This is a genomic window from Ruegeria denitrificans, assembly GCF_001458295.1.
In the GTDB taxonomy this organism is placed as follows: Bacteria; Pseudomonadota; Alphaproteobacteria; order Rhodobacterales; family Rhodobacteraceae; genus Ruegeria; species Ruegeria denitrificans.
Genome location: NZ_CYUD01000007.1, coordinates 1 through 57671, shown reverse-complemented (window position 1 = coordinate 57671; position 57671 = coordinate 1). Strand labels below are relative to the sequence as shown.

Sequence of the window (57671 nt, the reverse complement as noted above, 5' to 3'; positions counted from 1 at the left end):
CCAGAGAGGAGGAGGCCGCCGCGGCGTGAGAGTCTGCCGCTTTAGTTTACGGCTTTGGCGTCAACCACGTCCTTTTCAATGGCATTGGCCGAAGCAATCTCGATCCGGCGCGATTTCAGGGCCTCGGGCACCTCGCGCTTGAGGTCGATATTCAGCATGCCATTTTCATGGTTCGCGCCGGTGACGCGCACATGGTCAGCCAGCGCAAAGCGGCGCTCGAATGCGCGGGTGGCGATGCCACGGTGCAGATAGCTGCGCTCTTTATCTTCGGCGGCTTTCTTGCCGGCGACGATCAGCGCGTTTTCCTTTACTTCGACCGACAGGTCATTTTCCGAAAAACCGGCAACCGCAACCGAGATGCGATAGGTGTCGGCATCGGTTTTTTCGATGTTATAGGGCGGATAGCTGGGCTGAGCCACATCATTGGTCAGTACACGGTCCATCATGTCTGCGATCTGGTCGAAACCGATGGTGGCGCGGTGCAGTGGTGCAAAATCAAAAGTACGCATGTGTCATATCCTCATGTCTGAGCGATCTACGATTTGCCCTCCGTACGGACGGGCGATTGAGTATGCCAGGCCCCGTTCACGGCGACCCGGTACATTTCACATGGGGAGCATTTTGACCCAGTTCAAGACCCGTCAGACGAGATGAATTTGGCACCGGAACTGGATTTACCGGACCCCACCTGAAGCCGACGAATCGCAGCCTTGGGCTGGGGCGCGTCACGGCGCAGATCAGCCTTGAGTTCGGCAACGATTCCAGACAGTTCCATACCGAACCCGACCTTCTGGCGCCCGTCGGTTCCGACCGCCGAAACCACCGATAAAATCTGCCATCTCGGGCCGTGCCGTGCCAGCAACGCCGAGCCGGATGAACCAAAGGTAATGTCGCAGTTAAAGGTGACCAGACCCTGCCGCCGTTGCAATATCCGGCAGGACCGTTCACGCGTGATCGCCTCGGACCGGCCACGTCCGTATGAGGCGATACTCACCTCATTCCCGTCCACCCGCCCGCTATGCAGGGCAAAAGGGTTGGCCACGGAATAGGGTATAGGTTGTTCAAGCCGCATCAAGGCGACATCCGCCCGGACAGAGGCGGCCGACAGCTCGGGCTGATTAGTGTAATCCGGATGCACTGCGATCTGCACAACCTTGCGATCAGCCAGCGCCTTGCCATCGCTCAGCCCTGCTCGAAAGGTCACTTTGCCGGGCGCATAAGGCTGGCCTGTTGCCTTTTCTAAGGCGCAATGGGCGGCCGTCAGAACCAAGTCCTGAGCAATCAACGTGCCGGTGCAGAACCCCTCGGTGCCGATGTCCAATCGCCCGATGCCCTCCCACCCATAAAGGTCGTCGCGATCGGTCAGCCTGCGCTTGGCGCTTTGCGCATGGGACGCGGTCGTCAGGACAGACAGACATAACAAAGTGCTCAACAAAAATCGTATCATGGCTTGATAAACCTTGCGCCTATATTTCTTTTGGATGCTCCATCAGGACTTGCAGCCAAAAACCCGCGACCAGCCAATAATTCAGCCTGCAACAGACTCAGCGACCCTTCGACCGGAGTACCGACCGCGACGCGCTGGCCGTTAAACTCGGCTTTGGCGGCCACAACGGACACAATACGCGGGCGGTCGCCGTCGAAGGAAAAGACCGGCGCACCGGATGATCCAAACTCGACATCGCAGGACATCACCAGAACATCAGATCGACGGGTCATGACCGAGCAGACCTCTTGCAGCGCCGGGGCTTCAGCCCGGTCCCGCCCGTATGAGACCACGCCCACCTCTTCCCCGCGACGTGGCCGATCGCCTGTCTCAAAAGGGATCACGGTGGTGTTGCGGATGGGTTGCCACAGCTCGATCAATGCAATGTCATTGCGCAGCCGCTCGGCCGAGGTTTCGTCGACGTAGCTATAATCTGGATGCACCACTGCCCGCCGCGCCGCGCGGTAGGCGGATGCTCGGCCCAGGCGCCACGCCGCCAGAAACTCGACCCCGGACAGGTCGATTCGTTGACCGGTTGTCTTGTCATACAGGCAATGCGCGGCTGTCAGCACCAGGTTTGGCGCGATCAGTGTGCCGGTGCAAAACCCCGATCCGTTGATATCCAAACGCCCGACGGCCATCCACGCCCGCCCTGCATCGGTGGTATCCAGGCTTTTCAGCCCACTGTCCTGCGCCGCGGCCGCCATCGGCATGAACGCCAGCGCGAATGCCCTGATCCAGTTTCGCAAGCGGTTCTCCGGCGTTGCTGTTGGAGTACCTTCCTACGGTCGGGGTGGGGCGAAAATAGGGCGGCCGCACCGGGTTTGGTTTCACCCGGCAACTGATGCAACCCTGCATCAGCCGGGCTTACTTTAAGATCGGAACATCCGATGTGATGCCTGGCTGCAAGGTTCGTGGTTTGGGACCACCGGTAGCCCAATCCAACAGCTCGACCGTGTGCAAAATCGGTATATCCGTGCCCGAACCGATTTGCATCATGCAGCCGATATTGCCCGCCGCGATCATGTCGGGATTCTTTGCCTCGAGCGTTCTCACCTTGCGCTGTTTCAACTGGCCTGAGATTTCCGGCTGCATCAGGTTATACGTACCGGCACTGCCGCAGCACAGATGGCTGTCAGAAGGCTCTACTACTGCGAAACCGGCCTTTTTCAGCAAGGTCTTGGGATGGGATTTGATCTTCTGCCCGTGCTGCAGGGAACAGGCGGCGTGATAAGCAACTGTCAAGTTCTGGGCCTTACCTTCGGGAAGATCCAACTGCATCAACAATTCACTGACATCCATCGCAATATCCGCCACCCGCGCCGCGTCTTCGGCCAAGGGATCATTGCGGAACATATGACCGTAATCCTTGACTGTTGTGCCGCAGCCCGATGTGTTGATGACGATGGCGTCCAGACCGCCGCCATCCATCTCGGCTGTCCAAGCCGTGATATTGGCCGCGGCTGCTTTGTGACTGTCGCTGGTCTTGCCCATGTGATGGGTCAACGCACCACAGCACCCGGCACCTTCGGCCACCACAACCTCGCACCCCAACCGGGTTAGCAGCCGGATAGTTGCGTCATTGATATCGGTGTTCAGCGCCTTTTGCGCACAGCCTGTCATCAAAGCCACGCGCTTCTTGCGCGGTCCTACGGACACAAAGCTTTGCGGGTCGTCATTGCGACTGACCGGAGGGATAGTCTTGGGTGCCATATCCAGCATCGCACGCAGCCGCGCATCGGGCATGAGGAAGCGAAATGGGCGGCCCAGTTTTGCCCCAAGTAGCGCCCAGCGGAACCGCATTGGATAGGGCAGAATTTGCGCCAGCACCCAGCGCATCGCGCGATCACTGAAGGGGCGCTTGTAATTCTGTTCGATATAGTCCCGCGCGTGATCGACCAGATGCATATAATGCACGCCCGACGGGCACGTGGTCATGCAGGCCAGACAGGACAGGCAACGGTCGATATGCTTGACGGTTTTCTCATCGGGCACACGCTCATTCTCAAGCATATCCTTGATCAGGTAGATACGTCCGCGCGGGCTGTCGAGCTCATCGCCCAGCACCTGATAGGTCGGGCAAGTGGCGGTGCAGAACCCGCAGTGCACACAGCTGCGCAGGATTTCATTCGCGCGCTGGATCGCCGGGTCTTGCAGCTGTTTTTCGGTAAAAGTCGTCTGCATCAGCTTATCCCATCAGCCCCGGATTGAAGATGCCGTGCGGATCGAAACGCTGCCTCAACCCTTTTGTTAGAGTCTTTATTGCGGTAGTTTCAGGCTGAAACCGGCCCATAGCTTCTATCGTTTGAGCATCCGCCCGCATCAGTGTCGCGTGACCGTCAAATGCGCCCAAACGTGCACGCAGATCAGTTCCTTGTGGAACCCGTACCCAGATCAGGCCTCCGCCCCAGTCAAATAGAAGTTGGTCCGCCGCCAGACGCGCCGAAACATCAGGCGCGTCACCTGGTTTGACGGAAATCCGCCAAATATCCCCATCATGACCCTGAAACGGCTTAACATCACGCAGGTCGCGCCACAGATCTGCAGTGTCCGTGACCTCGGCGATCTCACCAAATTCGCCAAGCACAGATTTCAACCGATCAGTACGATAGGAAACCGAATCCGAAAACCCTTCGATTCGCAGAAATGCGCGCCCGTCTTGCGGGTCATATGCAGCCCCGTTAACTTCAAACGGAGATTTCAGTGCCGCGGACATGGCCTTAACCGCACCTACGGCACCCGGGACCTGAACCGCCAGTGTTGCACTCGCCTCAGGCTTTGGCAGCACTTTCAGCGACACTTCGGTCAAAATACCAAGCGTGCCCCAGGACCCCGCCATCAGCTTGACCAAGTCAATTCCAGTGACGTTTTTCATCACCCGGCCGCCATTCTTGATCACCTGTCCTTTGCCATCGACATAGCGCACACCCAGCAGAAGATCACGGCAGGCCCCGGCCTGAATCCGTCGCGGACCTGAGATATTGGCAGCAACGACGCCACCGATTGTGGGCTCTCCGACCGTGCCCAGCAGGCCACGATGGTCCATGGGCTCAAACGGCAGTTGCTGACCTTCTGCCTTTAACGCTTCCTCGATTTCGGCCAGGGGCGTTCCGGCCTGCGCCACAAGGGTCAGCGCGCCGGGTTCATACAGGGTTATGTCACCTAGGCCGGTGGTCTGGATGGTTGCGTCAGGTCCGCCTATGCCACGGGTGCCGCCACCGGCAATGCGCACCGGATGGCTCAGCCCGGCCACCATCTCGGCAAGTTCGGTTTCCGTCTTGGGTTTCATCACGCTTCTTCTATATTAGTGTCTATTATTCCGCAGCCAGACGTACTTCGCGCCGAGACGCTGATGCATCCAGAGGGAATACTTTGGCGGGGTTCAGCAACCAGCCCGGATCGAACACATCCTTGACCATCATCTGCGCCTCAAGGTCCTGCGGCGCGTATTGATGTGACATCAGATCCCGCTTTTCAACGCCCACGCCGTGCTCACCGGTCAGGCAGCCCCCAACGTCCACACATAGGCGAAGGATATCGGCGCCAAACGCCTCGCATTTCTCAAGATCACCGGGTTTGTTGGCGTCAAACAGGATCAGCGGGTGCATGTTGCCGTCACCTGCATGGAACACATTGCCGACAAGCAGGCCGTATTCGTCGCTCATCTCATTGATCCGGCGCAGCACTTCGGGCAGGGACGAGACCGGGATCGTGCCGTCCAGACACATATAATCGTTCATCTGTCCCACGGCGCCAAAGGCCGATTTCCGGCCCAGCCAGATTTTCGCGCTTTCCTCAGCCGATTTGCTTTCGCGAATTTCAACCGGGTTATGGCGCTTGGCGATCTCGACAATCTTCGACAGCTGATAGTCGATCTCGGCCTTGGACCCTTCGACCTCGATGATCAGCAGCGCCGTACAATCGGGATAGCCTGCCTTGGCAAAGTTCTCGCAGGTTTTGATGCACAGCGTATCCATAAATTCGATAGCAACCGGCAGGATGCCCGACTTGATGATATCCGAGACGCAATGACCAGCGACCTCGTTGTCGTCGAACCCTATCAGAACCGGCCGAGCGTCTTCGGGTTTGCGCAGGATGCGCAGCGTTGCCTCGGTCACGACACCCAGCTGTCCTTCTGATCCGCAGATCACCCCCAGCAGGTCCAACCCACCGGCATCCAGATGCGCACCACCGATTTCGACCACGCTGCCATCCATCATCACCATGGTCACGCCCATAAGATTGTTCGTGGTCACACCGTATTTCAGGCAATGAGCGCCGCCGGAATTCATCGCAATATTGCCCCCGATGGCGCAGGCCAGTTGCGAGGAGGGATCGGGGGCGTAGAAAAAGTCTTCTTCTTCCATCGCACCGGTCACGCTCAGGTTGGTGCGACCGGTCTGAACCCGAATGAACCGGTTATCATAGTCCGCTTCAAGCACATCATTCATGCGCGAAACGCCCAGAATTATACTATCCGCCGTCGGCAATGCCCCACCCGCCAGCGATGTTCCCGAACCGCGCGGCACCACTGGCACACCTTCGGCATGGCAGATGCGCAGCACATCCGAGACCTGTTCCGTGGTCTCCGGCAGAACTGCCAGCATTGGAGGGCATTTGTACGCAGTCAGCGCATCGCATTCATAAGCAAGGGTTTCCGCAGGATCATGGATCACGGCATCTTTAGGCAGAACTTGCAGTAATTGCTGCAGAACGGCTTCCCTGCGGCGAAGAATGTCAGGGTTTGGGCTTGGCATGTCCATGGCGGTCTCTCCATTTTGGTAAATTAATATTACCAATTTTGACTTCTGGCAAGTTCTCTTGATCACGTACTGTGTCGAGGCATTGGCCTGGGTAGAACTTGTATTGGTGTTTTCACCGCAGTTGGCGCACGAGATGCCACCACCACAGGTTCGTGATGACGCAGACGCACTGAAAGCCCTATGGTCGCCTCATGCGATATTTGATTCTTTGTGCCCTTTTGGCCAGCCCTGCCCTTGCAGATCCGTCGATGATCGAAAATGTCTCAGCCCGTCAGAGCGGCGATACGTGGCGATTCGACGTGACAATCCGCCATCCCGACACCGGCTGGGATCACTATGCTGATGGCTGGCGCGTGCTGGATATGGACGGCAACGAGCTGGGGATGCGCGTGTTGCACCATCCACACGAAACCGAGCAGCCCTTTACCCGGTCGCTGAGCGGTGTGGCTATTCCCGAAAGTGTCATGCAAGTTCAGATTCAGGCGCGCTGCAATGTCGATGGCTGGAACGAAGACACCACGGTAGTTGATCTGAACTGAGGGTCAGAAGACGCCCAGACTCAGACCCGCAGCCAAAGCAGCACCGATCTCGCGACATTGGTTAAGTTGATCATCCGGGATAGTTTTTTCGGCCAGAATCGCCTCGGGTGTTTGCGCGTGGGTGCAGATAATCAGCGGCGGTTGTACCTCTTTCAACCGCCAGCCGGTGGCGATCCGGGCTATTTGGCGCGCGGCGTTCTCGCCATCCGACCCGGCACATACCATCTGCGTGTAGGGGCGGCCTTCGATCCTGCCTAGAACAGGGTAATAACAGCGGTCGAAAAACTCTTTCATCAGACCCGAAATAGCGGCCAGATTCTCGGGCGTGCAGAACAGATAGCCATCGGCGCGCAACAAATCCTCGGGTCCGGCCAGATCGGCGGGTTTCAGAATGGTGTCGGTCTCATCACGTGCGGCCTCAGCTGCGGCTTCGGCCATTTGCCGGGCCCCGCCGGTGCGCGAATGGTAGACGATCAATAGCTGCGCCATGTCAGACCCGGTGATAGGGGCCGCCCGACAGGATGGTTGTAGCCCGGTAAAGTTGCTCGGCCAGCATCACACGGACCAGCATATGGGGCCAGACCATCGACCCGAATGAGATGGAAAAATCGGCCTCTGCCTTCAGATTAGGGTCTATTCCGTCCGCCCCGCCGATAATCAGCGCCAGATCCTGACGCCCGGCATCGCGCCATCCGCCCAGCTTCTTGGCGAAATCCGGCGATGACATCACCCGCCCACGTTCGTCCAAGGTGCAGATTACAGCTCCCTTTGGCAGCGCCTTGCGCAGCAGCGCACCCTCGGCGCTCATCCCTGCGTTTTTCTTGTCCTCAACCTCGATTACACGTGCAGGACCAAGGCCCAGCGCGCGGCCGGTCCGGTCAAATCGGGTCAGGTAGTCATCAAGCAAGTTCTTCTCCGGTCCGGCGCGCAATCGCCCGACCGCACAAATGCTTATACGCATATTTCTCTCGCCGCCGGCCTGTTAATGAAGACCGGGATGGCGCCTCAGTTCGCCGAGGCGTTGCCGCCCTGAGGCAGCCACATCTTTTCCAGCTGATAGAATTCACGCACTTCGGGGCGGAAGATATGGACGATCACGTCGCCCGTATCGATCAGCACCCAGTCGCCGGCATCCTTGCCTTCGACCTTCGAGGTGAAACCGAATTCCTGCTTGATGCGATCCGTCAGCTTTTCCGCCATGGCCGAGACCTGACGGGTCGACCGACCCGAGGCAATCACCATGTGATCCGCAACCGAGGATTTGCCCTGCAGGTTGATCTGCACGACATCTTCGGCCTTGTCATCGGATAGTGAGGAAAGGATACGTTCAAGCAGCTTGTCGCTGATTGACTGAGAGTGTGCCATTACACTGGCACCATCATCGGCGGGCAAACCCGCCTGGGTATGTAGAGACAGAACATAGTCCTCCTTTGCTGCGCGCCGCCAAGTCCCCGGCGCTGGGGTCCTAATAAGGTAGCAAGGGGAATGCAACAATTCAATGAAACGCCGCTATGCAGGGCGCACAGGGGATCACTCTTTGGCGACCTGTTGCGTGGCTGCGTCGGACAGCAACCGAACCTCGCGCTGCGGGAAGGGGATGGAAATGCCTTCGGATTGGAACGCATCCCACAGGGCCAGATAGACATTGCCGCGGATATTGGTCAGGCCTTTGGTGGGATCACTGATCCAAAACCTCAGGACATAATCCACGCTGTTGTCACCGAACCCGGTGATATGGCAAACCGGCTCGTGCTTGCCGCCACTTAGAACGCGCGTCACCGACTTGACGGCACGGATGGCCGTCGCACGGACATTGTGCGGGTCATCGTCATAGCTGGTGCCAAATTCCAGATCCAACCGCACGAATTTGTCGGAATGCGACCAGTTCACCACCTGATTGGTGATCAAATCCTCGTTCGGGATCAGGTATTCCCGCCCGTCCCGCGTCACGACCGAGACATAACGCGCGCCCAGCGCATTGATCCAACCGAACGTGTCGCCCAACGAGATCACATCGCCCGGCTTGATCGACCGGTCCATCAGAATGATGATCCCGGAAATCAGGTTCGACACCACCTTTTGCAGCCCGAACCCGATGCCCACGCCAATAGCACCGGACAACAGCGCGATACCGGTCAGGTCGAACCCAAGCGTGCGGATAGCGGCCATAAAGACAGCCCCATACAGCAGCACCTGAATGCCCTTGGCCAACAGAACCTGCATGGAAGGGGTGATGTCGTCATTGCTCATCAATCCCCGCTCGGCTGCGCGGGTGCCAATACGGGCCAGCGTCAGCAAAATGCCGATCAGCAGAACCGCCTTGATGATCCCCAAAGCCGAGATGTGCAGATCGCCAATGGAAATCGCCACCCCGTCCAGAAACTCGGCCACGTCATCGGTCAGATTCAGCGCAATAAGCGTTGCATAGACCCACATGGCCCATTTGAATATCCGCCGCAGCGTCCGGTTGCGCACCAGCCGCGCCACAAGGGCAATGGCCAGCCACGCCAAGGCCAAGGTCGCGACGACTCCGATAATGTAGCTGCGCGAGGGCCATGTGATATGTTGCATCAGCAGATACAGCGCCCAGGACATCACCACGAAATAAACCAAAGTCAGGCGCTGCATCAGTTGCACGAGGGTCCGCAACCGCCATTTTGGCCAACCAGTGCGGGACCGGGCCCAGGCCTCCCACCGGCCTTGTGTTATCAGTTTCAGAAGAAAGGCCAACGCCCACAGAACCACAATGATGACCAGCTGATGCTGCCGCCAGCCCGGAGTGACGATTAGTTCGACAAGGTTTTCGAATTGCACGGAAAAACCCGCGACCATGTTATTATAGAGGTCCGACAGCGAACTGGGGATCAGATCTTGGTTCATGGCCCCAGCTTGGACAGCACCGCCGCATGATGCAAGTCCGACACCGGATTGAACCTTGATTGACGGCTAAGCCCGATATATCTGGTGCCCATGAGACTCAATCTGGCCCCTGCACCAACGTTGCAAGACCGCACGCGCCTGCGTGAACGGTTCTTTGGGGCCGCCCGTACGGTTCTGGCCTGCCTATAAGGCGCGTCCAGCCACTCGCCAGCTATTTCTCATCTAAATACGGGAGAGGACCAATGTCCCCCAAAACACTCTATGACAAGATCTGGGATGCCCATGTCGCGCACGAAGCCGATGATGGCACCTGCCTGCTGTATATCGACCGCCATCTGGTACACGAAGTGACCAGCCCACAGGCGTTCGAAGGCCTGCGCATTGCGGGCCGCAAGGTGCGCGCACCGGAAAAGACCATCGCCGTGCCGGACCACAACGTGCCAACGACACCGGATCGGGTGAACGGGATCGAAAACCCGGAATCGCGCATTCAGGTCGAAGCGCTGGACAAGAACGCCAAGGATTTTGGCATTCACTATTACCCGGTGCATGACGTGCGTCAGGGCATCGTGCACATCGTCGGCCCGGAACAGGGCTGGACCCTGCCCGGCATGACCGTCGTCTGCGGCGACAGCCACACCGCCACCCATGGCGCGTTTGGTGCGCTGGCGCACGGCATCGGCACCTCCGAGGTCGAGCATGTTCTGGCCACGCAGACTCTGATCCAGAAGAAATCCAAGAACATGAAGGTCGAGATCACCGGCAAATTGCAGCCGGGCGTGACCGCCAAGGACATTACTCTGGCCGTGATCGGTGAGACCGGCACCGCTGGCGGCACCGGATATGTCATCGAGTATTGCGGCGAAGCGATCCGCGATTTGTCCATGGAAGGCCGCATGACCGTCTGCAACATGGCCATCGAAGGCGGCGCGCGTGCCGGCCTGATCGCGCCGGACGAGACCACATATGAATATGTCAAAGGACGCCCCCACGCGCCGAAGGGTGCGCAATGGGAAGCGGCTTTGAACTGGTGGAAAACGCTCTACACCGACGAAGACGCACATTTTGACAAGGTTATCACTCTGCGCGGCGAAGACATTGCGCCAGTCGTCACATGGGGCACCAGCCCCGAAGACGTCCTGCCGATCACCGCAACCGTGCCGAACCCCGAGGATTTCGAAGGCGGCAAGGTAGAGGCGGCCCGCCGCTCGATCGAATACATGGGATTGGAAGCCGGTCAAAAGCTGAGCGATGTGGAAATCGACACCGTCTTTATCGGATCCTGCACCAATGGCCGGATCGAAGACCTGCGTGCTGCCGCCGAAATCCTGAAGGGTAAAAAGATCAAGGATGGTCTGCGGGCCATGATCGTTCCCGGCTCGGGTCTGGTTCGCGCACAGGCCGAAGAAGAGGGTTTGGCGGATATCTTCAAAGAGGCCGGGTTTGAATGGCGTTTGGCTGGGTGTTCGATGTGCCTGGCGATGAACCCGGATCAGCTGGCACCGGGGGAGCGCTGCGCCGCGACCTCAAACCGCAACTTCGAAGGCCGTCAGGGCCGGGGCGGGCGCACCCATCTGCTAAGCCCGGCGATGGCTGCCGCAGCGGCAATCACGGGACGGCTGACAGACGTCCGCGAATTGATGTAAGGTCCCCTCATATCTAGATATTTGAGGGATTGAACACATGAGTGACTGGATCAAATGGCTTCTGCTGGGGCTGCTGTCGATTGCATTTGGCGTCTTTGCGCTGGGCAACGCAATTGCGGCTTCGGTTGCAGTAACAGTGGTGACCGGAGTGTTGCTGCTGATTGCAGGCGCGTTGCAGGTTGTGGGCGGATTCTCCGTCGAAGGCACCGGCAACAAGATCCTGTCACTTATTATGGGTGCGGTGATGCTGTTTCTGGGTTGGTCCTTTCTGGATCATCCACTGCAGGGAACCCTGACCCTGGCGACGGTGATGCTGCTTCTGTTCATGGCAGGCGGCATTGCGCGGGTCATTCTGTCGTTCCAGATGAAAGGAACGCAGTTTTTCTGGCCCACGATGATCTCAGGCATCTTGTCGATCATCCTCGCCGCTATCATCTGGACCTATGTGGGCAAGGAACCGCAGACTCTGCTGAGTATTCTGGGGATCTTCCTGGGCATCGAGATGCTGTTCAACGGGTTCGGATTGGTCTTCATGGCGTTCTTCGTCAAGAACGCACCCAAAGACGAAACAATGGAAGCGAAACAGGCTTAAACGCGGGGCACGGGCGCAGCCCTCTCCCGCAGGAGTGTGAACATGGAAAAGTTTGAAAAAGTCCAAGGGGTGGCTGCCCCAATGCCGTTGATCAATATCGACACTGATATGATCATTCCGAAAGTGCATCTGAAAACCATCAAACGGTCCGGCCTTGGCGTCGTGCTGTTTGACGAGATGCGCTATCACGATGACGGGCAGGAGAACGAAGATTTCGTCCTGAACCAACCCGCCTATCGTGAAACCGAGATTCTGGTGGCAGGCGACAATTTCGGCTGCGGCTCTTCGCGCGAACACGCGCCCTGGGCGATCAAGGATTTCGGTATCAAGGTGGTGATCTCGACCAGCTTTGCCGACATCTTCTATAACAACTGCTTCAAGAACGGCATTCTGCCGATCGTGGTCGAAGAAGAGCATCACGCGCTGTTGATGGACGACGCCCATAAAGGCCAAAACGCCCGCATGACCGTGCATCTGGAAGATCAGCAGATCACGACATCGGATGGTGTCGTCATCGAGTTTGAAGTCGACCCCCATCGCAAGCACTGCTTGCTGAACGGCCTGGACGATATCGGCCTGACGATGGAAAAAGACCACCATATCGACAAATTCGAAGATCACGCAGGTCAGGCCCGCCCCTGGGTGTGATTCTGTGGATTAACCTGTGGATACTCAACCTAATGGGGTCGCCTCGGCGGCCCCATTCGTATTCTTGGGGTTAAAAAACGAGAAGCTACAAGATATAGGTATCACTTTGAGATACACGTCGGATTTGCGTCAAAAATGATGCAATACCGCACCAGTTGCGCCATCATTTTGCCCGAAACTGCGTGTTTCCTGCACCTTGGCTTGAGCGAAATGCCGCTTATCGTAATGTTGGCGAGACAGAGGCAACCGTCAGAATATTAAGCGGCGGGCACAAGTTGGAACGTAAGTCGGCAAAGAATCGGCTACTCCGGTTTGGAAAGGGTTCGGATAGTGATTGCGCGCACAACAGGGGCGGCAATTCGGGGAATTTTGGTTGCCTTGATGGTACTGACCCCCGCGTTGTACTTGCCCGTATCGTCAACGAATGGGACCGAGATTGTCGTCTTTCTCGCCATTCTCGCATTCTTTCTGACTTTCGCTGAATACAACTCGGCCTTTCCCAGCTTTATCGAATTCCGCGACGCACCGCCTGTGAACCGATTGCGCTTTGTCGGATTGATGTCGATGGTCACCTTTTTGACGCTGATTTGTAAGAACGCCTATGCGCCCAGCGATCTGACGGCGCTTTTTTATGCGCTGGGTCTGGGCGTCGCCAATGTGGTTGATTTTCCCTATTCGCCGGTTCGTCTGGTCGTGTTGGTGCTGCCCGCCGATGCCAGCGCGCCGCTGATCGAGCTGGTGCGTATCTCGGCCAGCGTCGCTTATGTTGCCGCGCTAGTGACCGTTGCCAGCTTTGCCTACGCGGTGAAGATGCGCGGCTGGCCCACCGGCAATGGCGCGTTCAATGTCTGGACCAACCTGCCGTTGTTTGATCCGACCAAGGGTGGGGATGTCGTCACCCGCCTGCAACGGGACGGTCGCCTGAATATCTCGATTGGGGTGCTGCTGCCATTTCTGATCCCGGCCGTGATCAAATTGCTGACTGACTATGCCAACCCGATCTCGCTGAGCAATCCTCAGACCATGATCTGGACCATGAGCGCCTGGGCCTTCCTGCCTGCCTCCATGATCATGCGGGGTATGGCAACCTTGCGCATCGCCAATCTGATCGTCGAAAAACGCCGCGCCTACTCCACGACCGAGTCCACCCAAGCCGCATGATCCGCATCCTTCTTCTGTTGCTGTTGCCGGTGATGGCACAGGCGGAACCCCTGCGCATTGCCACCTTCAACACAGAACTCAGTCGGGATGGGCCGGGATTGCTGCTGCGCGATATTCAGCGCGGCGATCTTCAGGTACAAGCGGTCGTCGATGTGCTGGTCGCCGTCCGTCCGGATGTTGTCAGCCTGCAAGGCATCGACTGGGATATGGACGGTCTGGCCTTGGCCGCTTTGGTCGGCCAGTTGCGTGCTGCTGGATTAGACTACCCCTATCATTTTTCGGCCCAACCCAATGCGGGGCTCGAGACATCTCTGGACCTGAACGGAGACGGGCGCGCCTACGGCCCGGCAGACGCGCAAGGCTGGGGGCGCTTCACCGGTCAGGGCGGGCTTGCGGTGCTCTCGCAACACCCTATCCGCACGAAGGACATGCAGACGTTCACCGACCTGCTGTGGCGCGACCTGCCAGGCGCGCAACTGCCGGTCACTGACGACGGCCCTTTCCCGTCTGAACAGGCACAACGCATTCAGCGCCTGTCGGCTGTGGCCCATTGGATCGTGCCAGTTGACACGCCCATCGGCGCGCTAGACGTGATGACTTTTCACGCCGCCCCGCCCGTGTTCGATGGCCCCGAGGACCGAAACGGGCTGCGCAACCGCGACGAAATCCGCCTTTGGTCTGCGGTGCTGGACGGAAAACTGGGGCGCAAACCGCAGCGCCCGTTCGTGATCGCTGGGGATGCCAACCTAGACCCGGCACGCGGTGACGGACGGTCAGAGACGATTCAGGCCCTTCTGGACGACCCGCGCCTGCAGGACCCGCACGCAGGTGATCCATCGCAGGACCAGACCACCGTGGTCTGGAAAGCCGTGGGTGAAATGCGGGTGGATTACGTGCTGCCCTCGGCCGATCTTAAAGTTGTCGCGGCGGACGTGTTTTGGCCTGAACCGGGCACGCCCCTTCGCGACGCCGCAGAACGGGCCAGCAGGCACCGTTTGGTCTGGGTCGACGTCGCAGTACCTGACCGGCACTCGCACTGACCCATTCAATTCAGCCCGGCAATTGCCGCCATTCTCAGAATGTGTATTCATTTCTGAATGGACAAATCTCTTACTCATGCCGACTGGTCTCTCATCCAAAGCTTTCTGGCCGTGGCTCAGACCGGCTCGCTTTCGGCAGCAGCGCGGCAACTGGACCGAAGCCAGCCTACGCTGGGCCGCCAAATCCACGCGCTTGAGGATGAGCTGGGCGTGTCCCTGTTCGACCGGCATGCCCGCGGCCTGAAACTCAGCGATGTTGGCGCGCAACTGCTGCCGATGGCGCAACAGATGCATTCGGCGATGACGTCATTCAGTCTGGCGGCGGCGGGTCAGGCACAGCAACTGGAGGGGACGGTGCGCATCACCGCTTCGGTTTTCGCGTCGCATCACTTGCTGCCGCCGATTCTGGCACAGATCCGGGCCCAGGAACCAGCCATTCAGTTGGAGTTGGTCGCAACGGATACCATCGAGAACCTGCTGTATCGCGAAGCCGACATTGCCGTGCGCGCCTATAGGCCCGAGCAGTTGGATCTCATCTCGCGCCATCTTGGGGATTTGCAACTTTGTTTCTGCGCCGCCCGATCTTATCTGGATCGCGCTGGACGGCCACAGCAGCCAGAAGAACTGTTCAACTACGATTTGGTTGGCTTTGACGCTAATGAGCTGATGATCACCAAGATGCGCGAGCGCGGCTGGCCCGCCAGCAGGGACAGCTTTGCCACTAGGTGTGATCTGCAAAGCGCCTACTGGCAACTGGTCCGCGCAGGCTGTGGTATCGGCTTTACACAGGTTCAGGTGGCAAAGGCCGACCCGGATGTCGAAATCTTGCTGCCCGACCTTGATGTTCTGTCGCTACCAATCTGGCTGGCCGCACCGCAGGCCATGCGTCAGACCCCGCGCATTCGCAGGGTCTGGGATTTGCTGGCCGAAGGGTTGAAAGCCAGCCTTTAAAGCGCGCCGGTATAGGTACCGCGCGGCGGGTAATTGTTGCCCAGCGTAAATTTCAAACCGCCAACAATGTCGGACATGCTTGGACGACCAAACGGCGTCGTCTGTTGCCACGCATAATAAAGCGTCCGCTCCGGCGAGATGTAGAAATGGCCGGGCTCGGCAAACAGGTCAGGTTCCGCACTGCCTTCGCGCGCGGTCGAGATGTTCAGCCCCCAATCCTCCCGCGCCGCCGCCAACGGCAGGCTGTGACCCACACGTAGTTTCGAAACACCAGCTTTGTCGGCCGTTTCAGATGCACGCTCGGCCGTGTCTGTGGTGATCATGATCACTTCGACCCCCAGTTCGGCAAACTCTTCCAACGCCGCTTCGACCTCAGTCATTTGTTTGATGCAGATCGGGCAGTGCAGGCCGCGATACTGAATCACCAGCGTGCCGTTCTCGCCCTTGTCGGCATCCAGATCGAAACGTCCATGGCCCACAGTTTCAATTTTCAGCTCAGGAACGGTGTTTCCCGGTATCAACATGTGTTTTCCTCGTGATTTGGCCGGATCGTCTCATTGACCCGATGCGGCGCAGACGCTAGGGCCTTTGCGACGAAACGCAAGGAGATCCTTCATGTCCAACCCCTCGCTCCTCATCCTGCCCGGAGACGGAATTGGCCCCGAAGTCATGGCCGAAGTGCGCAGAGTAATCGATTGGTTCGGCGAAAAGCGCGGCCTTCACTTTGACGTGAGCGAGGATCTGGTGGGCGGTGCAGCCTATGACGCGCACGGCAAGCCCCTGTCGGACGAGACCATGGCCAAGGCACAAGAGGTCGACGCCGTTCTGCTGGGGGCCGTGGGCGGCCCGAAATACGACGATCTGGATTTCAGCCTTAAGCCCGAACGCGGGTTGCTGCGTCTGCGCAAGGAAATGGACCTGTATTCCAACCTGCGCCCGGCGCAGTGCTTTGACGCGCTGGCCGATTTCTCGTCGCTGAAAAAGGACATCGTCGCTGGTCTGGACATCATGATTGTGCGCGAGCTGACCTCGGGCGTTTATTTCGGCGAGCCGCGCGGTATCTTCGAGGAAGGCAATGAGCGTGTCGGTATCAACACCCAGCGTTATACCGAATCCGAGATCGAACGCGCCGCGCGATCCGCCTTTGAATTGGCGATGCGCCGGAACAAAAAGGTCTGCTCCATGGAGAAGGCCAACGTGATGGAATCAGGCATCCTGTGGCGCGAGGTCGTGGACCGTGTCGCCAAGGAATACCCAGAGGTAGAGCTGAGCCATATGTATGCCGATAACGGCGCCATGCAACTGGTGCGCGCGCCAAAGCAGTTTGACGTCATCCTGACAGACAACCTGTTCGGCGACATCCTGTCGGATTGCGCCGCGATGCTAACCGGCTCGCTGGGTATGTTGCCTTCGGCCAGCTTGGGTGCTCCGATGGCGAACGGCCGTCCCAAGGCGATGTACGAACCCGTCCATGGCTCTGCCCCGGATATTACCGGTCAGGGAAAAGCTAACCCAATCGCCTGTATCCTCAGCTTCGCCATGGCGCTGCGCTACAGCTTTGATCAGCTTGAAGAAGCAGATCGTCTTGAAGCCGCGATCGAGAAAGTGCTGGCCGACGGTGTTCGCACTGGCGACCTGCTGGCCGATGAAGGCGTTCAGCCGGTCTCGACCACCGAAATGGGTGACGCGATTCTGGCGGCGCTGGACAGCAGCCTCTGATCAGGACCTAAATTCAAACAGAAAGGCGGTGCCCCGTGCACCGCCTTTTTTGTTGGCGTCTCAGTTGCCGAAGATGTTTTTGAACAGATTGTTGATCGCGTCTTCAAAGGCACGCCCCTGGCGACGCTGCCGCTGCGGCTGCGCCGTTTTTACCGGAGGGTCAGGGGCCAACATGGGCAGCGGCGTGGGGGTCATACCTTCGGTCACGCGCAGCATGGTTTCTTTCCAGATTTCAGCGGGCAGCCCGCCACCGGTCACACCGGATAAGGGCGTGTTGTCGTCATAGCCCATCCAGACACCCGCCACATAGTCAGCGGTGAACCCGATGAACCACGCATCCCGCGCGGCCTGCGTCGTGCCTGTTTTGCCCGCCACCTGCCATCCCGGCAACTGCGCCCGTGCGCCGGTCCCTTCGGACACCACACGCTCCATCATCCAGGTCAGCTGCTTGGCGGCCTTGTCGTTGATCACCCGCTCTCCAATGCCCGAGCTTGTGACCATTACGGGCGCATCATCTTCCAGCAGCTTCAGCTCGGACAGACCATAGGGTTCCACAGCCGAGCCACCATTGAGAATACCGGCATAGGCCCCGGTCATCTCGATCAATGTGCTTTCTGATGCGCCCAGCGCCAGGGCCGGACCCTGCGCCAAATCGCTTTCGATACCGAACTCGCTGGCGACCGTGCGGACATTGTCCAAGCCAGAAATCTCGGCCACTTTCACCGCCGGAATGTTCAGAGAGTTTTTCAGTGCATCCGCCAGCGTCACCCGGCCATAGAATTTGTGAGTGTAGTTCTTGGGACACCACTCTCCTGAGCCGGGAATGTTGACGCAATAGGGCTCATCCACAACCGTATCCAGCGGCGAATAGCCCAGTTCCAGCGCGGTGGCATAGACAAACGGCTTGAAGGACGAACCAGTCTGACGCAATGCCTGCGTGGCCCGGTTGAACGCACCGGACACCCGCGTCTGGCGACCGCCGACCATGGCCCGTACGGCCCCATCCGCCGACATCACCACAATTGCGGCCTGCGCCTCGGACCCTTCGCGAACTTTTTCCTGAAAGATGTATTTCAGCGCCTCTTCCGCCGATTTCTGCAGGCGCTGGTCCAACGTCGTTTTGATCACCACATCATCCGTGGTGTCAGCCCCGAAATAACTGGGCAGCTCGGTGATGACCCAATCGGCGAAATACCCGCCAGCCCGCGCCGCAGCGGCCTCGGACAGTTGTGCCGGATTGCTGCGGGCACTGCTGGCCTGTGCGGTTGTCAGGTAGTCCTGCGCCTCCATCAGCCCAAGCACCAGCCGCGCCCGGTCTTGCGAGCGTTGCAGGTTGTTCGTCGGTGCATAACGTGTGGGTGCCACCAGCAGACCGGCCAGCATCGCCGCCTGCGCGGGGTTCACCTCGGCCGCCGAGATGCCGAAATAACGCTGGCTTGCGGCTTCGAATCCGCGGGCACCGGCACCTAGGAAAGCCCGGTTGAGATAGATGGTCAGAATCTCATCCTTAGAATATTTGACCTCCATCGCGATCGCATAAACCGCTTCCTTGCCCTTACGCCACAACGAGCCCTGGCGGCAGTCGGATTCATATGCGGCCTCGGACTCCCACTCGCTGGGCACATACGGCACACCCAGGCACAACAGCTTGGCGGTCTGCTGCGTGATGGTCGAACCGCCATGACCTGACAGCGGCCCACGCCCCTCGCTCAGGTTGATACGCACAGCGCTGGCCACACCCCTGGGGCTGACGCCGAAATGGCGATAGAACCGCCTGTCTTCGGTGGCGACGACGGCGTTCTTGAGGTGGGGCGAAACGGTACCCGCAGTGATCACCCCGCCGAACTGATCCCCGCGCCAGGCAAAGACCTTGCCATCACGGTCCAACAGTGTGACCGATCCCCGCGCCCTACCATCCAGCAACTCGTTCACATCGGGCAATGTGGTGTAGACAACCCCGACAGCCAGCGCCAGCAACATCGCAGCCACCGCACCTACGCGCCAGGTCACACCCCAGATCAGCCGCCAGACCCAGCGGAAGAAACGGCGGAAAATACCTCCGCCACCGCCGCCGGATTTCCGGCGCGTCTTCTTTCGCGTGGTCTTGCGAGTCGTCGTTTTGCGCGCGACCGCCTTCTTGCCAGCGGGTTTCGCAGCACGCTTGGTCGCCGTCGGCTTACGCCTTTTCGACGGGTATCTTTTGTCCGCGACAAGCGGTGCCTTTCGGCGCCTGGACTCAGTCATGCTCAAACTCTGCCCGGTTATCGTTTTGAGGCACATTACAATGCCACGCCGGTGAAGTAGAGGTCTGAAATTCCGGCATTCACTCTCTTTAGTACGCCCATTTCTTACTCAATTGTCATTTTTTGTGCAAAAATTGTGCACTTCTCCGCGCATTCACCCGGCGTCGTGCCCCCTAACCGTTCCTTACTGCGGTCAGTCACGCTCTTTTTCTGCAGGTGCAAACAAACCGGACCGCAGAGGGGACCAACGTGAAACTGATTATTGCGACAATCAAGCCGTTCAAGCTTGAAGAGGTGCGCGAGGCACTGACCGACTCAGGCCTTCAAGGCATGATGGTGACCGAGATCAAGGGATTTGGCTCTCAGTCCGGCCACACGGAAATCTATCGCGGTGCCGAATACGCCGTGAATTTCGTGCCCAAGATCAAGCTGGAGATCGTGGTGCCTGCCACGATGGCCGACCAGATCGTCGAAACCATCACCAAAACCGCCCGAACCGGCAAGATCGGAGATGGCAAGATTTTTGTCCTCGATGTCGAGCAGGCCCTGCGCGTGCGGACCGGGGAAATGAACGAAGAGGCGCTTTGAGCGTCCCCATTCACAATATTCGAGGACTGACTATGAACCTGATGAAACCCCTCATCCCCGCCGCCGCGATCATCGCGCTGCCGCAGATCGGCCTTGCGCAAGAGGCAGCCAGTGGCGAAGCCGCGCTGCACACCCAGTATATCCTCACCACCCTGCTGTTCCTGATGGGCGGCTTCCTGGTCTTCTTCATGGCTGCCGGTTTTGCCATGCTCGAAGGTGGCCTTGTGCGTTCCAAGAACGTGGCCATGCAGATGATCAAAAACGTGGCGCTGTTTTCCATCGCTGCAATCATGTACTGGCTGATCGGCTTCAATCTGATGTATCCGGGCGATGGCTGGTCCATCACCGGTTGGCTAGGTCCGTTTTTTTCGACCACCAAGCTTGATCCAGTCGGTGTCGGCGCTGATGCGGCGGCGCTGGACTATGCCTCGATCGGGTCGGACTTCTTTTTCCAGCTGGTCTTTGTGGCCGCGACTGCATCGATCGTCTCGGGCGCTGTGGCTGAACGCATCAAGCTGTGGCCCTTCCTGGCCTTTGTCGTCGTGCTGACCGGCATCATGTACCCGATCACCGGGTCGTGGCAGTGGGGCGGCGGCTGGTTGTCCGAGGCCGGTTTCTCGGACTTCGCTGGATCGACCGTGGTGCATTCGGTTGGTGGCTGGGCGGCGCTGGCTGGTGCCATCATCCTGGGCCCGCGCATCGGCAAGTATAACAAAGACGGCAAGGTCCACCCGATCCCGGGCTCGAACCTGGCGCTGGCAACCCTGGGGACGTTCATCCTGTGGCTGGGTTGGTTCGGCTTCAACGGCGGTTCACAACTGGCGATGGGCACTGTGGGGGATGTCTCTGACGTGTCGCGCATCTTTGCCAACACCAACATGGCCGCCGCTTCGGGCGCTGTCGCGGCGCTGATCATGACCCAGCTTCTGTACAAAAAGCCTGACCTGACCATGGTGCTGAACGGCGCACTGGCCGGTCTGGTGTCGATCACCGCCGAACCTTTGGCCCCGACCCTGTTCGGCGCCCTGTGGATCGGTGCCGTGGGCGGTATCATCGTGGTCTTTGCGGTTCCGATGCTGGACAAGTTCAAGATTGACGACGTGGTCGGTGCGATCCCGGTTCACCTGTTCTGCGGTATCTGGGGCACCATCGCCGTCATCTTCTACGGCGAAGCAAACCTGATCATGCAATTGACCGGTATCATTGCCTACGGTGTGTTCACTTTTGTCGGAGCTCTGGTCCTGTGGATGATCCTGAAAGCCACCGTCGGCATTCGCGTCAGTGAAGAGGACGAGATCAACGGTCTCGACATGGCAGAACTGGGTATGGAAGCGTATCCCGAGTTCTCTAAAGGTTAAGAGTTAAACGCTCGCGAAACAAAAAACCCGGGCGTTCGCGCCCGGGTTTTCTTTGACTAAAGCTGTCGGTTTTCAAACACCGACGTCGACAATCGCCTTGGCCAGAATTGGCACGGTGGTCGCGTTTAGACCGGCGATGTTCAGGCGGCTGTCGCCGACCATGTAGATACCGTGAACGTCGCGCAGTTTCTCGACCAGTTCCGGAGCCGCGCCCAGGCGCGAGAACATGCCGCGGTGCTGGGCAATGAAACCGAAGCGGTCAGAGCCGCTGAGCCGTTGCAATTCATCCGAAAGCTGCTGACGCAGGCCCAGCATGGACAGGCGCACATCTTCCAGCTCGGTGGCCCAGTCAGCGCGCAGGGCATCATCATTCAAGATCGTGGTCACCACGCGCGCGCCGTGATCCGGTGGGAAGGAATAGTTCTGGCGGTTCAGAAACGCCAAAGTCGCCTGATTCAGAGCTGTCTGCGCCGCATCGTCACTAATCGCCATCAACAGGCCAGTACGTTCGCGGTAGATGCCGAAATTCTTCGAGCACGACGCCGCGATCAGACATTCCTTGACCGAAGATGCCACCAAGCGGGCCGCCTGCGCGTCCGCCTCCAGGCCATCGCCAAAGCCCTGATAGGCAATGTCGATCATCGCGACCAGACCACGTTCGTTGATCAGGTTCACAACCTCTTGCCACTGCACCATGTTCAGGTTGGCACCGGTCGGGTTGTGGCAGCAGCCATGCAGAAGCACCACGTCGCCCGCCTTGGCGGCCTTGAGGTCTTCCATCATGCCGTCGAAATCGACACCGCGCGTTTCGCCGTCGAAGTAACGATAGGGAACCATCTCCATCCCAAGATAGTTCAGGATCGACAGGTGGTTCGGCCAGGTCGGGTTCGACACGAAAACGCGCGCCGATGGGTTGGCCATGCGGATCAATTCGAACGCCTGACGGCAGGCACCGGTACCGCCCGGAGTGGCCACGGCAGCGATATTGCCGCGCGGCACGGATGTACCCAGAATCAGACCGATCATCGCATCCGCATAGGCCGGATCACCGGCCAGACCGGTATAGGCCTTGCTTTCCTGCTCTTCCAGAATGCGCTTTTCGGCAGCTTTCACAGCGCGCATCACCGGGGTGACCCCGTCGGCATTCTTGTAGACACCAACGCCCAGGTCGATCTTTTGATCGCGCGGGTCTTCGCGGTACATCTGCACCAGTGCCAAAATCTTGTCGGCAGGCTGCGGTTTGAGGTTCTCGAACATCAGTTCTCTCCGGTTGCGACGGGCAGGGTCGGGAAGGCACCCCATTCAGCCCAGGAGCCGTCATAAAGCGAGTGATCTTTCTTGCCCAAGCGTTCCAACGCCAGGCTGAGGATGGCGGCGGTCACGCCCGACCCGCAGGATGTGATCGCGGGTTTCGACAAGTCCACGCCTGCGCCCTCGAACACGGCGCGGCAATCGTCCGGCGATTTCATCGTGCCGTTCTTGTTCAGCAATTGATCAAAGGGCACATTACGCGACCCCGGAATATGGCCTGACCGCAGGCCTTCGCGCGGCTCAGCCGCAGTTCCGGCAAAGCGGGCGGCGGACCGGGCATCGATGATCTCATGATCGGCAAGTTTGGCAGCGGCCGAAACCTGCGTCACATCCCGCACCAGATGGTTCTGCACACGTACCGTCATGTGGCGATCCCGAATGATCGGCGGCAAGTCTTCGATTTCGCGGCCCTCGGCCAGCCATTTCGGCAACCCACCATCCAGTACAGCAATGTTTTCCTGACCCATCAGACGGAACAGCCACCAGACCCGCGCGGCCGACATCAGTCCGGCACCGTCATAGACCACCACCTGATGACCATCGCCAACGCCCATCGCCCGCAGGCGCGACATGAATTTTTCGACCGGCGGTGCCATATGCGGCAGGTCCGAACGCTGATCAGAAATATCATCTATATCGAAAAACCGTGCACCGGGAATGTGGGCGGCGTCATATTCCACTTTGGCGTCCCGCCCCTGTTGCGGCAGATACCACGACCCGTCCAGAACCCGTAAATCCGGATCCTTGAGATGGGCGGCAAGCCATTCGGTTGAAACAAGGGTTTTCGAATCGTCCTGCATCAAAGCCTCCCGTAAGCGAGCTTGAGTTTTCCCTATACGCGCTGGCATTGGGGTTCAAGGCTGGATGGGGCCTTGCCCGCCTAACGCGCGCGCCTAAGCCGGAAAAACTGAACGATCCCGATCATGCTGATCAGAATCCAGAAGGATTCGATCAACATCGACGCCAGATTGAAATTCTGCAGCAGCGAATAGACGATCAGAATCGACCCCGCCAGGTTCAGCACCGGGAACACCAGATCGTCCGAATTCATCATCCGCATCTGGGTGGCAAAATACGCACCAACAACGACCAAAGCACCGAACGAGCCAATCGCATCCGCCAGTGTCAGTGTTTCCAGAAAAGCGCTCATGTCTTACCTTTGTTGTGGGGGTCAGATTTCAACCGATCGCGGCCAGCGCATCCAATTGCGCATAGTGGTGCATGTTCAAAAACGCGGCACCCTGATCGCCTGCACGGTAACCGTGCGGCAGGTCCGCCACAAACCGCAAGCCCTGTCCGGCCTCAAGCGCCACCCATTCACCATCCCGCAAAATCTCAAGCGCACCATTCAGAACGAAAACTTCTTCTGTCACACCCGTCGCGTGGGCGGCGGATTCGTGACTTTGGTTCGGCGCAAGATCAACGTGAAATGTCTCGGCCCGCAAGGCGGGGTCAAATGGAAAGACGATCTTGACCTCGATGCTGCCGGGAAAGGTCACGGTGCGAAACACGTCCGGTGCGGCCGTATCGCGCAACGCCGCCGTTCCGATCAGCGCGCTAAGGGGCAGTTGAAAGCCCTTGGCAATCTTCCACAGCGTCGCGATGGTCGGGCTGGATTCGCCACGCTCGATCTGGCCTAGCATGGCTTTGCTAACGCCGGTCATCTCGGCCACCTTCGACAGACTCAGCCCCGAGGCCGCCCGCACATCCCGCAGTTTCAGTGTAATATCATTCGGTGCCATCTGATCGTCTTTCGAATCCTCTTGTGCGTTATAGCGCACATGTGGTACGTGCGCTATAACGCACATATCCCGCATATCGCAACCGGGGCAAAAGGGAAACAGCATCATGCCAATGTACCGATCCAGAACCTCAACCCATGGCCGCAACATGGCCGGTGCCCGCGGCCTGTGGCGCGCCACCGGTATGCAGGATGACGATTTCGGCAAACCGATTATCGCCATCGTCAACTCGTTCACCCAGTTCGTTCCCGGCCACGTCCATCTGAAGGATCTGGGCCAGATGGTCGCGCGTGAGGTCGAGGCTGCGGGCGGTGTCGCCAAGGAATTCAACACCATCGCGGTGGATGACGGCATCGCCATGGGCCATGACGGGATGCTGTATTCGCTGCCCTCGCGCGAAGTGATCGCGGATTCGGTGGAATACATGGTCAACGCGCACTGTGCTGACGCGATGGTCTGCATCTCAAACTGTGACAAGATCACGCCGGGTATGCTGATGGCCGCGATGCGCCTGAACATTCCGGCGATCTTCGTCTCGGGCGGTCCGATGGAGGCCGGCAAGATCGATATCGCCGATCTGGACGTCAAAAAAATCGACCTTGTCGACGCGATGGTTGCCGCGGCAGATGACAAGTACACCGATGAACAGGTGCAGCATATCGAGGAAAATGCCTGCCCCACCTGCGGGTCCTGCTCGGGCATGTTCACCGCCAACTCGATGAACTGCCTGGCTGAGGCGTTGGGTCTGGCACTGCCGGGCAATGGCTCGACTCTGGCCACCCATGCCGACCGCAAAGACCTGTTCCTTGAGGCCGGTCGCCGCATCGTTGAGATCACCAAGCGCCATTACGATCTGAACGAAAAAGGCTTCCTGCCGCGCGAGATCGCAACCTTCGATGCGTTCGAGAACGCGATGAGCCTTGATATCGCCATGGGCGGGTCGACGAATACCGTTCTGCACCTGCTGGCTATTGCACATGAAGGCGAAGTTGATTTCACCATGTCAGACATGGACAAACTCAGCCGCAATGTCCCCTGCCTGTGCAAGGTCGCACCCAACACCGAGAATGTGCATATGGAGGACGTCCACCGCGCCGGTGGCATCTTCTCGATCCTTGGCGAGCTCAGCCGTGCCGGATTGCTGCACGAGGATTGCGGCACCGTCCACTCAGGTACCATGGGCGAAGCGATTGCCAACTGGGATATCAAGGTCGCCAACAACCCCAAGGCGCAGGACCTGTTCAAAGCCGCCCCCGGCGGAGTGCGCACCACGCAGGCCTTCAGTCAGTCGAACCGGTACAAAGAACTGGATACCGACCGCGAGGGCGGCGTGATCCGGTCCAAAGAGCACGCCTTCAGTCAGGATGGCGGTCTGGCGGTACTGTTCGGCAATATCGCCCGCGATGGCTGCATCGTGAAAACCGCTGGCGTTGATCCCAACAGCCTGACCTTCACCGGATCGGCCTATGTTTGCGAAAGCCAGGATCAGGCGGTGAACGACATTCTGACCGGTAAGGTCAAAGAGGGCGACGTGGTGGTGATCCGCTACGAAGGCCCACGCGGTGGTCCGGGGATGCAGGAAATGCTGTACCCGACCTCTTACCTGAAATCCAAAGGTCTGGGCAAAGCCTGCGCCCTGCTGACCGACGGCCGGTTCTCGGGCGGTACATCGGGCCTGTCGATTGGCCACGTCTCACCCGAAGCCGCCGAGGGCGGTGAAATCGGACTGGTATGTCCAGGCGACAAGATCGAAATCGACATCCCCAACCGCTCGATCCATCTGGCCGTATCTGATGAGGAACTGGCCACACGGCGGAAAGAGCAGGACGAAAGAGGCTGGGTCCCGTCCGCGCCCCGCAAGCGTAAGGTGTCAACCGCGCTCAAGGCTTATGCCAAGCTGACCACCAGCGCGGCAAAAGGGGCCGTGCGTCAGGTCTGATCCGGGTCCCGATAACCTTCCCAAAGGCCTCGCTGTATTGTGCAGCGCGGCCTTTTCCTTTTTGGTCACAGCGTGCGCGAAAGGAAAGTTGATGACGATCTGGCGGCCACATCAAGGAATTCGGGTCAAGGCAATTGGCTTGCTGTGGCGGGAGTCTCGCCTTTTGGTTGCTGACGTTTATGACGATAGTGGCAACCTGAAGGGAGTGCGCCCCCTGGGCGGTACAGTTGAATTCGGTGAAACTTGGCGGGACGCGCTGATACGCGAGTTTCAGGAAGAACTTGGCGTCGACGTTCAAATTGCGAAAACACCCTTGGTTCTGGAAAACATCTATCGCCACGAAGGGCAGTTGGGGCACGAGGTAATTTTTGCGGCTGACGCGACCCTTTCCAATCCATCTGCTCTACCGGACACCACGATCACCTTTGCCGAAGAAAATGGCATCATGTGCAAAGCCAAATGGCGAGCCCTAAGCGAACTCGATACGACCAACGGCCCGCACCTTTATCCCACCGGCCTGAAACAGAGATTGATCGCTGTCTGAAGTGCTTCAGACAGCCTCCCGCGCACAAACCGCACCAGTGGCTGCGCCAATGCTACGTTCGTCCTTGGGCCCGGTGCTGCGCAAAGCGCGGCACCGGGCCCAACCAGAGGAGATGTCTCGTCAGAGGCGTAGACGATGGGCGGGAGCACCGACCTGGTCGCAGGTCAGTCGCCCAGCTTGGCGTGAACCTCATCCAGATCGATCTCGCCTATCGGCATCTTGTTCGCGGGGTTTTCAAAATCGTATCTGAACAGCTCAAAATCCTGTTTGTAGATTTCATAGACCAGATGCATGGAGAGATCGTCAAAATAATCCTCGACCGGATGCGCGCGTTTTGGACCGTGCCCTTCGGATTCGTTGAACCGTGGAATTTCTGACAGGCTGACCGCGTGGGGCGTGTCCAGGTTATCCAGCACCCTCTGCATTCCATCGCTGAATTTCTCGGTCCAGAAAATGCGGTCGTAGCGCCCGCCATTCACGATGAAGGTCGAAACATGACCCGACATGGCTGACCAATGAATATCCGGGTCCATCGGCCGACGCCAACGGATTGTATCCCTTGCAAACAACAGAAAGCGGCGGAAGCTGGCGACCTGGTCAAACTCACCCTTGCCGTCATCGCCGCCCACCTCGATCCCGTAATTATAGATCAGCGTCGGCACCAGATTGCCGCGATACCGGCTGCCGTTCCGCTGGATACCGCAAATCTTGTCGAAGAATGAGCTTAGGATACGAGTGTACGGGTTGCGCACGCAGGTAAATGAATAAGACGTGTGATTTTGAACATTGTTCGAAATCTTGCCCTGACTGCTGTCAAAGGCCCATTTATGCATTCCGCCCTTCGCGTCATGGATATCTCCATCAAAGAATCGGCCGTGGTCCGAGTAATACATGATCTGCCCAATGGTCGAACACGCGCATTTCGGCACGACACGATAAACCATGCTTTCACTTTCGGTCATCCATGTGCCGGGAAAACCCATTCTCTGCGCCTCCTAAACGGATCAGAATTCATTAAACACAATCGCTTTTGCCCACACAGAACCAAAAATATTCTGTTTATTCAATCGCTCATCCTCAGTATCAGGGTGCAAACAGGCAGAAACGAACTTTGCGAAGGCAATATGGCAAAGATTGCTTACATTCTACTGTGCCATAAGGACCCTGATGCGATCATCGCGCAGGCTGAGCAGTTGACGGCTGCAGGCGACTGCATGGCCATCCACTTTGACGTGCGCGCCAGTAAAGCAGCGTATGACCGCATTCGCAACGCGTTGAGGGACAACCCGAATGTGGCTTTTGCCGCCAAGCGCATCAAGTGCGGTTGGGGCGAATGGTCATTGGTACAGGCAACCCTTAATGCGGTTCAAGCGGCGGTGGATGCATTTCCGCGTGTCACCCATTTCTACATGCTGTCCGGCGATTGCATGGCGATCAAAACCGCCGAATACATCCATTGGTTTCTGGACGAAAACGACAAGGATTTCGTTGAAAGTCACGATTTCTTTGCCAGCAACTGGATCAAGACCGGCATGAAAGAAGACCGGCTGATCTATCGCTATTTTTTCAACGAACGCACGCAGAGCAGACGGTTCTATACCGCCTACAACTTGCAGAAACGCTTTGGCCTGACGCGCGAGATACCGGCGGATTTGCAGATCATGATCGGCAGCCAATGGTGGTGCCTGCGCCGTCGCACGGTCGAAATGATCCTCGATTTCCTGCAAAAGCGCCCGGATGTGGTTCGCTTCTTCTCAACCACATGGATTCCAGATGAGACATTTTTCCAGACCCTCGTCCGCCATCTAATCCCGAAAGAAGAAATTGAAAACCGCACGCCGACCTTCCTGATGTTCTCAGATTACGGGATGCCGGTCACCTTTTACAACGACCACTATGACATGCTGTTGGGGCAGGATTACCTGTTTGCCCGCAAGATCAGCCCCGAGGCGCATGAGTTGAAAGAGCGGCTGGGTCAGCTCTATTCCAGCGAAGGGGTCGACTTCCAGATCTCGGATGAAGGGCGCAACCTTTATGGGTTCCTGACCGGGCGCGGGCGCGTCGGCCGCCGCTTTGGAAGACGATTCTGGGAGGCCGGGAATACGTTGGGCTCTGAACGTGAGCTTTTTCTGATCACCTGCAAAAAATGGCACGTGGCCAAGCGTCTGGTCGATCAAATTGTGTCCGAGACCGACATCCGCTGTGTCGAATACCTGTTCAACGAAGAAGACACCCTGCTGCCCGATCTGGGCGGTATCGAAACAACTCTGGCCAAACGCTCTCGCCACCGGCGCGCGGTCGTGCGGATGTTGTTCGACCATTTCCAGACCGACAAGCTGGTGCTCTGTGTGGACCCGGGCAATTTGGATATCATTCAGGACTTCTGTTCGGATCAGGCCAAAACCCACGTTCTTGAGATCGAGTGCGACTATTCCGATGACTATCTGATCGGCCACGCCCGCCGGGTTGGTCTGGCCGGTGAAACCAGCCCGACGGAAACCGTGACGCGCCTTGTACCAGCCCTGCGTAATTCGCTGGCCTATGAATCCGAGTTGATCCGGGGCGCGGGGTTCGACGGATACTTGCGTATCCGCGAGACGAGCACACACGCCCAGAACGAAGCAACAGTTGCCAAGTTTCTGGGTGTCTCGGATGACAAGGCGCAGGCCGTCATGCGACTGGATTACTTATTCGCGGATTGATCCGGCGGCACCCATTGATGCCGCCGGAAGATTCGATCAGATGTCGAACTTCACACCTTGGGCAAGTGGCAATTCCGCCGAATAGTTCACGGTATTTGTCTGACGCCGCATATAAGCCTTCCACGCGTCCGAACCGCTTTCACGTCCGCCACCGGTTTCCTTCTCGCCGCCGAATGCACCACCGATTTCGGCACCCGAAGGCCCGATATTGACGTTGGCAATGCCGCAATCCGACCCGGCTGCGGTCAGGAACTGCTCGGCCTCGCGCATGTTCAGGGTGAACACGCAAGAGGATAGGCCCTGCGGGACGTCATTCTGAATCGCGATGGCATCGTCAAAATCGTCATAGCCCATGACATAGAGGATCGGGGCAAAGGTTTCGGTTTTCACTACATCACTCTGACCGGGCATTTCGACGATGGCGGGTTCCATGTAGACACCGGCAGGCACATTTTCTGTCACGCGGTTACCGCCAAACACGGTGCCGCCTTCGGCCTCGGCCGCTTTCAACGCCGCGGTCATTGCGGCGCCCGATGCCTCATCCACCAGCGGACCGATCAGAGTACCCTCGGCCAGTGGGTTACCAATGGGCAGCCCGGAATAAGCCTTTTTCAGACGGCTCACCAGCTCTTCACGGATCGAATTATGGACGATCAGACGACGCAGCGTGGTGCAGCGTTGTCCAGCAGTACCCACGGCCGAGAAAACAATCGCCCGCACCGCCATTTCCAGATCGGCCGAAGGGCCAACGATCATCGCGTTATTACCGCCCAGCTCCAGAATGCATTTGCCAAACCGCTGCGCCACAATAGGAGCCACCGCGCGACCCATACGGGTAGAACCCGTGGCCGAGACCACCGGCACATCCTCGCTGGCCACCAGCGCTTCGCCCAGCGCGGCACCGCCGATCAGGGTTTGCAACAGGCCTTCGGGCGCGTCGCCGAACCGGGCCAGTGCGCGTTCAAAGATTTTCTGGCAGGCCATCGCTGTCAGCGGAGTCTTCTCAGACGGCTTCCAGATCACAGTGTCGCCGCACACCAGCGCCAGCGCTGCGTTCCACGACCAGACAGCAACGGGGAAGTTGAAAGCCGAGATCACACCAACCGGACCCGCCGGGTGCCAGGTTTCCATCATCCGGTGGCCCGGACGTTCGGATGCAATGGTCAGACCGTAGAGCTGGCGCGAGAGACCGACGGCAAAGTCGCAGATGTCGATCATCTCCTGCACTTCACCCAGACCTTCAGAGGTGATCTTACCAGCCTCCCAGCTGACCAGCGCGCCCAGATCGTCCTTAGCTTCGCGCAGTTCTTCGCCCAGCAGGCGGATCAACTCGCCCCGGCGCGGTGCAGGCACAGTGCGCCATGCCTGGAAGGCCGCTTTCGAACGGGCAAAGATGGCCTCTATTTCGGAAACCGGGGTTTCATGCACTTCGGCCAGCAGGCCGCCGTCAATCGGCGAAGTCACCTTGAGCGTGCCGCCGGTCAGTTCGGCCTCGGTCAGGTCCAGATTTGCCAGGGTGGTTTGCGCAGTCATCACGATGTCTTTCATATCTCAGGCCGCCTTGTTCTGTTCAGTTACATCACCGGCGAGATAGAGCCGGCCAAATTCGGTGTTGAGGAAATCGGGCAAGCTCACCCGCTCCTGCCGGATAAACCCTTTTGCGGGCAGCCCCCCGGTGCGCATCAGATCGACCACGCCCAGAACGCCTGCGGCGGTGGTGACCTGAATGGCGCTCCAGACCTGGCCGTTGAGGGTTCGGGCAAAGCTTTTGTTGATCAGGGATTTCTCGCGCAGCGTGCCGTCGATCATGCCCTTGGCGGTGCAATAGACCAGCACCACGTCCTGATCGGTGCGCGGCAGGGCGGTTTCGAAAATATCCTTCAACAGATCGCGGCGGCGCTCCAGCCCCAGATCCTTGAGCAACAGCTTCAGGATATCGCAATGGCCGGGATAGCGGATCGACCGATAAGACACCGCCCGCGCCTTTCCCTCAAGCGTTTCGGGCAGCGTGCCCAACCCGCCGGACGTGTTGAAGCATTCGTACTCAACCCCGTCATGGCCCAGCACTTCGTAATCTTCCAACGGCGCGGTTTTCACGCGCTCGCCGTTGACGATAGCATCGCAGGGATTGCAGTACTCGTTGATCAGCCCGTCAGTCGACCAGGTCAGATTGTATTTCAACGCATTGGTCGGATAGAGCGGCAAAGCACCAACCCGCATATGCAGGCTGTCCAACTCATCAAATTCGGCCGCCAGCGACGCGCCAGCAATGCCAACGAACCCCGGTGCCAGACCGCATTGCGGCATGAAGGCGGTATCGCTGTCCTCGGCCAGTTCGCGCACCGCATTGGTGGCTGCAACGTCTTCGGTCAAGTCAAAGTAATGCGCGCCTGCGGTCTTGGCCGCCTTGGCGATCTTCGGCGTCAAAAAGAACGGAGCAGCCGAGATCACGGCATCGAAGCCACTTAGTCCCTGGGTCAGTTGCGCTTCATCCCCCACGTCGATCTGCCGGGTCGCAATGCTTTGCTTGTTCAGCACTGACAGCGCTGCCAAATCGCGATCAGCGACGGTGACCGAATAGTTCGATGATGCTTGCAGCAGGCTGGCGATCATCTGACCGATCTTGCCTGCCCCTATGACACAAATATTCCAGCTCAAAACGCGCCTCCTCTTTCGTTTATGAAAAGTATGGGGCGTTGGCTGTTCGATCCGCAGGGGTATTCTTGACGAAAACGCGGAAAGATGCGTCATTTTGACGTAAAATCCGACATATTGTTCAGTATGTAGCTGGCAGAAAGCGGGTGGCAAAAGCCACAATCCGAACTCGTATAGTCAAATCAACAACATCGGTGATTTTTGTCTCCAAATGCGATACGGTGCGTCCTATTGGGCCCATTTGTTCGCGCTGAGCGTGCGCGTTCTGTCGGCCCGGCCAGTGCAGAATCCGTCGGGCCGGTCCCTTATTTCTGTTTGACCATCAGACGCCTGACACATGCCACAAGACGCAGCATTGGTTCTTTGACGACATTCACGGCTTAGTTCAGGGGGGGAACAGACGTGCCTAAAGACCCGATTGAAAACACTATTTCCTATCATCCAACCGAATCCGAATGGGCATTGATACAAGAGGTTCTGCCCGCCGATGATCCAACTGTAATCCAACCGCATTTCGAGTGTTTCGAGGTGGCCGAGGACACGATCCTGCCATCCCAGGGCATGTATGTGGTTCTGGATGGCGAGGTACATCTGCGGCAGGACGAGACAGTTCTCGCAACGGCCGATACAGGCGATTATTTCTACGAGGAACATCTGGAGATCTTTGATATTCCCGTCAGCCTCGAAGCTTTGGCCACACCCGGCACCAAGCTGGCTTATCTGTCCAGCAACCGTTGGCTGGAAATTCCGACCGATATCCGCGAGGCCTGCTATGACACCCTGTTCGGCGATCTGGTCAGCGTGCATCTGCAAAACTTTCAGCAACCCATCAATTGCTGCAGTGTGACGGCGGCAGCGCTGAGCATGTCGGCGCTGGGGTTCAGTTGCGAGGTCAACGATATCTTTCGCGAATGTGCTTTGCCCACGTCTTTCGTGGTCAATGACGGTATCTCGCTGGGTGAACTTTACGACGTCGCCTGCACTTTTATCCACTCGCAAGACCTGCGCGACAAGGTACAGGTTCAGGCCTATTTCATGGATGAGGCCACGACCTCGGTCGAATTGCTGCTTGAGGCGATCGACGAATCCAACCGGCTGGGTGGGGATAACGACATTCTGGTGGCGAATTTTCAGGTCGGTGTGGCCCATGGCAAACCGACCATGCCGGGCGGCCACTTTGCCATCATCGCCAAGTGCAATCCCAGCACCGGGCTGGTGCATATGATGGATGTGCACCCCGAGAAATACGGCAAGCTTTGGGTTACCACTATCGACCGGCTCTGGGCCGGGATGTCGGACCGCGACGGAACCTCGATGCGGTCACGGGGCATCTTGCGGTTCTCGGCGCGTGAGGCGGTAAAGACCAACCTGCAGACCCTGCAGCAGGACTGCAACTATGTGGACAGCACGTTGTATCTTGCCAAGGACCCCAAGAAACGCCGCAACCTGTTCCGACGAGCCAGCCCGAACATGAACTCGCTGGGTGTGCTGGCGGAAAGCCTGGCGATCCTTGGGGATGCACAGGTCGATGAAGACAAGCTGCTGATCGCCACCCAAACCGATTTCACAGATGCGCTCAGCCGGGTGTCGACCACGAAACAGATGCACGCTATGGCGCGACGTTATCTCAGCCAATCCCCGGACGTGCATCTGGGCAGTACCTTCCAAAGTTATGCCAAAAGCAAAGGCGGAGACGACAAATCCCCGGAAGACTGGTTCCGCGCTCAACTGCACAGCCTGAACGCAGAACAGGATCGTCATCTGATGATCAATATCGACTTCAACCGTGTACTGGGGTTTGAAGTCATACGCCCGCCCGAGAACGTGTATCGCGAAACCGCCTTGCTGGAAGAATTCTGGTGTCTCTGCATCGCGTATGACGAGGACACCGATCTGGTGACTGTAGTGGATATGAGCCCCGCGACCTCGCAAGTCTGGCAGGCCCCGCGCGGGCACGTTTTCCGTGGTCTGCGCGACCTCAAGAACCCCGCCATGCTGGTGATCGAGGAACAGGAACCGCCCGAAGATCCCACTGACGTGGCGCGCATCGTGGCAAAGAACGAGATCGTGCTGTTCTATGCAGACGAAGACCCATGGTCTTACATGCTGCGCAGTATGTTGCGCAATATCGGCATCACCACGGCTCGGCTGATCGACATCGAAGGTCACGGAGCGAATGTGATGAAGATGCGTCGACAACTGACCATGATGACCGGCAAGGAAAAGGTGCCTTACCTGTTTTTCCAAGGTGAATGCCTGGGAAGGCGGAAAGACATCGAGGATGTGGTGCTTGATGGTAGCTTTCAGCGGCGCGTCAAAGAGGCTGGGTTGCCGGTATTGCTGCGCCATGAATCCCCTAGCCTGGATAAGAACATCTTTGGCTATCCAAAGGGCGGACTTACGGACGCCCCCAGTGAAAAGCGCAACGTGCTGCTTTGCGCCTGCGGATCCTCGGCAGCGGACAAGGTGCCGGATTTGGTGAAGCTGATCAAAGAGGCTGGGCATAACGTCAAACTCATCCCGTCTGTATCGGCCGAGAAGTTCTTTCGCGATATCGAAGTAGAGGAGGAATCCGGAAACGTCAGGACGATCCGACCCAAAACAATTGAAGACTACATCTCGCATCACGATTATTACCGTGACGATGACGAGTGGAACTTTCGTTATACTGAGTTCGGCATGCCCTTGCGCGCCTCGCATCTGGCGCTGTGCGACTGGGCCGATTGCGTGATCGTGGCGCCGGTGACCTGCAACACGATGGGCAAGATCGCTAACGGGATTGCCGACAACTTGCTGACCTCGGTATTTGTGGCGTGGCAATACCGGAACAAACCGGTGATCCTCTGCCCCGCCTGCAACACCAATATGTGGAACAACATCACCACCCAGAACAATGTCGAAAAACTGCGCGATCTAGGTATTGATCTGGTCGGGCCGCGCAAGGGGCGGCTGTCCAACGGCATGATGGGGATCGGTATGATGGCCACCCCGGATCAAATCATGGAGGTTCTGGACGAAGCCTTCGAGGAACTGGCCGATCAAGAACACAACATCTGCAAATGGGCGCAAGAGGCCGCCGCCTCGGACGAGTTCGCACAATGGGATCGGGTGTTTCAGGCCATCGATAACAGCATGGCCGGGATCGACATCGTCGACGACAGCAACGGTGATACGCTGCTGCACTATGCGGCAGGCGGCGAAGGTGAGATGAACGAGAGCGGGCTGGATCTGGGTAAGCCCGACCTTGAGGCCGCGCAGGCGCTGATCGACCGTGGCATCAACGTCAACGCCAGCAATGACCACGGCTTTACCAGCCTGCATGTGGCGGTGATGAACAACTCGGTCGAGATGGTGAAAATTCTGTTGGGGGCTGATGGCATCGACGCCAGCGCGTGCATTCACTTCCTGCAGAACCCCAAAAACGCCAAGGACGCCAAGGTCTCGGATGAGATACAGGCGATGCTGGACGATTGGGCCAACACCCACACCCTGACTGAATTGGAGGAAGAGGACGAAGGTGACCTGATCGAGGATCGGGAAAAGACTTTCCTCTACTTCACATATGGGTCGTTGAAGAGGGGGTTCCCGAACCACGACGCCCATGCTGAAGTGCTGGATGATTTCGTGGGCGAGGCCATAACACGCCAGCGCATGCCCCTGATCGTGCCGCACGAACCGTTCTGCGACAATCCAAACTGCGGATTTCTGCATCGAATGGCCACGCTGGTCGATCAGAAGGGCCGCGGCAAGGCAGTGCGGGGCGAGGTCTATCGCGTCTCATCCACTGGGATGAAAGAGCTGGACAAGCTTGAAGGTTATCACGGCCCTAACTCGCCCGAGAATGTCTATGTCCGCAAGCGGATCAACGTGTTGATAGATGGCGTGAAAAAGCCCGCCTATACCTATGTGATCGCGCATCCGACCAAGTATCTGGACGAGTGGGAAAAGGGGACTTCAGGGATTGTGGCGGATTACACGCTGGACATGGCCACTGGCACGCCAAAACCGGGGTACCAACCGCTCGCCTAGTTGTGGGTTTCGATCACGGTCTCATCCTCAGGCCCCGCCTTGAGGCTGAGGTTGTAGCCCGTGATCGCCACCATACACAGCAGAACAAATGGCCAGAACGCGGCCTTTGGGTACAGGTTGTCCCTGTAGTGGATGAACCGCAGGGACGGCACGGCTTCCGACGCAAACAGGTAGGTGTTGATCGAGACCGCCAGCAACAGAAAATACATCAGGAAAAAGAACGACTCCATGTAGATCACCGGCGATCCGGCAAAGCCTTCGCGCAATTGCACATGGGCCAGCAGAATCACAAAAAACAGGACTGAACAGGTACCAATCACGCTGGAGGTGCTGAAATCATGCCGCTCGACCAGTTCGGGGCGACGGGTCACGGTCATCACCGCGCCGAACAACAGCATCGTGACCACGATCAGAGGGACCATGTGGACGATGAACGCGTTCCCGAAATTTCGTTTAATAACGAAGTTATAGTGCAGCTCGGGCAGGTTGGTCTGAAATTCGTTTTCGCCGATACCCATCGTCGTATCCAGATCGGACAGGCGATAGTCAAAGTAAGTGTTCTCACGCTCCCACGTGCCCATGACGATGCGAGGATCTATGCCGAAGATGTCATTGGACCCAGTGGCAGGATAGGACGTAAAGTCAGGGATTAGAGCCACATTCACGTCAAACTCACCGGGCCAGAACCGAACCCAGACTGTTTTGTGATCGAAAGGGTAACTGGTGTAGTCAAAGCTCTGCCGCAGGGTCTGTTCAAAATACCAGCCAATCAGGGTCGCACCGTCCTGATCCATGCGATACGCCTCTTCGATCACGCCATTCGCGGCGTCGACAGCCTCGGGCAGGATGAAACCCACCTCTTTCTTGGTCGGCTTGATCGCGTCATGAACGCCGTCTTCGTAGTGCTGCCAGACATAACCGCTGACATGCACATCGCTGGCGCCGGTAAAGCTGAAGGACTTGATGAAAATGCCAGTTTTCACCTGGTAATCGGGCACATTGCCCAACTTTTGCAAATAGTCATCGACTGAAGCCTGATCCGGCAGTTGCGTCGGGTCGCCCTCGAAATGGTTTAGGGCGACAAGAAGTTTGAACAACAGAACTCCCAGAGCAAAAGTCAGGACACCGGAAATCCACCAAACCTTCTTTTCGATGCTCATTCAGCCCCTCGCCTGCCTAGTTCAACCGTCCGACCAGAGACTGCGTGATGCCCATCTCGGCAAAGCGCGCGCCCAGCGCTTCGAATTCCTCGTGCGCGTCCATGGGGATGCCCCACCCTCCACACGCGGCCAGAACCCGTGCGTGCTGTATCGACAAGTCGACCATCGGCAAGGGTTCACCGGCGGTGAATTTCGCCAGCGCGTCAACATATTCAGTCGCCCTGTCCCATTCCTGTCGCGTCAACATGACGGCGCTGGCATCGGGATAGAAATGCAAGTGGCTGTGTCCGACACAGCCTTCGGCGATGATCTGTGCACCCAGTTTCAGATGCTGATCCTGTTTGTTAGGGTCTTTCTCAGCCATGGCCAGCGCCGACAGTGCCTTTGGTCCTACGAAATTCCGCCCATGTTCCAGCGCGATATCGACAGCCCGCTGACCGGTCTCCCGAGCCGCGTCCAACTGCCCCGCGTAGACTTGTGTGCGGGCCAGATGCTCTAACGCCTGCGCCTCAAGCCGTTTCGCACCAACACGGTTGGCAATTTCGGCTGAAACTGTGAACGTCTCCAAGGCCTGATCCAACTCGCCCAGAAAAGTATGCGCTACGCCCAGACAGGTCTGGGCTACGCATTCCGGCACAAAGGCAAAGTATTTTTGGGACACATCAATGGCTTCCTGTGCATCCAGTTTGCCTTGCGCCACATCACCGGTATAGCTGCGCGCCACGCTGAGATTGTGCAGGTTCGCCGCCAGATCGCGCACCAGCCCCTTTTCGCGCGCCCGCTCCACCGCCTGAGTATAAAACCCCGATGCAGTCTGCATGGTCGCATTCATGAAATTCGCATCACCAAATCCGCTGAGCGCGCCAACCTCAAGTCGTGCAGATTCCAGCTTTCTGGCCAGTGTTAGAGCCTTTTCGTTGCTTTGCAGCGCATCGTCGACCCGACCCAGCGGGAAGTACACATTGCCACGGACATAATTGATTTGCGCAATGTCCCGCTCCGATCCGGATCGCTCTGCGGCGATCTCGGCCGTGTCGAGGCTTTGCAACGCTTCTTTGTACGAGCTGGCCTGCCGAGCGGCCTGCGCCAGCCCGATATGGGCACGGGCGGTCTGCTCATCCGTTTCGGCCAGATCGGCGGCTTCTTTGAATTCGCGCAGGGCGTCATCCGACAAGCCCTGCAACCGGTGGGTTTCCCCACGAGCACAGAACAGATCGAACCGCACGCCGGATGGTGCGGGCAGTTCCAGCGCCCGTTCGATCAAAGGGCTGGCATCGTCGAATTGGAATGCCTGGATCAATTTTTCAGCTGCTTCCAGATAGGCCTGCGCCGCATTGGTGGCACCCGCCCGGTCCAAGTGCTGAGCGCGCAGGGTGGCGTCGCGATCCTCGAACCATTTCGCAGCCTGACGGTGCAGCCGCGCGCGCTCGGATTTCACCAGCGTTGCATAAGACCCGTCGCGGATCAGCGCGTGGGCAAACATCAGATCGGTTCCCGCCTCGCGGATCAGGGCGGACCGGATCAGGGTCGAGGTATCCAGATGCCCCTCACCCAGAACAAAGTTCAGCACCTCTGGCGAAAACCGCTGCCCCAGCACCGAGGCCGCCTGAATCGCCGCCCGACTGCGCCGATCCAGTGCATCCAGACGCGACTGCACGATGCCCTGAATACTGCCCGGTACGGATTCGCGTTTCAGCACATCAATATTGCGCAAGAGTTGCTCAAGAAACAGAGGGTTGCCCCCGGCGCGTCGCACGCAGGCTTCCAGCAGCTCGGGGTCTACGCCGGTGAACTCCTGAACCAGCTGGCGGGCCTGCTCATCCCCCATCGGCGCCAGTTCCAGTTTCGAGATCAGCGCCCCCTCGGTCCCCATCTGCCATTCACGGTTAATCGGATCACCCTCGACCCGGCTGGTCATCAACAGCACGCAAGGTAAATCGCGTGTGGTCGCAGCAATATGGGCGCAAGCGGTCAGGATTTCGGGGGCAGCCCAGTGGATATCTTCAATCTGGATCAGCATCGGCGCGTCGCGGCTGCGAGCGGCAATCAGTTCGTCGATCACTTGCCGCCGTCCGCGCAGGCGGGTGGCGTTATCCATTACCGCATAAACCTCGGCCAGGCCGGGGTCCTGATCCAGTTCCAGCAGGGCGTTCAGATGCGTCGCGTTGGACGGCGACACCCAGCCTTTGTTCACCGCATCCTGTGCCATTGTCGCGCAAGTGGCAGCATCATCTATGGCCTCAAGCCCCAAAATACTGCGCGCAACGGACTGGATGGCTGAATGCCCCTCACGCGCGCCGAAATCCATGACGACGCCGTTGTGGATCGAGTAGTTGAGACCTGCGGCCATCTCAGCCACTTGTTCGGACAAGTGGGTTTTGCCGATGCCCGGCTCGCCCAGAATGATATGTACCTCACCTTTTCCGTGCTGCTGGCAGCGATCGAACGTGGCCGAGAACAGCGACATCTCACGCTCGCGCCCGACAAAGCGGTGCCGGCGCGAGCGGATGTTGCGGGCCATCCGGTCCAGCCGCCACAGCTCGACCGGCTCGTTCAGCCCCTTGATGGGCTTTTCACCCAACGACTCACCGACGAAAAGCGGCCCTAACGCACGCTGAATGTCATGCGACACCAAAGTATCACCCGGCGTCGCCATATCGGTGATGCGCGACGCCAGGTTCACACCGTCGCCCGTCACCGTATATTCTGTATGCGCCTGACTGCCGGTAGTGCTGGCGATCACCTGTCCCGACGCGATGCCGATGTGACACGACAGCGGCGGGTTCAAACCGGGCAGCACCGCATGGATTTCCAACGCCGCCCGCGCCGCCCGTTCGGTATCATTGGTGTGCGAGATCGGCGCGCCGAACACCGCCATCACCGCGTCGCCGATATGCTTGTCGATCCGACCACCGAATTTCTCGACCACATGATCCACCTTGGCGAAAAACGCGTTCAGCAGTTCATGCATGTCCTCGGCATCGAGTTCGCTGGTCAGGCGCGTAAACCCGGTCAGGTCGGCAAACATGACCGTGACCTGCCGCTTGGCGGGTTCCAGCGGGGTTTCCGGCTCATAGGGTTGAACGGTTTCGATCGTCTCAAGCTCTGCAATCGCGCGCAGCAGCCTGCGGCGGTCTCCGACAGCGGTCACTCCGATTTCGATCAGGTCTTCGCCCGTCAGATCGGGCAAAATTGCGAAATCAATTTTGTTATCCAAAAAGGCTTGCGCATAGTCAGATAGTCCAAGTGCGCTTAGCCAGTCCCTAAGGTCCTGAGACATGTCGCCCCTCTGAAGCCCCCAACTTCAGTGACAGACCTAGCACAGCAGACCCGCCTGAGTCTGCAATGGTTAACGAAATTAATGTTTATGTACGCCCAGATGTCCGAATTGGGGCCTCAGAGTTCGGCACTCAGCCCCTCGGTCGACAGATCATCCAGTCTGGGCATCAGCCGCAGCAATTCACTGGCGTAATCCGTCTGCGGGTTGGCGAACAGGTCGTTGGTCTCTTGCAACTCGACAACTTTGCCCTGTTTCATCACCGCCACCCGGTCGCACATCTGACGAACAACCGGCAAGTCGTGGCTAATGAACAGCAGCGTCAGGCCCAGATGTTCCTGTAGGTCTTTCAGGATGTTCAGGATCTGCGCCTGAATGGACACATCCAGCGCGCTGGTCGGTTCGTCGCAGATCAAAAAGCGCGGCTGAGTGGCCAAGGCACGCGCAATCGAGATGCGCTGACGCTGCCCGCCCGAGAACTCATGCGGGTATTTCAGCCCGGCCTCATGCCCCAGTCCGACCTGATCCAGCAGTTCATCGACGCGGCGTTTTACATCGGACCCTTCCATCAGCTTGTGATGGCGGATTGGCTCGGCCACGATATCGTCTACCCGCATCCGAGGGTTCAAAGACGAATAAGGGTCCTGAAAGATCATCTGGATGTTCTTGCGATACGCATCCAGCGCGGCCCGGTTGGTCAGGTCGCTGACCACCTGCCCCTCGAACGTGATGGTGCCGCCATCAACTGGGTAAAGCCCCGCAATCATCCGTGCCACAGTGGATTTACCCGAGCCGGATTCACCCACAACCCCAAACACCTCTCCCGCGCGGATATCAAAGCTGACATCATCCACTGCAGTAAAATAGGTGCGGTCCCAAGGGAGCAGGCCTTTGCGCTGCAGGAACTTCTTGGTCAGATTGCGGATCTCGAACACCGGTTTGGTGGTGTCGTTGTCCACCTTGGGCCAGTGCCGCGCCATGTCGTCAATGGCAAACCGAGTCTCGCGACCGCCATAGCTGATCTGCGGAAAGCGGTGCAATTTCAGCGTCGGGCGCGGCACGGCGGCGATCAGCGACTTTGTGTATTCGTGGCTGGGTTGACCCATGACCTGCGCTGTCGGGCCGGTTTCCACCACTTTGCCCGCATACATCACCGTCACCTTGTCGGTGGTGTCTGCGATCACGCCCATATCGTGGGTGATCAGGATGACACCGACCTGCCGTTCAGTTGCCAGTTCCTTGATCAGGTCCAGAATCTGCGCCTGAACTGATACGTCCAGCGCCGTTGTCGGCTCATCCGCGATGATTACATCCGGTTCGGTGCACAGGGCCAACGCAATCACCACGCGCTGGCGCATGCCGCCTGAAAACTGGTGCGGGTATTGATCCAACCGGGTGTCAGGATCGGGGATACCCACACGGTCAATCAGGTCACGGGCGCGTTTGTTGACCTCGGCGTCCGAACCACCCAAATGGGCTTGAATGGTCTCAACCAATTGCTCGCGCACTGTGAACAGAGGGTTCAGCGAGGTCAGCGGGTCCTGAAAGATCATCGAGATCTTCTTGCCGCGCAGCCCGCGCATCGCTTCGGTATCCAGACCGCTGATCTCGTCGCCGCTCAGCTTGATGGTGCCGCTGGCAATACGGCCGGGTCGGTCCAGCAGACCCATGATAGCCGCACCGATAGTGGATTTACCCGCGCCGGATTCGCCCACCAGACCGTGGATTTCGCCCGGCTCAACGGACAGGTCCACGTGGTCAACGGCGGTGAACAGTTGGCGGCGCGTCGGAAATTCGACCGTCAGGTCGTTGATCGTCAGAAGGCTCATGTAATCACCGCAGCTTGGGGTTCAGCGCATCGCGCAGCCAGTCGCCCAGCAGGTTCACAGACAGGGCCAGCGCCAAAAGGGTGCAGGCCGGAAAGAACAGGATCCACCACTCGCCCGAGAACAGGAAGCCCTGCCCGATGCGGATCAGCGTGCCCAGAGACGGTTGGGTCGGCGGCGCACCGACACCAAGGAAGCTCAGCGTTGCTTCGGCAATGATCGCCAATGCCAGTGATATGGTGGCGATCACCAGAACCGGGCTGAGGACGTTGGGTAGAATGTGGCGGAACATGATCGGAATCGACCCGCGCCCGATCAGGCGCGCGGCCTGCACGTATTCCTTGTTCTTTTCCACCAGTGCCGCGCCACGCACGACACGGGCAAACTGCACCCAGTCTGACAGGGCAATGGCTATGATCAAAACATAAATTGCCATCTCGTTGCGGTATTCCGGCGGAGTCACGCCTTTCGCGATACCAAAGATAAGCATTGCGACCAGAATGGCTGGAAAGGTCAGCTGAACATCGGCAATTCGCATGATCAGCGTCTCAACCCAGCCGCCGAAATAGGCGGCGACCAGCCCTAGGATCACGCCGATGATCATTGCCAACAGCACCGCTGCTGCACCGACAAACAGGGAAATGCGCATACCATACAGGATGGTCGAAAACACGTCGCGCCCTTGATCGTCAGTGCCCAACAGAAAGGTGTCCTGCGTGAACGCATTTGGTGTGCCCGGCGGCGTAAACCCGTTCATCAGGTTCAGCGATGCCGGGTCAAACGGGTTATAGGGCGCGATCAGCGGTGCAAAGATGGCTGCCAGCACAAGGATGACCACCACAACCGAGGCGATGATGGCAACCGGGGAATGCCGGTAGGACCATGCAAAATCACTGTCCCAGAATTTGTCGAAACGCGACTTGGGCGCGGGTGGCGGGGTTTCGATGGTATCGGTCATGTGGCCCTCGCGTCGACACGCAGGCGCGGGTCAATGGCATAGTAAAGAAGATCGACAATCAGGTTGATCGTCACGAACATCACCGAAATCAGCATCAGATAGGCGGCCATGACGGGGATGTCGACAAACTGGATTGCGTTGATGAACAGCAGCCCAACGCCCGGCCACTGGAACACCGTTTCGGTGATGATGGCGAAGGCGATGATCGACCCCAGCTGCAATCCGGTGATGGTGATCACCGGCACCAGCGTATTCTTCAGCGCGTGGCGGAAGTTGATCACCCGATCCGACAATCCGCGGGCGCGGGCAAAGCGGACGTAATCGGCGCGCATCACCTCAAGCATTTCCGACCGCACCAGCCGCATGATCAGCGTCATTTGATACAGACCCAGCGTGATCGCCGGCAGAATCAGCGCCTTCAGGCCCGAGGCCGTCAGGAACCCCGTCGACCAGTTGCCGATCTTAACTGTTTCGCCCCTCCCAAAGCTGGGGAGGAGGTCCAGTTCAACCGAAAAGATGTAGATGAGCAATATCCCGATCAGGAAGGTGGGCAAGGACACCCCAATCAGGGATATCGTCATGATGACGTTCGCCGCGACCCCTTGTCGTCGGATCGCGGTAAACACGCCCAGCGCGATCCCCAAGGTAATGGCCAAAAAGCCCGAGACAAAAGCCAGTTCCAGCGTTGCAGGCGCACGCTCGGCAATGATGGTCGAAACCGGACGTCCCTGACGGTACGAGACACCAAAGTTTCCCTGCACCGCGCCTTGCAGGAACTTGAAATACTGGACCGGGAAGGGCTGATCCAACCCCAACTCGGTGCGCAGCCGCTCAATGTCGGCCTGCGTGCGTTCCTGCCCCAGCATGTTGTCGATCGGATCGCCGACAAAGCGGAACATCGAAAAGGCCACCAAACCCACGACCAGCAGCACGATCACGGATTGGAACATCCTTCGGACGATATATGCGAACATTCGTTTCCCTCGTTGATCGGTCTCTCTAGGCTGGCTTTGACCAGTTGGTCAAGGTATCGCTAACAGTCAGACGCGACGTTCCATCAGTTCACCGTCACCCAGCGCAGCAGAAAGAAGTTATCCGGGCGCTGCGTCAGGTCGACATTGCTGCGCGTGCCCCAAACCAGGGGCTGCACATACATCGGCACATAGACCTGTTCGTCCTGAATGATCTGCGTGACCTCATCCAGCATGGCCTGACGTTTAGTTTCATCCAGTTCCGATTGAATTGCCGGCAACAGCTCATCCACGCGCGCATTCGAGAAGCCGCCGAAATTCCAGCTGCCCAGCTTCTTTTCCTCATTTGGCGTTGCCACAAGGAATCGCACCGGGTGTTCGGCGTCGAATGTGCCGGGGCTCCAACCCAGCAGGTACATGTCGTAATTATCCTCGCGCAGTTCAGGCCAGTAGTTGCGCACGGGCATGGCGTCCAGCTCTGCGGTGACCCCGATCTGCGCCAGCATCGAGACGACGGCCTGACAGACGGCCTCGTCATTCAGATAGCGGTCGTTGGGACATTTCAACCCGAAGGAAAAGCCATCTGCATACCCCGCCTCGGCCAGCAGCGCCTTGGCAGCCTCGACATCGTAAGCAGGGCGGTTGGCATGGGCAGCGGAGTAACCGCTCATGGCGGGGCTAACCAGTTGCGAGGCGGCTTCGGCATTGCCGCGCATGATGGTGGACATAATAGCGTCGACATTCACCGCCTGCGCCACGGCCTTGCGGACGCGCGGATCGCGGAACGGGTTCGGTTTGCCCGCATCATCGGTGTATTTCAGCGTTTCGGCCTGATGATCAAAGCCCAGCATGATCACACGCGCTTCGATCCCCTGAATGATTTCCACCTCATCGTTGCCTTGCAGGCGCGCCACGTCCTGAATAGGCACCGGGTTGATCATATCGACATCACCCGACAACAGCGCCGCAACAGCGGTGGCCGGATTCTGTATCGGAGTGAATTCGGCGCTGGTGATATTATGTTCGGCCTCGCCCCACCAATCACCGAATGGTTCCAGCACCGTGCGCAGGCCCGGCTCGCGCGTGGTGACTTTGAACGCGCCGGTGCCATTGGCGTTGAGCGTGGCGTAGTTGCCGGTTTCCTTGTCGGGCACGGTGGCGTCGTTGGCCTCGGTCCAGCCCTGATCCATGATCATCCAGTTGGCAATGGATGACGGGAATAGCGGGTTCGGCGCGGTAGTCATGAAATCGACGGTATAATCGTCAATAACCTTCACCTCGCTGATCGGCGCAAACCAGCTGCGGGTATCAGCCGCCTCGCCCGAGGCGCGCTGATAGCTGAACAGCACGTCCTGCGCATCAAAGCCGCTGCCATCGTGAAAGGTCACACCTTCACGCAAGTTGAACCGCCAGCCTTCGCCGTCACCGATCGGCTCCCAACTGACTGCAAGCGCGGGTTCAACGCTCATATCCTTGTCGCGGCGGACTAGGCCTTCGTAAACGTTGTTGAGAAAGCCCAGAACCGGGGCCGAGTTGACCGCGTGCGGGTCCATCGTTTGCGGATCGGTGGTTGAGGCCCATTTAAACTCGGCGGCCTGAACACCGGTGGCGGCCAGCAAGGCCAAGCCAATGGCGCTTTTTCTAAGGGTCATGGCGAAATCTCCCTTTGTCTTCCGCAGTGGGGCGGTGTTGAAGGATACCGCAATAGGCAGGGCGTGATTCTCACGCCCTGCCAAGTCGCTGATCTGAAGAGGTTAATTCAGAGTGAAGTATTTGACCTTGGGCTGGTCTTCGGCATCCACTTCGATGCCCACACCTTCGGCCATGCCCCAATTCAGAACCTGGTGATGAATGGGGATGTAAAGTGCATTGTCCTGCACCACACGCCAGATATCTGCGATATCGGCATTCCGGGCATCAAGGTCGGTATTCGAGGCCAGAGACTTGATCTTCGCGTCCAGCGCGTCGTCCTGATAGCCGGTGCCGTTCCACGTGCCGATATCGTCTTCGCGCCCGTGCACAAGGAAGTTGAAAATGTATTCCGAGTCATATGTCGGCACACCCCAACCCAGCATGTAGAAATCTGTCTTGCCATCGGTGATCAACGGGAAATGCTGCGCCTTGGGCTTTGCGTCCAGATTCACGGTCACGCCGATCTGGCCCAGCATCCCAACAGCCGCCTGACAGATCGCTTCATCATTGATGTACCGATCATTCGGACAATCCAGCCGTAGCGAGAAGCCATCGGCATATCCTGCCTCGGCCATCAGTTCTTTGGCCTTGGCCAGGTCAGTGGTGGACTCACCGTCCATATCAGAGGTCCAGCCATTCACGAAAGGCGGTGCGATCATGCCTGCGGGCTGTGACTGGCCGCGCATCACGACCTGCTTGATCGCATCACGGTTGATCGCCATCGACATAGCCTGACGCACCCGCACATCAGACAGTGGGTTCTTCCCGTCCACATTGTCCGCTTCGATGTCGTCCGCACCTTGGTTCATGCCAAAAAAGATCACGCGGTTCTGCGGGGCTTGCTTGACCATCAGGCCATCGGCACCATTGACGCGGTCAATGTCTTGCACCGGCATATCCTGCAGGAAGTTCACCTCACCCGACAACATCGCCGCAACACGGGTCGCAGCGTTCTGGATCGGAGTATAGACAATCTCGGTCACTTCCATGGGGAACTGGTCGATGCCCCAATAATTGTCGTTGCGTACCATCACTGTCTTGACGTCGGGTTCGCGGCTTTGAAGGACATATGGCCCCGTACCGTTGGCATTGGTGGTGGCATAGGTGATTTCGCCGCCCTCGAAATCCTGCACATTGACAGTGTTATTCGCCTCGGCCCAACCCTTGTCCAGAATGAACAGGTTGGTCAGGTTCGACGGCAGGATCGGGTTCGGACCATCGGTGACAATCTCAACCGTGTAATCGTCAACCGCGCGCACTTCGGTGATCGAGCCGATCAGCTCTTTCATGTCGGAATTCGGTTGCTTGGCCCGTTCAAAGCTGAACACCACATCTTCGGCGTTGAAGTCTGCGCCGTCATGGAATTTTACACCCTCGCGCAGTTTGAAAACCCAAACGTTCGGATCATCGGCCTTGGGGCCCCATTCGGTCGCCAGTGCAGGTTCAAACGCGCCGGTCACGTCGCGGATGATCAGCGGCTCATACATCTGGTGGCGAATGGTGTGTGACGGGCCTTCGTTTTGCGAGTGCGGATCCAGTGTCAACGCGTCACCAGCCCGTGCCCATCGCAGGGTTTCAGCCGAAGCGCCAGCAGCCATCAGCGCAGTTGCACTGGCGGCAATCATCAGATTTCTTAGGATCATCTTATTCTCCCCGGTTCTTTGTTAGTGCCGTCGTTGTGACGGCCGGCCGCTTTCTGCAGCCTTGGTGCACATGATCATCCAGATCATTTTGATTGTTGCAACAATAGATTGAGTCTGCGCGAATTGACCTAGGGGAAACTTAGATCAGTCAGCGCAATTCAGACAAACGGGACCTTCGCTTCGTCCAGCGTCTTTTGCCCAGTTGGCAGGTTCAAGTCATGTGTCAGGGGGCCGACCGGACAATGACGCGCCCCTTGCGCACCACGGCCAGACGATGGGCCCGCAACCGGATCGCCTCGACCTTGTCACAGGCCTGCAGCAACACAAAATTCACCGCACAGCCTTTGGCCACGCCGTACCCTTCCAGCCCCAGGATTCGCGCTGAATTCTCGGTGACCGCATCAAAGCACCAGGCCATATCGATCCGGCTGGAGAGCTGCCCCACATGCAACCCCATAAAGGCCACATCCAGCATGTCGGCCTTACCCAGCGAATACCAAGGATCCATCATGCAATCCGACCCAAACCCACCGTGACCCCAGCATCGCGCAGTTCCCGCACGCGGGTCAGACCTCGGCGTTTGGGGTAGGTGTCGTGGCGACCCTGCAACATGATGTTGATCAACGGGTTTGGAACAGCGTGTACACCAGTCTCGACCATCAGAGGGATCAGCTTGGAGGCATAATAGTTGTCCATCGAATGCATCGAGGACAGGTGTGACCCTGCGACCCGCCCATTCAGACCCAAACGCTGGGTTTCATAGGCCAATGTTTCGATATGGCGGCTTTGAGGATCGTCACTTTCGTCACAATGCATATCAACCATCAACCCACGTTCGGCTGCGATTTCACATAACAGGCGCACGGATTTGGCGCCCTCAGTCATGGTGCGTTCGAAATGCGGGATACCGCCGACAACATCTACGCCCATATCCAATGCTGGAGTGTGTTCTGCATCGCAGATGGGTCGCGTAAAACGCCGTCCTGAGGGAAAGCGACCAATTGCAGATCCAGATAGTCTTTCACCTGCTCGCGCACCTGCAACAGGGCCTGCACGCCTTTCAGATCATCATCGCAGGTATCCACATGGGTGCGGATCGCACCCATGCCCTTGGCCACGGCCAGCTCACAATTTCGCAGGGCCCGGGAAATGATGTTGTCGATACTTTGGATTGGTTTCAACTCACCCCACAGCGCGATACCACCCAGCAAGGTGCCGGAGAGGTTCATACGCGGATTTCCCAAAGATAGAGCCGCATCCATGTGGAAAGGCGGATCGACAAATGGGGGTGAAACCAATTGACCTTTCGCGTCGATCACTTCGCCAGTTTCGGCAGCAATCCCCACCTCAATGGCGGCGATTTTTCCTTCGGCACATGCAGTATCAATGCCGGTTTGGCCATCGGTCAGGGTGGCATTCTTGACGATCAGACCGAACATGGCGTTTCCTATCATTGGCCTTTGAAATCAGAATGAACAATGCAATCGGGTATTCCGTCGACCGCGCCACAATCTCAAGCGCAATGATCGACTGAATGTAATAGGCATCAGTGCCGAGCCCGCGACACTTGCCTTTTGGCTAGAAGTCACCTTTCCCGTGCGCGACAACCGCTCGCACCAAATCATTGCCTTCACTTCTTTCAAAGGCTTATCACGCAACGAAAACAAGATTATGGTAAGTCGGACGTGCCGCCCAAAGGTTAGACAAGGACCCAAGATATGAAGATAGCGATTGCCGGGATTGGATATGTTGGCTTGTCCAACGCGGTATTGCTGGCGCAAAATCACGAAGTTGTCGCCCTGGATGTGTCGGCAGACCGCGTGGACATGCTCAATCGGCGTGAAAGTCCGATGCAGGATGCCGAGATCACGGATTTTCTGACCAACCGCGCCTTGAATCTGACGGCCACCACCGACCCAGAAACCGCATTTGGCGGCGTAGATTTTGTCGTTGTCGCCACCCCAACCAACTATGACCCCCGCAGCAACTATTTCGACACCAGTTCGGTTGAAACGGTAATCGAGCAGGTGACAAGGTTGAATTCCGAGGCGATCATCGTAATTAAATCCACCATCCCCGTAGGGTTCGTCACTGAGGCCCGCGCGCGTTTTAGCACCGATAACGTGATCTTCTCACCGGAATTTCTGCGCGAGGGGCAAGCCCTGCACGACAACCTGCATCCCAGCCGGATCATCGTCGGCGAACGATCTGACAGGGCCAAAGCCTTTGCTGATCTGCTGCTGGAAGGGGCGGTATCCAAGGATGCACCGGTACTGTTCACCGACCCGGACGAGGCCGAGGCGATCAAGCTGTTCGCCAATACTTACCTTGCCATGCGCGTGGCCTTTTTCAACGAGCTCGACAGCTATTCCCTGGCCGGGGGCATGGATTCGCGCCAGATCATCGAAGGGGTCAGCCTAGATCCGCGCATCGGCACGCATTACAACAACCCGTCTTTCGGGTATGGCGGCTATTGCCTGCCCAAGGACACCAAGCAACTGCTGGCAAATTACAACCATGTGCCGCAGAACCTGATCCGCGCCATCGTCGATGCCAATCGCACACGCAAAGATTTCCTAAGTGATCAGATCCTGATGAAAGGGCCCAAAACGGTCGGCATTTACCGGCTGGTCATGAAGGACGGCAGCGACAATTTCCGCCAGAGCTCGGTTCAGGGCATCATGAAGCGGATCAAGGCCAAGGGCATTCAAGTCATCGTCTATGAACCAGTGTTGGCTGAGGAGCATTTCTTTCATTCACCGGTGATCAGCGATCTTGACGCCTTTAAGCAACAGGCCGACCTGATCGTCGCGAACCGTATCTCGGACGAGATTCGCGATGTCAGCGACAAGGTCTTCACACGCGACCTTTTTGGGGCAGATTAACACCCAAAGGGTTCCCTTACGAATACCGATATCCTTGCCACCTAATTTTCGATGGCAAGGTTGGTCTCATATTGTCTGCGTATAACCACAGAGCCCCTAGGTCGTCAGCCTTTTGCGCCCTGGCCGCGCGCGTAGATATCTTCGTAGCGCACGATGTCATCTTCACCAAGATAGGTTCCGGTTTGAACTTCGATCAGAACCATTGGCACCTTGCCGGGGTTTTCCATCCGGTGAACAGCTCCCAGTGGGATATAGACTGATTGGTTTTCGCTTACCAACTGTTCCGTATCGTCGATTGTCACAAGGGCTGTGCCTTCAACCACGATCCAGTGTTCCGAGCGATGGACATGACTTTGCAGGCTCAGCGACGCGCCGGGATGAACGTGAATGCGCTTGACCTGGAACCGATCTCCAACCACCAAGCTTTCGAACCATCCCCAAGGGCGATGGTCCTTGGGGAAGGTTGTGGCCTGAGCAGCGCCTTTTTCCTTTAGCGCGCTCACGGCTTTCTTGACGTCTTGTGCCCGCGAAGAATCCGCCACAAGAACTGCGTCGTTCATGGCGACTGCAATGATGTTCTCCAGCCCGATGCCCACCAGCTCCAGTTGGTCACTGTCCGAGCGCAAAAGTGCGTTGTGACAATCAATCGCCGTCGCCCCGCCGCTGGTCACCACGCCGTCCGCATCCGGCCCGCTTTCGCGCCAGACCGCATCCCAGCCACCCAGATCAGACCAGGCCGCGTCAAACGGAACAACCGACAGGTTCGTCGCCTTCTCCATCACCGCATAGTCGATCGAGATATCTTCGGCCTGCCCCCAAGGTTCAGGGTTCAGACGCAAAAAGCCCAGATCCGGCGTTGCCGTTTCGACCGCTGCTTCAACAGGTGCCATCAATTCGGGCGCATGGGTCCGGAAGGCGCCAATCATGTCCGAGGCACGGAACAGGAAAATCCCTGCATTCCACTTGAAATTCCCCGCATCCAACATCTCGGTTGCGCGGGCCAGATCCGGTTTTTCGACGAATTTCTTCAACGCAACCGGGGCGCCGTCGCTGTTCGACCCGCTTGCCAGTTCGAGATATCCATAGGCGGTTTCGGGGTGTGTCGGGGTGATCCCGAAGGTCACCAACTGCCCCTGCGCCACCGCCTCAAGCCCGCGGGCAACTGCGGCGTGAAACGCGGCCACATCTGGCACAACGTGATCGGACGGCGCAACCAGCAGCACCGCATCCGGGTCTTCGGCATGGGCGCGCAGCGCAGCGGCCAAAACCGCCGGTGCGGTGTTGCGACCTTCGGGTTCGATCAGAATGGCACCGGGATCTATGCCGACGGCCTGCAATTGCTCGGCTACGATGAAGCGGAAATCCGAATTGGTCAAAACGACCGGAGCGGCAAATTCCAGCCCCGCTGCCGCACCGGACAAGCGGCGCGCAGAGGCCTGAAACAAAGTCTCTTCACCAACCAACGGTACGAATTGTTTAGGATAGCTTTTACGGGACAACGGCCAAAGGCGTGTTCCGGACCCTCCGCAAAGGAGGACAGGTGTGATTAACATGATAAGCTCAAAACCCGATCTGTGATTTAAACAGGTCCTATTTGAAGTGAATTACAGTGACAAGATTTTGCTCAGCTTCGACCGGAAAAAGCAAGTGCAACTACAGAATTGCGCCGAAACGGTCAATTTCCTCAGTCTCGTGACGTCAGAAACCTGGGTTCGGTTCCGTCCAGACAAACTGCACTTAGCACGCCAGTAACGAAGGCCCCGGTATCAATAGAAATCCGACCTTGCTGCGCGCTGGCCTCATTAACAATCGTATGCCCATGGACAACCCACACGCCGTCCCTGCGGGCTTTTGACTGAAAAGACGGATGCCCCCAGATTAGGGTCTTTTCAGACTGCTCTGAGGGCGGAACTTTGGGATCGGCGCCAGCGTGCACCGTCAGGACATTTCCCGACATTTCCCAGGTCCTCAGCTCGGCCACCCACTGGAACAATGTGTTGCCCATCGCCTTTTGCAGCCTGTCCCGGCATTCTATCAGCTCGTCATTGCTCATCTCGGCCTGTACTCCGTGCAGGTCAAAAGAAGCCAGAGTTTGCAGCCCACCATACCGCAACCACCTTCGACCCTGACCCGTCGGGTCGCTCAGGAACCACAGCATCATCTCTTCGTGGTTGCCTTTCAGGCAGGTCAGGTCTGGGCGCGCACTGATCAGTCGCAACACCTCGGCGCTGTGCTCTCCGCGATCGACGTAATCTCCGACCAGAACGATCCGGTGATCCTGAGGTACCTTGGTCAACAACTTTTCCAGTTGCACTATACATCCATGCACATCACCAATCACGCATAGCGGAACTTCGGGGGTTGGCGGCAAAAACGGGGTGCGCCGCCCGAACCGTCTGAAAAGCGATGGCAGTACGATGATCTGTCCTCCCGCCCGTTTGGAACCGATGTGCAAAACGCGACACCAACTTTGGACCCAAACGTGATACCTGCGGGCCTGATCCCCGGCAAGAGCAGGCTATGACGGTTTACCGTCCTCTTTCGACAAGACAGGGTTTGACGCGGCACGCAAAGAAATTCTGCCGGCACGATCGGTGTGTGTATTGGGCGCTTTCAGGAAATCCCAGCACAGTTAGTACTGTGCGCCTCAATAATCCCGATCACGAAAGATGTTATTTTCCAGACAGCCGTAATAAACGCCGCCTAATCCGATGGATGAGAATGGTACGCGGCCATTTGAGCGGATATCTAAGGGCCAAGTGCAGCAAACTGCGCTTGTCTGTAAGAACACTTTCAAATCGCCCCGGCTTCTTCAACCACCGAGGGGCAATAAGATTAAACTTATCATCCGGTGTCCAAGCTATTTCAGAATTCTGCAAAAAGGAGATCTGCCCCGCAAGAACCGTTACTGGCGGGGTGTTTGTGTTTAATCCCAAATCTACCTTTGGGAACAGTGATCTTTCAGAAATGATTCCTGATTGTTTGAACGCTAGATGAAGCCTTCTAGACAACGCCCCTAAGCTAAATTTATTCTCCGCCGTCAGACGAACTTTCAATTTTCTTTCAGCCAACGCACCAGGATCGTTTGCCATACCGAGGAGGAAACCCACAGTTTCTTTGATTGCCTGTTCTTTGCGCTCTAGCCTCGAAACTTGAAAGGAACCTTTGATAGCACTGCAAACTTCAGGAAGAGCGCCGCCGCCGCCCAAACTGATTGGTACAGCCCCACACAGAGCCCCCTCGACAATTGTTTGTCCAAATGTTTCATCGCACGACGCAGTTAATACAAAATCGGAAATTCTGAAGTAGTCGGCTATCCTATCAAGATCTTTCGCATAGGGCACCTGGGTGACCATATCTTGCTGCAACCCTTTGGGCAGTACTCCTCTACCGATGACTAACGCGTGAAATTGATCGGCAGGAAGTTTTTGCAGGAGGGACCAAGCCTCTGCGCCCCCTTTACGCGGATCGTCGTAGTCTCCGCTCGGCATCAAAATGACCCTTTTCTCAAGAGGGATGCCAAAACTCTTGCGCATCTCAGGTATTTCGTCGCCAGAAGCAGGGAAAAAGCGCTGAGTGTTGATGCCGAGTTCCGCTAAAAGGATCTTCCCCGCTATTTCGCGTTCACTAAAACCGCTTCCAAGTAAAATGTCACCGGCCACTTTCTTGGTGTACTCGGAGTTCGCCAAAAGCATCGCATTGGGGTGCCTTATGAGGTTCCGTTTACGAGACAGCGCCGCAGATATTTTTCCAGGTTCAAGTTTCGGGTATTCAAGTGGCGTCGGACAGGTCGCATCACATGTACCTTCTTTTGCCTTCGCACATCCACCTGGATAAGCACATCGGCCGGTCAACATATAAAAATCATGCAGACAGAAAAGCGTCTTCCACCGATCCAATACTGCTGACAGCCAGATATGCTTTCGTTCGGCACCATGAAGGTTGCCGATTATGACGACGTCCGGATCAAGTGCTTCGATCGCCAGGACTAGACTTTCATAGTCTCGAATGATTGTTAAATTTTCATCGCTTGCGTCTTCTGCAAGCGAAAAGCAATGAACATCGCAATGTTGCAGGCGCAGCGCTTCGGCTATACGCCGATGGCCCACGCCCGCACCGTATTGGAATCCCAGATCATTTATCATTACAACCCTAGGACGTTTTTGCGCAAACTTGTACCCAGGGTGCACGGGTGGATCATTTCGCTTTGGCACGTAGTTGCGAACAACTTCCTTCAATTCCGATTTGAAAGCTTTTTCGGCATGGGTCTTTTGTTCATCGTGCTTACGAAAGTATGTTATTGGTGCGCCGATTCCAGATATTTTTGCACCAGCGCCAGCCATCCGTAGCCAGAGCTCATAATCCATACTGTAATGCAGGTTTTCGGAAATATATCCGCCCGCCTTTTCATAGATATCTCGCGTAAAGAAAACTTCAGGTTGATAAAAGTATTGGCCTGTATTCCACATACCGTCGAGGTTCAAAATCTCGCGCTCTATCAAAGGACCGTCAGACAAACCATATGTGTGGAGATTAATTGAAGAATTACCTGAAAATAGAACGACCTGCCCCGCTACTAGATCTGCGCCGGACTCTTCAAATGCCATCGCCATCCGCCACAAGGCCCAGGGCGCAAATATATCGTCTGCGTTCAGCCAGGTGATTATATCGCCTGTTGCGCGTTTGAACCCCTTGTTTAGGGCATCGGATTGTCCATTATCTTTCTCAATAGTCGCATCTAGGAACGAATACTCCGAAAGAATTTCTGCTGTTCCGTCATCAGAACAACTATCATAAACGAGATACTCTAGGTTCGGATAGAATTGATGATAGACTGACTCCACAGTATCGCGAATGTACTTACCGGAGCGAAAGGCAGGAGTGACGACAGTTATCCGTGGCAACGATTTGTCAGGTTGAAAGGCAGCTTCGACGCGAAGAGCTTCGCAGAGTTCCTTGTTCCGGAACCAGAATGGATCGAAGTCGTTATTTTTCACAAGAAATCCTCACCCAAGAGATATCTGAAGAAATTTTTTCACTATCAAGACACGAATGAAAAGTGATCAGTCTGAGCGGTATTCCACTCAGGTAGAGTCTACCTGTCCATGAAACCACTTATCGGCATATGATGCGCTCCTCAAGGTGGCTGGCGCATTTTTCTGAACTCACCCTTCCTCCTGGCTCTTAGTCACCTGATGTGACGTAGTTATAGCCCCGCATCCTCAACGGGTTAAGTCGGCCAGGATACATAAAGTTAGTCAATCTCACCAACTTCATTGGTGTCAAAGTTAATGTTATGAACCGTTTGCACCGGCAAGAATGAGTGTGATCCCGTGCTAGCGGGCAAAGTGTTGTGTATTCAAAAGCAAGAATTATATCCGCGGTTCGAACTTCGGCGCAGATCCTCAAATTGCCTGCTAAAACGGGTGATTAAAGGACATGGACACCTTGCATACACCATCCTCCCGGGCCATTAATAAATTTCTGACTTCTCTGAAGCCCGAATGAAACTAAAAACTGGAAACAGAACTTACTGTAGAAAGCAACAACTCTGCAGTCATTATAAGTAGATAGGTGAATAAGCATGGCTGACATGTCGCAAGACTTTGATGATCTGTTCCTAGAAAAATTTGGGGTTTCTTTCTCAGACAGTGCTGGTGACCTGTCAAAATTCAAACTATCACCTGAAGATCGCTGGAAACTAGTTTCTGAAGTGCTTTCAATTCTGCCGCAGCCATCAGCAGCTTTGTTTATTCATGTGCCAAAAACAGGCGGCACTACTTTTGGAGAGTCGGTTGCCGAACGAAGGCTAAGGAATGTTGTTTCATGTGATGCACCCCCAGTGCAATTTCTAGCCATGCTTAGAGATTGCTTTGCCGCTCCAAACAGCAGAGGAATTTTATTTCGTGCCCATCACGACTATGGCACCATTTTTCGACATAATTCCCCTTCTCAATTTGACTTTATATTCTCTTCATTTCGCGATCCGCTGGAAGTTCACATTTCCAATGCAACGATGATAGTTGAGCGGTTGGACAAGTTTTATCAAGGTGTGGATCAAGGCCCTGCAGTTTTGGGTTTTTGTGAGATTTGGGATCGCGCTCTAAATCAGGAAGGTTTGAATTTCGAAGTATCCAGCACATTCGTGGCAGCTGTATTGTCTATGGATTATTACAAAAAATCCATGTCCGGTGTATATTACAGGTTTTTTGGAAAGTGTTCCGATGAGCAATTGCGTAACGTTGAATTTTTCAATTACAAGCACTTCGATTCAATAATGGTCGAAAAGTTTGGATTTGCAGAACCACCCGAGCGCAAAAACGTAGTTACAAATAAACGCTTGAAAGTTCAGAATATTGCTGAGGAAATCAGTACCGCCCTTTTAGAGAATGACGCACAAATTGTTGCTCGAATAAAATCACATATCCCTGAACGGTGGCGGTGAAATACCTTGTGATTGATTTGTTTCATTCCCAGCGTCTGGCCACCTTTTGGCCGCGCAAATTCTAAACACGATGAGATGAGATAGATATTCCAATATATTTTGGACTGTTTGTAGATCGGCCGATCTGTTTGATATTAGTTTCGAGGAGAGATTCGGCCTATGCGAAAGGCGGATTCGCAGCGCAGACGTATCTGTAATTTTCTATGTGGTGTAGCACCGTTGTAGCACCGGGCGTTGGTGCAAAGCAAAGGGCCTCGCGCGATGCGAGGCTAAGTGCT

General features: G+C 57.2%; 45 protein-coding genes and 1 pseudogene. 16 read left to right on the top strand and 30 right to left on the bottom strand.

Going from position 1 to position 57671, the window contains the following annotated elements:
- Window positions 1–41: 41 nt before the first annotated feature.
- The 6 genes from RUE5091_RS11790 to RUE5091_RS11765 form a co-directional block, all read right to left on the bottom strand.
- A complete protein-coding gene (locus tag RUE5091_RS11790) occupies window positions 42–509 on the bottom strand; it encodes an Hsp20 family protein (RefSeq protein WP_058282126.1) in 468 nt (155 codons plus the stop codon).
- Between the two features lie 122 nt (window positions 510–631).
- Window positions 632–1432 carry a trypsin-like serine peptidase gene (locus RUE5091_RS11785; protein ID WP_243470769.1) on the bottom strand — a complete coding sequence of 267 codons (801 nt, stop codon included), beginning with the start codon at window positions 1430–1432 and terminating at the stop codon, window positions 632–634.
- Between the two features lie 11 nt (window positions 1433–1443).
- A complete protein-coding gene (locus tag RUE5091_RS11780; protein WP_058282124.1) occupies window positions 1444–2235 on the bottom strand; it encodes a trypsin-like serine peptidase in 792 nt (263 codons plus the stop codon).
- Window positions 2236–2353: 118 nt separating this feature from the next.
- Window positions 2354–3670: a glycolate oxidase subunit GlcF gene (gene glcF / locus RUE5091_RS11775; protein ID WP_058282123.1), complete on the bottom strand. Its 1317-nt coding sequence runs from the start codon at window positions 3668–3670 to the stop codon at window positions 2354–2356.
- 4 nt (window positions 3671–3674) lie between these two features.
- A complete protein-coding gene (locus RUE5091_RS11770; protein WP_058282122.1) occupies window positions 3675–4775 on the bottom strand; it encodes an FAD-binding protein in 1101 nt (366 codons plus the stop codon).
- A gap of 25 nt (window positions 4776–4800) precedes the next feature.
- Window positions 4801–6249 (bottom strand): FAD-linked oxidase C-terminal domain-containing protein, encoded by a 1449-nt coding sequence (locus tag RUE5091_RS11765; RefSeq protein ID WP_058282121.1) that lies wholly within the window; start codon window positions 6247–6249, stop codon window positions 4801–4803.
- A 191-nt stretch (window positions 6250–6440) separates the two neighbouring features.
- Between RUE5091_RS11765 and RUE5091_RS11760 the strand changes: the two genes are divergently transcribed.
- Window positions 6441–6788: a hypothetical protein gene (locus RUE5091_RS11760; RefSeq protein ID WP_058282120.1), complete on the top strand. Its 348-nt coding sequence runs from the start codon at window positions 6441–6443 to the stop codon at window positions 6786–6788.
- A 3-nt stretch (window positions 6789–6791) separates the two neighbouring features.
- On the opposite strand, the gene RUE5091_RS11755 is transcribed toward RUE5091_RS11760, so the two are convergent.
- The 4 genes from RUE5091_RS11755 to RUE5091_RS11740 all read right to left on the bottom strand — a co-directional run bounded on the left by RUE5091_RS11755 (window position 6792) and on the right by RUE5091_RS11740 (window position 9668).
- On the bottom strand, window positions 6792–7277 hold the full coding sequence (locus RUE5091_RS11755; protein WP_058282119.1) for a flavodoxin family protein: 486 nt from the start codon (window positions 7275–7277) through the stop codon (window positions 6792–6794).
- Between the two features lies 1 nt (window position 7278).
- Window positions 7279–7749, bottom strand: coding sequence for a 23S rRNA (pseudouridine(1915)-N(3))-methyltransferase RlmH (gene rlmH, locus RUE5091_RS11750; protein ID WP_058282118.1), 471 nt, complete (start codon window positions 7747–7749; stop codon window positions 7279–7281).
- Window positions 7750–7793: 44 nt separating this feature from the next.
- Window positions 7794–8153 carry a ribosome silencing factor gene (gene rsfS, locus RUE5091_RS11745; protein ID WP_058282117.1) on the bottom strand — a complete coding sequence of 120 codons (360 nt, stop codon included), beginning with the start codon at window positions 8151–8153 and terminating at the stop codon, window positions 7794–7796.
- A gap of 165 nt (window positions 8154–8318) precedes the next feature.
- Window positions 8319–9668 carry a mechanosensitive ion channel family protein gene (locus tag RUE5091_RS11740; protein ID WP_058282116.1) on the bottom strand — a complete coding sequence of 450 codons (1350 nt, stop codon included), beginning with the start codon at window positions 9666–9668 and terminating at the stop codon, window positions 8319–8321.
- A gap of 242 nt (window positions 9669–9910) precedes the next feature.
- Here RUE5091_RS11740 and leuC point away from each other — a divergent pair, with 242 nt between their 5' ends.
- The 6 genes from leuC (at window position 9911) to RUE5091_RS11710 (ending at window position 15706) form a co-directional block, all read left to right on the top strand.
- A complete protein-coding gene (gene leuC / locus RUE5091_RS11735; RefSeq protein ID WP_058282115.1) occupies window positions 9911–11314 on the top strand; it encodes a 3-isopropylmalate dehydratase large subunit in 1404 nt (467 codons plus the stop codon).
- Window positions 11315–11351: 37 nt separating this feature from the next.
- A complete protein-coding gene (locus tag RUE5091_RS11730; protein ID WP_058282114.1) occupies window positions 11352–11906 on the top strand; it encodes an HdeD family acid-resistance protein in 555 nt (184 codons plus the stop codon).
- A gap of 42 nt (window positions 11907–11948) precedes the next feature.
- Window positions 11949–12554, top strand: a complete 606-nt coding sequence (gene leuD / locus RUE5091_RS11725; RefSeq protein WP_058282113.1) for a 3-isopropylmalate dehydratase small subunit — start codon at window positions 11949–11951, stop codon at window positions 12552–12554.
- Window positions 12555–12935: 381 nt separating this feature from the next.
- Complete coding sequence (locus RUE5091_RS11720; RefSeq protein ID WP_243470768.1) at window positions 12936–13715, top strand: hypothetical protein; 780 nt, start codon at window positions 12936–12938, stop codon at window positions 13713–13715.
- Window positions 13712–14755 (top strand): endonuclease/exonuclease/phosphatase family protein, encoded by a 1044-nt coding sequence (locus RUE5091_RS11715; RefSeq protein ID WP_058282111.1) that lies wholly within the window; start codon window positions 13712–13714, stop codon window positions 14753–14755. The genes RUE5091_RS11720 and RUE5091_RS11715 overlap by 4 nt, the downstream gene beginning before the upstream one ends.
- A gap of 57 nt (window positions 14756–14812) precedes the next feature.
- A complete protein-coding gene (locus tag RUE5091_RS11710) occupies window positions 14813–15706 on the top strand; it encodes a LysR family transcriptional regulator (RefSeq protein ID WP_058282110.1) in 894 nt (297 codons plus the stop codon).
- Here RUE5091_RS11710 and RUE5091_RS11705 read toward each other — a convergent pair.
- On the bottom strand, window positions 15703–16230 hold the full coding sequence (locus tag RUE5091_RS11705) for a redoxin domain-containing protein (protein WP_058282109.1): 528 nt from the start codon (window positions 16228–16230) through the stop codon (window positions 15703–15705). The genes RUE5091_RS11710 and RUE5091_RS11705 overlap by 4 nt on opposite strands.
- Window positions 16231–16321: 91 nt before the next feature.
- Here RUE5091_RS11705 and leuB point away from each other — a divergent pair, with 91 nt between their 5' ends.
- Window positions 16322–17425: a 3-isopropylmalate dehydrogenase gene (gene leuB, locus RUE5091_RS11700; protein ID WP_058282108.1), complete on the top strand. Its 1104-nt coding sequence runs from the start codon at window positions 16322–16324 to the stop codon at window positions 17423–17425.
- Window positions 17426–17485: 60 nt separating this feature from the next.
- Here leuB and RUE5091_RS11695 read toward each other — a convergent pair whose 3' ends face one another.
- Entirely contained in the window at window positions 17486–19669 is a 2184-nt protein-coding gene (locus RUE5091_RS11695; protein ID WP_058282107.1) for a transglycosylase domain-containing protein, read from the bottom strand.
- Window positions 19670–19917: 248 nt separating this feature from the next.
- Here RUE5091_RS11695 and RUE5091_RS11690 point away from each other — a divergent pair, with 248 nt between their 5' ends.
- Complete coding sequence (locus RUE5091_RS11690) at window positions 19918–20256, top strand: P-II family nitrogen regulator (protein WP_058282312.1); 339 nt, start codon at window positions 19918–19920, stop codon at window positions 20254–20256.
- A gap of 32 nt (window positions 20257–20288) precedes the next feature.
- Window positions 20289–21614 (top strand): ammonium transporter AmtB, encoded by a 1326-nt coding sequence (locus RUE5091_RS11685; RefSeq protein ID WP_058282106.1) that lies wholly within the window; start codon window positions 20289–20291, stop codon window positions 21612–21614.
- Window positions 21615–21686: 72 nt separating this feature from the next.
- On the opposite strand, the gene RUE5091_RS11680 is transcribed toward RUE5091_RS11685, so the two are convergent.
- The 4 genes from RUE5091_RS11680 to RUE5091_RS11665 all read right to left on the bottom strand — a co-directional run bounded on the left by RUE5091_RS11680 (window position 21687) and on the right by RUE5091_RS11665 (window position 24667).
- Window positions 21687–22871, bottom strand: a complete 1185-nt coding sequence (locus tag RUE5091_RS11680; RefSeq protein WP_058282105.1) for an amino acid aminotransferase — start codon at window positions 22869–22871, stop codon at window positions 21687–21689.
- Entirely contained in the window at window positions 22871–23725 is an 855-nt protein-coding gene (gene sseA, locus RUE5091_RS11675; RefSeq protein WP_058282104.1) for a 3-mercaptopyruvate sulfurtransferase, read from the bottom strand. Before sseA ends, RUE5091_RS11680 begins: the two co-directional genes overlap by 1 nt.
- An 80-nt stretch (window positions 23726–23805) precedes the next feature.
- On the bottom strand, window positions 23806–24075 hold the full coding sequence (locus RUE5091_RS11670; RefSeq protein WP_058282103.1) for a CBU_0592 family membrane protein: 270 nt from the start codon (window positions 24073–24075) through the stop codon (window positions 23806–23808).
- Window positions 24076–24103: 28 nt separating this feature from the next.
- Window positions 24104–24667 carry a helix-turn-helix domain-containing protein gene (locus RUE5091_RS11665; protein WP_058282311.1) on the bottom strand — a complete coding sequence of 188 codons (564 nt, stop codon included), beginning with the start codon at window positions 24665–24667 and terminating at the stop codon, window positions 24104–24106.
- Between the two features lie 106 nt (window positions 24668–24773).
- Here RUE5091_RS11665 and ilvD point away from each other — a divergent pair, with 106 nt between their 5' ends.
- The gene (gene ilvD / locus RUE5091_RS11660; RefSeq protein WP_058282102.1) at window positions 24774–26606 is read left to right on the top strand and encodes a dihydroxy-acid dehydratase; all 1833 of its coding nucleotides are present in this window, start codon (window positions 24774–24776) and stop codon (window positions 26604–26606) included.
- 91 nt (window positions 26607–26697) lie between these two features.
- Window positions 26698–27150, top strand: a complete 453-nt coding sequence (locus tag RUE5091_RS11655; protein ID WP_058282101.1) for an NUDIX hydrolase — start codon at window positions 26698–26700, stop codon at window positions 27148–27150.
- 164 nt (window positions 27151–27314) lie between these two features.
- Here the strand turns inward: RUE5091_RS11655 and RUE5091_RS11650 are convergent, their stop codons facing one another.
- Complete coding sequence (locus tag RUE5091_RS11650) at window positions 27315–28133, bottom strand: sulfotransferase family protein (protein WP_058282100.1); 819 nt, start codon at window positions 28131–28133, stop codon at window positions 27315–27317.
- A 141-nt stretch (window positions 28134–28274) separates the two neighbouring features.
- On the opposite strand from RUE5091_RS11650, the gene RUE5091_RS11645 reads away from it, so the two are divergent.
- The gene (locus tag RUE5091_RS11645; protein WP_058282099.1) at window positions 28275–29852 is read left to right on the top strand and encodes a DUF5928 domain-containing protein; all 1578 of its coding nucleotides are present in this window, start codon (window positions 28275–28277) and stop codon (window positions 29850–29852) included.
- A gap of 36 nt (window positions 29853–29888) precedes the next feature.
- Here RUE5091_RS11645 and amaB read toward each other — a convergent pair whose 3' ends face one another.
- On the bottom strand, window positions 29889–31400 hold the full coding sequence (gene amaB / locus RUE5091_RS11640; RefSeq protein ID WP_082643638.1) for an L-piperidine-6-carboxylate dehydrogenase: 1512 nt from the start codon (window positions 31398–31400) through the stop codon (window positions 29889–29891).
- 3 nt (window positions 31401–31403) lie between these two features.
- Window positions 31404–32510 (bottom strand): saccharopine dehydrogenase family protein, encoded by a 1107-nt coding sequence (locus RUE5091_RS11635; protein ID WP_058282098.1) that lies wholly within the window; start codon window positions 32508–32510, stop codon window positions 31404–31406.
- A gap of 399 nt (window positions 32511–32909) precedes the next feature.
- On the opposite strand from RUE5091_RS11635, the gene RUE5091_RS11630 reads away from it, so the two are divergent.
- Complete coding sequence (locus tag RUE5091_RS11630) at window positions 32910–36536, top strand: flavoprotein (RefSeq protein WP_058282097.1); 3627 nt, start codon at window positions 32910–32912, stop codon at window positions 36534–36536.
- On the opposite strand, the gene RUE5091_RS11625 is transcribed toward RUE5091_RS11630, so the two are convergent.
- From RUE5091_RS11625 to RUE5091_RS11590, 8 genes and pseudogenes are all read right to left on the bottom strand, one after another.
- Window positions 36533–37696, bottom strand: a complete 1164-nt coding sequence (locus RUE5091_RS11625; protein ID WP_058282096.1) for a hypothetical protein — start codon at window positions 37694–37696, stop codon at window positions 36533–36535. The two genes, RUE5091_RS11630 and RUE5091_RS11625, sit on opposite strands and share 4 nt — an antisense overlap.
- A 16-nt stretch (window positions 37697–37712) precedes the next feature.
- On the bottom strand, window positions 37713–40976 hold the full coding sequence (locus RUE5091_RS11620; RefSeq protein ID WP_058282095.1) for an adenylate/guanylate cyclase domain-containing protein: 3264 nt from the start codon (window positions 40974–40976) through the stop codon (window positions 37713–37715).
- A 116-nt stretch (window positions 40977–41092) separates the two neighbouring features.
- Window positions 41093–42802 carry an ABC transporter ATP-binding protein gene (locus RUE5091_RS11615; protein ID WP_058282094.1) on the bottom strand — a complete coding sequence of 570 codons (1710 nt, stop codon included), beginning with the start codon at window positions 42800–42802 and terminating at the stop codon, window positions 41093–41095.
- A 4-nt stretch (window positions 42803–42806) separates the two neighbouring features.
- Window positions 42807–43757: an ABC transporter permease gene (locus RUE5091_RS11610; RefSeq protein WP_058282093.1), complete on the bottom strand. Its 951-nt coding sequence runs from the start codon at window positions 43755–43757 to the stop codon at window positions 42807–42809.
- A complete protein-coding gene (locus RUE5091_RS11605) occupies window positions 43754–44731 on the bottom strand; it encodes an ABC transporter permease (protein WP_058282092.1) in 978 nt (325 codons plus the stop codon). Before RUE5091_RS11605 ends, RUE5091_RS11610 begins: the two co-directional genes overlap by 4 nt.
- 83 nt (window positions 44732–44814) lie before the next feature.
- Complete coding sequence (locus tag RUE5091_RS11600) at window positions 44815–46380, bottom strand: ABC transporter substrate-binding protein (protein WP_058282091.1); 1566 nt, start codon at window positions 46378–46380, stop codon at window positions 44815–44817.
- A 102-nt stretch (window positions 46381–46482) separates the two neighbouring features.
- Complete coding sequence (locus RUE5091_RS11595) at window positions 46483–48063, bottom strand: ABC transporter substrate-binding protein (RefSeq protein WP_082643637.1); 1581 nt, start codon at window positions 48061–48063, stop codon at window positions 46483–46485.
- A 223-nt stretch (window positions 48064–48286) separates the two neighbouring features.
- Window positions 48287–49502, bottom strand: a pseudogene (locus tag RUE5091_RS11590) (amidohydrolase family protein).
- 279 nt (window positions 49503–49781) lie between these two features.
- Between RUE5091_RS11590 and RUE5091_RS11585 the strand changes: the two are divergent.
- On the top strand, window positions 49782–50948 hold the full coding sequence (locus tag RUE5091_RS11585) for a nucleotide sugar dehydrogenase (RefSeq protein ID WP_058282089.1): 1167 nt from the start codon (window positions 49782–49784) through the stop codon (window positions 50946–50948).
- 104 nt (window positions 50949–51052) lie between these two features.
- Here RUE5091_RS11585 and RUE5091_RS11580 read toward each other — a convergent pair whose 3' ends face one another.
- From RUE5091_RS11580 to RUE5091_RS11570, 3 genes are all read right to left on the bottom strand, one after another.
- Window positions 51053–52501: a mannose-1-phosphate guanylyltransferase/mannose-6-phosphate isomerase gene (locus RUE5091_RS11580; protein WP_058282088.1), complete on the bottom strand. Its 1449-nt coding sequence runs from the start codon at window positions 52499–52501 to the stop codon at window positions 51053–51055.
- A 131-nt stretch (window positions 52502–52632) separates the two neighbouring features.
- Entirely contained in the window at window positions 52633–53289 is a 657-nt protein-coding gene (locus RUE5091_RS11575; protein WP_279385380.1) for a metallophosphoesterase family protein, read from the bottom strand.
- 331 nt (window positions 53290–53620) lie between these two features.
- Complete coding sequence (locus tag RUE5091_RS11570; protein WP_058282087.1) at window positions 53621–55945, bottom strand: glycosyltransferase; 2325 nt, start codon at window positions 55943–55945, stop codon at window positions 53621–53623.
- Between the two features lie 587 nt (window positions 55946–56532).
- On the opposite strand from RUE5091_RS11570, the gene RUE5091_RS23085 reads away from it, so the two are divergent.
- Complete coding sequence (locus tag RUE5091_RS23085) at window positions 56533–57393, top strand: hypothetical protein (protein WP_131726305.1); 861 nt, start codon at window positions 56533–56535, stop codon at window positions 57391–57393.
- Window positions 57394–57671: the final 278 nt, after the last annotated feature.

Bases quoted from the DNA above. Each gene is read 5' to 3' on its own strand.
- RUE5091_RS11790 (WP_058282126.1), bottom strand. From the start codon at position 509: ATGCGTACTTTTGATTTTGCACCACTGCACCGCGCCACCATCGGTTTC.
- RUE5091_RS11645 (WP_058282099.1), top strand. From the start codon at position 28,275: ATGGCAAAGATTGCTTACATTCTACTGTGCCATAAGGACCCTGATGCG.
- RUE5091_RS11625 (WP_058282096.1), bottom strand. From the start codon at position 37,696: ATGAGCATCGAAAAGAAGGTTTGGTGGATTTCCGGTGTCCTGACTTTT.
- RUE5091_RS11770 (WP_058282122.1), bottom strand. From the start codon at position 4,775: ATGAAACCCAAGACGGAAACCGAACTTGCCGAGATGGTGGCCGGGCTG.
- RUE5091_RS11585 (WP_058282089.1), top strand. From the start codon at position 49,782: ATGAAGATAGCGATTGCCGGGATTGGATATGTTGGCTTGTCCAACGCG.
- amaB (WP_082643638.1), bottom strand. From the start codon at position 31,400: ATGAAAGACATCGTGATGACTGCGCAAACCACCCTGGCAAATCTGGAC.
- RUE5091_RS11680 (WP_058282105.1), bottom strand. From the start codon at position 22,871: ATGTTCGAGAACCTCAAACCGCAGCCTGCCGACAAGATTTTGGCACTG.
- RUE5091_RS11620 (WP_058282095.1), bottom strand. From the start codon at position 40,976: ATGTCTCAGGACCTTAGGGACTGGCTAAGCGCACTTGGACTATCTGAC.
- RUE5091_RS11730 (WP_058282114.1), top strand. From the start codon at position 11,352: ATGAGTGACTGGATCAAATGGCTTCTGCTGGGGCTGCTGTCGATTGCA.
- RUE5091_RS11685 (WP_058282106.1), top strand. From the start codon at position 20,289: ATGAACCTGATGAAACCCCTCATCCCCGCCGCCGCGATCATCGCGCTG.
- RUE5091_RS11580 (WP_058282088.1), bottom strand. From the start codon at position 52,501: ATGTTAATCACACCTGTCCTCCTTTGCGGAGGGTCCGGAACACGCCTT.
- RUE5091_RS23085 (WP_131726305.1), top strand. From the start codon at position 56,533: ATGGCTGACATGTCGCAAGACTTTGATGATCTGTTCCTAGAAAAATTT.
- RUE5091_RS11605 (WP_058282092.1), bottom strand. From the start codon at position 44,731: ATGTTCGCATATATCGTCCGAAGGATGTTCCAATCCGTGATCGTGCTG.
- ilvD (WP_058282102.1), top strand. From the start codon at position 24,774: ATGCCAATGTACCGATCCAGAACCTCAACCCATGGCCGCAACATGGCC.
- RUE5091_RS11740 (WP_058282116.1), bottom strand. From the start codon at position 9,668: ATGAACCAAGATCTGATCCCCAGTTCGCTGTCGGACCTCTATAATAAC.
- RUE5091_RS11610 (WP_058282093.1), bottom strand. From the start codon at position 43,757: ATGACCGATACCATCGAAACCCCGCCACCCGCGCCCAAGTCGCGTTTC.
- RUE5091_RS11655 (WP_058282101.1), top strand. From the start codon at position 26,698: ATGACGATCTGGCGGCCACATCAAGGAATTCGGGTCAAGGCAATTGGC.
- RUE5091_RS11615 (WP_058282094.1), bottom strand. From the start codon at position 42,802: ATGAGCCTTCTGACGATCAACGACCTGACGGTCGAATTTCCGACGCGC.
- RUE5091_RS11670 (WP_058282103.1), bottom strand. From the start codon at position 24,075: ATGAGCGCTTTTCTGGAAACACTGACACTGGCGGATGCGATTGGCTCG.
- RUE5091_RS11665 (WP_058282311.1), bottom strand. From the start codon at position 24,667: ATGGCACCGAATGATATTACACTGAAACTGCGGGATGTGCGGGCGGCC.
- RUE5091_RS11715 (WP_058282111.1), top strand. From the start codon at position 13,712: ATGATCCGCATCCTTCTTCTGTTGCTGTTGCCGGTGATGGCACAGGCG.
- RUE5091_RS11650 (WP_058282100.1), bottom strand. From the start codon at position 28,133: ATGGGTTTTCCCGGCACATGGATGACCGAAAGTGAAAGCATGGTTTAT.
- sseA (WP_058282104.1), bottom strand. From the start codon at position 23,725: ATGCAGGACGATTCGAAAACCCTTGTTTCAACCGAATGGCTTGCCGCC.
- glcF (WP_058282123.1), bottom strand. From the start codon at position 3,670: ATGCAGACGACTTTTACCGAAAAACAGCTGCAAGACCCGGCGATCCAG.
- RUE5091_RS11760 (WP_058282120.1), top strand. From the start codon at position 6,441: ATGCGATATTTGATTCTTTGTGCCCTTTTGGCCAGCCCTGCCCTTGCA.
- rsfS (WP_058282117.1), bottom strand. From the start codon at position 8,153: ATGGCACACTCTCAGTCAATCAGCGACAAGCTGCTTGAACGTATCCTT.
- RUE5091_RS11600 (WP_058282091.1), bottom strand. From the start codon at position 46,380: ATGACCCTTAGAAAAAGCGCCATTGGCTTGGCCTTGCTGGCCGCCACC.
- RUE5091_RS11720 (WP_243470768.1), top strand. From the start codon at position 12,936: ATGGTACTGACCCCCGCGTTGTACTTGCCCGTATCGTCAACGAATGGG.
- leuD (WP_058282113.1), top strand. From the start codon at position 11,949: ATGGAAAAGTTTGAAAAAGTCCAAGGGGTGGCTGCCCCAATGCCGTTG.
- RUE5091_RS11695 (WP_058282107.1), bottom strand. From the start codon at position 19,669: ATGACTGAGTCCAGGCGCCGAAAGGCACCGCTTGTCGCGGACAAAAGA.
- RUE5091_RS11755 (WP_058282119.1), bottom strand. From the start codon at position 7,277: ATGGCGCAGCTATTGATCGTCTACCATTCGCGCACCGGCGGGGCCCGG.
- leuC (WP_058282115.1), top strand. From the start codon at position 9,911: ATGTCCCCCAAAACACTCTATGACAAGATCTGGGATGCCCATGTCGCG.
- leuB (WP_058282108.1), top strand. From the start codon at position 16,322: ATGTCCAACCCCTCGCTCCTCATCCTGCCCGGAGACGGAATTGGCCCC.
- rlmH (WP_058282118.1), bottom strand. From the start codon at position 7,749: ATGCGTATAAGCATTTGTGCGGTCGGGCGATTGCGCGCCGGACCGGAG.
- RUE5091_RS11765 (WP_058282121.1), bottom strand. From the start codon at position 6,249: ATGGACATGCCAAGCCCAAACCCTGACATTCTTCGCCGCAGGGAAGCC.
- RUE5091_RS11705 (WP_058282109.1), bottom strand. From the start codon at position 16,230: ATGTTGATACCGGGAAACACCGTTCCTGAGCTGAAAATTGAAACTGTG.
- RUE5091_RS11710 (WP_058282110.1), top strand. From the start codon at position 14,813: ATGGACAAATCTCTTACTCATGCCGACTGGTCTCTCATCCAAAGCTTT.
- RUE5091_RS11595 (WP_082643637.1), bottom strand. From the start codon at position 48,063: ATGATCCTAAGAAATCTGATGATTGCCGCCAGTGCAACTGCGCTGATG.